Below are 57,671 nucleotides of genomic sequence, written 5' to 3'. Positions count from 1 at the left end.
ACACCGATGCTTACGACCGCAAAATCAGCACGCACAACCGTGCCCGAGTTCAAATGCACGATCAATTCGGTTCCATCGTCCTCGAACCGCACCGCTGAGTCACTCAGATGCACGTGCACGCCTTGATCAGCGAGCACCGCATGAAGCGGCTCGATCATCTCGCGATCCCATGGCGGCAGGATTTGATCGGATAACTCAATCAACGTCGTATCGACGCCACGGTGGACCATGTTTTCCACCACCTCGATCCCGATAAAACCGGCGCCCACGACAACAACCCGCTGAGCCGCGGCCTTCGCCCCGCTCTTCAACGTCACCTGAGCATGCAATCGATCGGCATCCGGCAAATCGCGCAGACTCATGATCCGGTCACCGTCGATGCCCGGAATGTTCGGTTTGAATGCTGATGCTCCCGTCGCAAAGATCAGTTTGTCATAGCTCTCCTCATAATAATCACCCGTTTTTAGATCCCGAACGGATACCGTTTTTTGGCTCCGATTGATCGCCGTCACTTCGCTCAGCGTGCGAACATCGAGACGGTAACGCTCGCGAAGTCGCTGAGCGGGCGCCACGAGAAGCTTGTCGCGAGATTCAATTTTCCCGCCGACGTAATACGGCAACCCACAATTGGCAAACGAAGGTTCGGGACCTCGTTCGAGCAAAACAATTTCCGCGTCTTCGCTCAGTCGTCTTGCCCGAGCGGCTGCCGAGGCTCCACCAGCAACGGCCCCAATGATCACAATCTTCATGGCGTATCCAAAATAAAACGGAAAGAGAGAACGGACGTTATTTCACTTGACAGGCATGAGTTTGGCAGCGATTCCAAGGCATCTTCGCGAGCATCATGCCCATGCCACACGTATCGGTCACTCCGGCAAAGACCAATCCCGCACCGATGAACGCCGACAGCCCCGCGTAGACGGGATTCACCACCATCGCCAAAACGGCACCAATTAACACGAGCGACCCGGCAACAATGCGCACTTGTCGTTCGAGCGAAACCGCCTTCTTGCCACGGATGACAGGTAGCCCGGCTCGATCCCAAGCCTCCGTGCCGCCGTCAACACTCACCACGTTATCGTATCCGGCTGCCATCAACTGCTTGCAGGCCATTTCCGATCGGCCACCACTTTTGCAGATCACATACAACGGTCGATTTTTCTGACCGTACATTTCGACAGCACGATCTGGCTCCAACGCATCCAACGGCACGTTGTGAGCGCATTCGGCGTGGACTTCACGAAACTCAGTGGGCATCCGCACGTCGATCAAGCTCACCGGTTGTTCGGCCTGCAGTCGGGCGAGTTCGTGGACAGAGATCGTTTTCATAAGCAGCCCTACTTCGTTAGGTTGGGATTTGACGAGATATAAAAAGGAACACGGTGAGCGATCCACCGTATTGTTTTGCCCGCTACCCCGAGTGATGTCGCGAGGTCCTGCGGCAGAACATTTCAGCGAGAAGATTGCGGTCGAACGGAAAAAAGTTTTGCAAGGATCGACGAACCGCTACGTCGATTCCGAGTTGATTCAGTCAGGTTGCCCTAAGATAAAAAACGCCCCTCGATACACGCCATCAGTTTTTCCAAATGAGGTTCGGCGACTTGGTAGAATACGCGGCGTCCCTCACGCTCACTGGTGAAAAAACCACACCGCTGCATCAACCGCAGGTGCTCCGAGGCGACGTTGTCCGGGACTTCGCAGTCGGCGGCCAATTCACCGACGGTATACCGACCGTGCAACAGCAACTGGACCATCCTCAACCGAACCGGGTGGGCAAGGGTTTTGAGACACTCGGCGGCGTCGCCGAGCTCCTGCACACTCCCCTTCGGCTTGGTGGCGACGATCGTTTTGGCGGTACCTTTTTTCATATTTCTGCGTGAGTCATTTCGGATCGAAGTGTTGGTCGTACGATTGATTCTCCCTGCTTGTCAATATATCGGAAGGTTACGATATGTCAATTGAGCTTTTCCTGGCGGTTTGCACATGATCCCAAGGCTCACGCTCACTGGAATTCGAAAATCGTTCGGGGCCACTCGGGCACTCGATGGGGTGGACTTGAATGTCCAGCCGGGCGAAGTGCATGCGATCATCGGCGAAAACGGGGCCGGCAAAAGCACCCTGATGCGGGTTCTCAGCGGCGCCCATCGCCCCGATGAGGGTGAAATCCGATTTGATGGAGAACTCGTCGACTTCGCCGGCCCGCGTGATTCGCAGTCGATCGGCATCGCAATGATCTACCAGGAGCTCAACCTCGCCCCAGATCTCTCGGTTTGCGAAAACATCACACTCGGCCGCGAACCACGAACGTCGGGCACGACGATCAGGCGACTCGCCCGGGGAGTCGGCTGGGTAGATCGGGCTGCCGAGCGACAATGGGCGACCGAAGCATTACAGAAACTCAACTGCGGCCATCTGTCGCTCGATCGACAAGCCGGAGAACTTTCGATCGCCGAACAACAGATGGTTGAAATCGCCCGCGCCGTCGTCACGTCGACGAACAATTCATCCAGCTCACTCAAACTGTTGATCCTCGACGAACCGACGAGCAGCCTGACTCAAGTCGACACTCAACGCCTCTTTGATGTCATCGAACGACTCGCCGCAGATGGCGTCAGCATTTTATACATCAGCCACTTCCTCGAAGAATGCGAACGCATCGCCGACCGGTTTACGGTGCTCCGCGATGGCCGCACGGTCGCGACGGGGCGGATGCCGGGCGAGCATTCCGATCAGGCAAATCTGCCGTCGGTCACCAAACACACCGACGACGAACGAACTGACGTCGACGACGCCAACGTCCAATCACCAGCCGTTGCCGATGACGATCCGCCAACCCCCATGGACCAGATTATCCGCTACATGGTCGGCCGTGACATGTCGGACCTGTATCCAAAATTCACCCACACCCGAGGCGAAGTGGCTTTGGAAGTCAAACAGGTTTGCTCAGAAGCAGGCCCACGATCGGTCAGCTTCCAATTACATCGTGGTGAAATCCTTGGCATCGCGGGCTTGATCGGTGCAGGACGCACCGAAACCCTGCGGGCGATCTTCGGCCTCGATGCCATCACCGACGGCGTGGTCTGCGTCGCAGGCAAACCGCCGGCACCTCGTCGACCGGACCTCAGCTGGGTGCGTGACTCGATGGGGTTGGTTTCAGAAGATCGCAAGAACGAAGGCTTGTTTCTCGATCGAAGTTTGACCGACAACCTCACGATCACGCGGATGGACTCCTACCGCAAAGCCGGACTGCTCGACATTGGGGCGATGTCACGATCGACACAAACCTGGATGCAGCGACTCGACGTGAAAGCCTCCTCAGCTCAACAGCCGATCGGTGAACTCTCGGGAGGCAATCAACAGAAGATCGCGTTGGCTCGCCTCCTGCACCATGATTGCGAAATCCTGCTACTCGACGAACCGACCCGCGGGATCGACATTGGCAGTAAAGGAGTGATCTATCGCCAGATCGGCGAATTGGCGGCGTCGGGGAAAGCGATCCTGCTAGTCAGCAGCTATTTACCCGAACTGTTGGGTGTTTGCGATTCCATCGGCGTCTTTTCGCGCGGCGTTCTGACGGACGTCCGCGAGACGTCCCAGTGGACCGAACACGAACTCCTTACCGCCGCCATCGGGTAGCGAACAACGCTCTCACGCCCTCAATCCGCATAGTCCGTATCAACGGAATAACTTGTGAGCGGCCGCGGTTTTCCGATAGGGGTTCTGATTCATGAGTGGACAGAAGTGCCCGTCAAACTAGCCTGCGTCTAACCCTCTAGTTTGCTCGGTCGTCGGTAGACGGTCCGACTGTCTTGTCCCCCCCAAGGAAACTCTCGTGAAGAAACTGTCTCTAACGCTCGCAGTCGCGCTGACTGCCATGGCGTACGGCCCCGTCGCCAACGCCCAGTGCTGTGGCTCGCCAGCCCCCGTGGTCGCATGTGGCGGATGCTCCGACACGCTCGCTGGCGATTCAGCCGGCCCCGCAGTGATCGCCGATGGCGGCAGCGGCCCTGCCATGACGACCCAAACGGTCATGGTCCCGACGCAAGTCACCGAAACCCAAATGGTGACCGTCACCGAAATGAAACAAGAAACTCGTCAACGGTCGTACGATGTCATCAAGTGCGTTCCACGCACCGAAACTCGTACACGCACCGTTAACAAGCAAGTTCCGCGTGAAGTTACTAAGACGGAAACCTACACCGTCATGGTCCCGACTGAGCAAACCCAAGACTACACCGTTCAAGTTCCTGTGACGACCGAAGTCGAAGAAACTTACACGGCTATGGTTCCTAAGACCGAAGTTGTTGAAGAAACCTACTCGGTTCAAGTTCCTGTCACGACTCAAGTCGAAGTTCCTTACACCGTGTGTGTCCCTTACACCGAAACGGCAACTCGCACCTACACCGTTAACGTCCCTTACACCGAAATGGTTGAAAAAAGCTACAACGTTTGCGTTCCTTACACCGAGAACGTTGAGAAAACCTACTCGGTCAAGGTTCCTTACGTCGAGCAAGTCGCTCAAACGTACACAGCTCGCGTTCCTTACACGGAAACCAGCGAAGTCAGCTACACCGTTAGCGTTCCTTACACGGAAACAATGACGGGTACCCGCACCGTTTGCCAACGCGTTCCAGTTACCAAGTACCGCACCGTCAGCAAAGACATGGGCAGCTACCAGTGCGTCACCGAAGAAGTCCCTGCTGATAGCGGCTGCGGATCGGCTTCGTGCGGAGGTTGTGGCTCGTGTTGCTGCTGCAGCTCATGCGGTTGTGGCGATGGCTGCGGCGGATGTGGCAGCTCATCGGCCACCACCGTCACTCGCAAGGTTTGGGTTCCAAACGTTGTTTGCGAACAAGTTCCTTACACGACCTACACGACTCAAAACGTTGAGCAGCCTTACACGTACAACGTGACCAAGTGCCGTAGCGAAACCCGCACACGTCCTGTTTCGGTCACGAAATACCGCTGCGAAACTCGCACTCGCATGGTCAACGTGAAACGTTGCCGCGTCGAAACGCGCACTTGCGTCGTGCCTGTGACTCGCACTCGTATGGAAACACGTACTCGCCAAGTTGCGGTACGTCGTTGCCGTCAAGAACAACGTACTCAAGAGTACCAAGTTCGTAAGACTCGCACCGAACAACGTACGCGCCTCGTTGCGAAGACCAGCTGCCAAACCGAAACTCGCGTTCGCAACAAGAACGTGACCACGATGGTTGCTGAAACTCGAACTCGTATGGTTCCTAAGACGTCGATGACGACCGAAACGCGTCAACGCACCGTCACCGTGATGGTGCCGCAAGAGAAAACTCGCGAATACACCGTCATCGAGTGCGACACCGTGAGCGAAGAAGTTCCTTACGAAGTGACCGTCATGGAACAAGTCAAAGAAACAGTGACTGAAGACTACACCGTCTGCGTTCCTGTTCAGGTTCAGAAGGAAGTTCAAGTGACCAAGACCGTCATGGTCCCACAAACGGTTGAAGTTCCTGTCTCGGGCAGTGGCTCGGGCGGATCGGCTGCTCCTGCCGGATCAGCCGGTTGCGGATGTGGTTCGGCTCCGGTCACCGGTTGCGGCTGCGGTTGCTAGTCATCCCCCACGAAGCGGTAAGCGTGTCGCTTGCCGCAACGTTTTGCAAAATAGCGTCGGCCTCTCACAAGGAGGCCGACGTTTTTTCATGCGCCGTCGTCGACATCCACTGGCACGCCCGTAAACGATTGCCAGAACAGGATGAAACTCTGGGGCCGTGAACGCACGTCCGTGCTACGTTATCCTGGCCGGATGCCACACATCATCAAAAGCGTCGATGCCTTTCTCGTAATTCTGTCCGCGGTGCTCGCTGTGGCGACCTGCGCCGCCATGTTTGCGCGGGTTCACTGGACATTCGATACTGTCGCCAACCTGCGGATCCAAGGCTTGATCACGATCGTGGTCATCCTCGTGATTTCGCTTTTGATGCAGCGTTGGTGGATTGCCGGATCCGCCGCCGGACTTCTACTCATCAATTTGGCAGGGATGAACTTGGGCACGCTCGACGACTCGGCCGAACTCGATCCCCGTGATTCGATTCGCGTCGTCACAACCAATGTCCTGACGGGCAACCGTCAGCACGACAAGATTATCAACGAGTTGCTTGCGATCAACGCGGACGTTATCGCCATTATCGAACTCTCGCCCAACCTCGCCGACCGACTCCAAAAATCCTTCGCCGAATCGCATCCGCACTACACGTTTGACGAAAGCGACACCGACAATTTTGGGATCGGAGTCTTGTCCAAACGGCCCATCCGATCCACTCAAAAGTTGCGTTGGCAGGGCACCCCCAACAGCCTCGAAGTCTTGATCGACGACTACCGGCTCATCGCGACGCATCCCATTCCGCCGCTCGGCCAAGCAAACTTCCATACCCGAAATCGGCAACTCGCCGAATTGGCGAAACACATTCGCGCGACCGCAAACGGTTCCGGCCGAACCATTCTGCTGGGCGATTTCAATCTGACACCTTGGAACGCCAATTTCACCGATTTTCAGAAATCTTCTGGGCTGAAACGAGCCGCGGCGTGTTGGGAGATCCGACCGTCCTGGTACGCTCGCCCGCTATTCCCATTCGGATTGCTGATCGATCACATTTTGATAAGCGATGACCTTGCTTGCTCGAAGTACGACATCGGGCGAGATTGCGGGTCCGATCATCGCAGTGTTGCCGTGTCGATCGGACCTAAGACGAACTAAACATTCGTGTCATCGCCGGTCTCACACACTCGCTTCAGTATCATCACTGAAATGATGGCGAACGATCGACTCGAGGGTCTCGATACCGAGCGGTTTGGATTGGTAATCGATCACGTGCGGGAACTGTTTCGCCCGCTCGGCGTCGCCTGGTCGGCTCGACGTCGAAAGCATCATGACAAGCGTTTTCGCTCTCTGGATGCTGCTGAGCTTATGGTATTCCTCAAGGAATTCGTAGCCGTCCATTCTCGGCATGTTGAGATCGAGAAAAATCACATCCACACCGTGATTTTCGTTCTGCAAATACTTCAGTGCGTCTTCGGCATATTCGAATGCGATGATCTCCTCCACCAACCCAGACTTCTTGAGAATTCGAGTGTGAATCATGTTGTCCAGGCTACTGTCATCAACCAACATCACCAGTTGAATCGGTTTTTTCATCAAGGATTTCCCAACAAACGAATCATCCTGCACGTCGCACCAAAGTGCTTCATCGAATTTCTTGCGAGTCGAAGTCTACATTAGGTACTGAAATGTGGAAGGCGGTGCCACCGAGTTCCGAATCAGCGATCCAAATACTACCTCCCAAACGATCCACAATCCTTTTGCATATCGCCAAGCCGATTCCGTTTCCATGGTAGGTTGACTCGGCATGTAAACGTTTGAACACGCCAAACACCCGTTTGCGATGCTCTGGCGCGATCCCAATCCCGTTATCGGCAACGATGTATTCCGTAGCATCGGGCCGCGCCACACCGGAGACACGAACCAGCGGTGGCTTGTCGCCTCGATATTTTAACGAGTTCCCGATCAGGTTTTGAAAGAGCTGGATCAGTTGATGCGGATCGGCATTGATATCAGGCACATCGTCGCAGTTCACCACACCGTCGCATTCGGCGATCAGTTCGGACAGATTCTCGATCGCAGAATCGATCAAGGCCTTCACGTCACAGCGAACCAAGGTTCGTTTCTCGGATTCGATTTGGGAGTAGCTCAGCAAGTCGAGAATCAAATCTCGCATGCTCAACGCACTCGATTCGATCTGGCTCATGAAAAGGATGGCGTCCTCTGAAAGCGATTCGCCTAATTCATCTTTGAGCAACTGCGACAATGAAACGATTCGCCTCAACGGCGCCTGCAGGTCGTGCGAGGCGACGTAGGCGAATTGCGCGAGCTCGTCATTACTGCGTTTCAATTCCACGTTGGCTCGCGCGATTTCCCGAAGGTGCTGCTTGCGTTCATCGAGCATCTTCATCTGCTCGGTCAGGTCGGTATTGGCACCGAGCATGCGGATCGCCTCACCATCGTCGTTGCGAAACACGACCCCCTGGCCACCGAGATAACGCACCGTCCCATCGGGATGAATCACACGAAACAAAATATCGAGCGACCGCTCACCTTGGAGAGCACGCTGGACGGCTTGATTGGACGCCTCGCGATCATCGGGATGGACGCAGTTTTGCCATGCATCGTACGCACCGCTGAAATCGTCGCGGCTGCAACCATAAAGATCGAACATGGCGTCATCCCATTCCAATTTCCCTGTGATCGGATCGAAATCCCAAATCCCGATTCGGTTGGCTTGGGTTGCCAAAGAAACGCTTTGCAAATCCTGCGTCATTTCATCAGCCATTTTCAACGCCTTACGACTGGCGCGCGAAATCGACAGGAACATCCCGATCAGCAAAGAATCGATCAGCAGACCCGCCCACAAGATGGTTTGCGGTTGAGACGACGATGCGTTTTTGCGAAATGACAGATCGGACCAAAGATCAAAAGTCCACAGTCGACCATACATGGGCACGGTCAACTCTTTCTTCAGCAACGGCTCAGGATCAAACCCCGATTGCGATTCGACGTGTTCATCGAAAAGAACGTCACCGCCATCAATGATCCGCAATCCGAGCGAACGTTTTTGCCTCTCCATCGTCCCCCGCATCAGGTTTCGCACCAAAAACGGTGCGTAGACCAACCCTTCGAACCGCGCCCGCCTCACGGTCTCGCTCGCGAGGCTCATTTCCGTCGAAAAATCGATATCGTAAAACGGGGTAAAAAACAGAAATCCTGGCGTCCGCTGGGTATCTTGAACCAAGACGATGGGACCAGTCACTTGGCTCAATCCGCTATCGCGTGCCTTCTCCGCCGCTTCACGTCGATTTGTTTCATGCGCCATGTCCAAACCGAGCGCCGCCGCGTTGGGTCGCTCTGGTACGACTTGGGTGATCGGCCACAGCATCGGCTGGTCGTGTTCGGGATAGATCCGAAAATCAGGATGGCCCAATTGCTGTTTGGCGATGAATTCGTCACGGTTTTGTCGTGGAACTGTGAGGACGACACCGAGCCCGTTGATGCCGGGGTACCTTTCTCGAATCTCAATCTGGTCGACGTAGTGCCGCCATCGATCTCGCGTAATTTCACGTTCGTCTACTTCTAAAAACGCCGACGCCGCCAACAACGCCTCTTCGTATTTCTGCATCCGCTCCGTTACGAGCCCGACGATCCGTTCCGCTTCACGGTCGAATTGAATCTGAATCTTTGATTGCAACTGCTTACGCGAATAGTCCCAGGCGAACAGCGTCAATCCAATCGACAGCACGACTGTGAGTGCATGAAACCATTGAAACGTGCCACGACGACGCAGTCGCTCGCGCACGTTCGATTGGTCGACTCGTTTGATCATATTTCGTCCAACGCTGCAAAAAAACTTCGAAAAGGCGTCCTCGTTATCCTCGATTGATAGGAATACGAAACCTCGGCCTTCGCCCAGATCGTATCACACCGCGATCCGATTGTAGGAAAACTGCTTGCAAGTGGGCATGACGGGGTTGGCAACTTTGATCGTGGGCGACACCGATTCGGGACGGAACGAATCTTTGCGGAGCGTAGCCGGGACGGCAGGGGGTTTTGGAGAACACGTTTACGAAATGCCATGGATCAGGCACCGACAACGCTCTCGTTTCCACCATCGCCGCCGCAACACCAAACTCGCGGAAGCCTTCCGAACCCGGTCATGCCCCCTTCGATCAGGGTTTCACCGTGCATTGCTCACGTACGGGCGGGGAGATCCGTTAGAGTGTGAAGATCCAACAACTTCGCACGCAGGATCTCCGTAATCATGATTTCTATGCTGATCGCGCTGACTGGTGATGAGGTGATCGTATTCGTATTCTTTTCAATCCTCGGCATTGTCATTCTCGGATTGATCGCCGGGACGTGCGCCTCTCACCTCAAAGGCTGGCTGTTTCGCAAACAAGCCCGCAGGATTCTCGGCCACCGGCTCGACGACGTGACTTTGATCCAGACCGAGATGCTGGTCATCGACCTGCCCAATTTCCATCGGGCGATGGAGCATTGGGACGAGCAACCCGATTCCCGGTTGATCCGTCGCCTCGGCATCCCAGAACGGGTGTTAGTGTTTGATGCGATCCGTGAAGGCAAAATGGCCCCTCAAGCGATCCGCTACCAAATGGTTCAAATCGCTCCGCGTAAACGCATTCGCGTCCCCATCGCCGCGATCTATTTCTTGCGATATCGCGATCAGGGATTTTTGGTCTGGAACGAACCGCGGCACCTCATGGTGGCAGGCGCCGACGAGTCGCTCACGCAAGAAGTCCTCGAACAGGTAACGCGGCTTTCGAGCCAGTACAGTTGCTATCGCGGGCAAGTGCTGAGTCTCTCAAAGGCTCAGGACTACGATTATGGCGACGTCAATCTCAGCCTCGAATTTCATGAGATCGACCGGATTAACGAAACCGACATCATCCTGCCCTCCGAAACGATGGAATTGCTGCGTCGCAGCACGGTGGATTTTTTCAACATCTCCGAACGACTTGTTGAAATGGGTCAGTCGGGGAGTCGCGGGCTGTTGCTCCACGGACCGCCTGGCACCGGCAAGACGCTCGTCTCGCGTTGGCTGATCGGACACCTTCCCGACGTGACTAAATTCTTACTGACTGGCCAACAACTCATCCACCTCGAACAGACCGTCAAGATCGCCAAGATGCTGCGTCCGTCACTGCTGATTCTTGATGACGTCGATCTAATCGCATCGCACCGCGAAACGAATCCCTACGGCAGTGTGCTGCATGAATTGATGAACCAAATGGATGGGTTGGAGAGGCAAGATCAAGTCATGTTCTTACTCACCACCAACCGCCCCGAACAAATCGAATCGGCGCTCGTCGATCGCCCGGGCCGAGTCGATCAAGCAATCGAATTCCCGCTGCCTGACGCCCATTGCCGTGAACGGTTGCTGCAACTATTCGCCGGGGACCAAACTCTCGCGCACGTCGACCTGTCTCATTGGATTCGATCTAGCAATGACACCACACCCGCATTCTTACGTGAACTCGTGCGACGAGCGAGCCAATTCGCGATCATTCGATCGGATCAATCGGGTGAGCCCTCCCATTTGACCGATCCTGATTTCCAAGCCGCCATACGCGACATGACCACTCACGGCGGTGCGTTGACCAAACGGCTGCTGGGCTTCGGAGTCGCCTAACGGCAAGTCACCTTCTGTGTGCCCGTCGATCGATGGCGTTCACTTCGCCGTCCGAACAAGCTCGAGCCGCAACGTATCGGACAGCCGCAGAGGCGTCACGGTCGGCTTTTGTTCTCCAGCGGTCAACTGCCCGACATAATCACGAACAAACGACACGAGCTCTTCCAGATCAACGATACCATTGGCCCCGTCTCCCTTTTGGTTCCCCACACCATCGGCATCTCCGTCGAGTGCGGCGAGCACCGAAAACGTGAAACAACCATGCTCTAGCGGCGCGAGCTCTTTCGCCGATTCGCGACCACTCGCCGCCGCGATCACCACCCCGCCACTTTGCAGCGGATCGCGAATGCTGCTCTTGGCATCAACCGCCGATCCACTGTGACAGGTATCAATCATATAAATCACACCTGTCCCTGATTCGCCGGCACCATCGAGCAGTGACCAGGGCAACGAACCGCGTCGCAACTCCACCGGATCGGCCGACCGACTCGTTGTGGTCACGTAGTGATATTCCCCGTCAATGGTGGTGCCGTGCCCAGAAAGATACACGATCAGAATGTGCCGCTCGCCTTTCGCACGCAACTGATCATTGAGTCGACGAATCTCGTTGGCAACAGATTCCTGCGTGATCTGGTCATCCCGCAGTTCGCGAATGTTGCCCAATTGATAACGTCCCAATCCAGCCAATTGTTTGTCACGCAGCGTTTTGACGATCGCGTCCACATCATCGATTGGGAACTCCAACCGGCCGAATCCGTTGCGATGATTTGCCAATGGGCCGCTGTAATCTTCAGAAGCCAACGAGAGCACGTGCAACCGATACGGTGTCTCCCGGTCAGTCTCCCCACGTCGGTAGGCGACGTCCGACGCGTACAAACTCGCCAACGCCCCACCTCGCTCTTTCGCAATGACTTGGATCTGGTTGAGCCGCCCCGAAACGTTCACGGTCCATGTGTACTGAAATTGGTTGTTGGGGAGTGCCTCGATTTCGGGATCCGGTAAACGCACGGCGTCAATGTTCGCTCGGACGTCATAGTTGGCTGGGTTTCCGGTCCCAAAATCGACATGTGCTGTGATGACATTGGGCTGCCCTCCCGAGAGGCCTTGGCCGATTTCAGGCGACAGGATCGTCACCTCCGGCGTGGAATCGATCACACCGGCGAGCCTTCCGGCGATCGGTGGTTCGCCAGCGACCGCGTCGGCGATGTTAACTCCTGAGATCAATTTCAAAATCGTTTCGGGTCGTTCAAACTCCTTCGCTAAGAAACCGCCCTCGACCATTCGCGGCGGACGATCGGCACCCCGAAGGATCATCCATTCAAATAATCCTCCCCCTTCGGCCGCCGACGCGTTGAAAAATCCACTCGGATGCCAGATCGCCCATTGATCGTTTTCATTTGCAAACGCGGTAAGGAACGGCTCCCAAGACGGACGGATGATGAAACGCTTCGTCTCGTTTTGCCCATTTGGCCGCGTCGAGTCGGCATAGATCAAATTCTGCCTGAGCACGGAGACTTGCCCCAGCACCCTGCGAATCTCCTCGGCCGACGCAGTCCCGGCCTGGGCATCGAGAATCGTCGCCAGATCTCGTCGGTCGTAACCTTGAATTCGTGTGATCCGATCGCCTTCGCGGAGAGAACGCGCAAACGCGATCCCTTCGGGATCTACTCGGCGAACCACCACGTTGCCGTTGATAATCTCGAAATCGCAACCCCAGAACGACGCCTGCTCAAATTCACCTGCACCTGCACCGGAGAACACTCCGCCCAAACGCCACAATTTGATCGTATTGTCTTGCGATCCGCTGAACAGAGTTCGGCCATCGGGGCTCGCAATCAACGATGTGATCGTGCCGGTATGATCGCGATACCATCGCACCATGGGAGGCGCAAAAGCATCAGAACTCGCCGGCGTGTTGCCGCTGAATCGATAAACAAAAATCCCGTTGACGTGCTCGGTGCCGATCGCGATGCCCACCGGCTCACTGCTGGCAGGTGTGAACAAGAAACAATGACTAAAATACGTGCCCTGGAACGTCGGGTTGAGATCGATCAACCATGGTTTTCCTGTCGGATCAACCAAGCGTAGCTGCGTGGTCGGCCGATTCACCCGCGTGACCTGCCACCCCTGGGACTGCGTGACCGGAAACATCCAGTCGTTGCTCGGCGGTTGGTCGCTACGAATTTCTCCCAGAGCCAAATCCAGCGACGAGAATATTGATCCTGGATCCCTGCCGAATCCGAGCAGCCTGCCATCGGGTGATAAGGCTAATTGGTTTGTGGGCTGCGTATTCGCCCGTGCAACCAGTGGCGGCTGCTCGCTCAACGGTCTGGCGAGCGGCCGATCCTGGGTGTCAGTAAGTGGAAAGACCAAAATCGAGCGAGGGTCTTCCTTCGACACCGCGAGAAATCGACCGTCGGGTGAAATTGCCAGTGCGCGCGAGTACTCAGTTGTTGACACGGTGGCCGCATCCACTCGCCGTCTTGTCGCCAGATCGAACAACTCCACAACCACGTTACCGGCGCGTCCGTCACTGAACTCGTTGCTGAGCACCGCCAATGCGTTATCACCCATCGCAATTGCGGTGACATGTGGTAGCGACGCGCGGATCACGTGACGATTGGCTGGATCGCGAACGTCGGAGAGATAAACCCTTCCCAATCCGTCAGCCGACGCCCAGAACACGTGTCGATGGTCACGTGTCAACGCAGCCACCCGGCCGTGATAGCTTTCGGTAAACGGGGCCTCGTTGCCCGTACGCAGCGATCGGCTGATCAGCCGCACTTGGCCGTCGGGATCTTGCCTTGAATACACGACGTTTTGATCGCTGGTAAAAATCGCAAGCGGTGCAAACCGTGAGGCTTGAGGGTTGGGCGGACGCAGAACCGTGACATCGAATCCCCCCTGCGGCCCGCGTTGCCAGAGAACGAGCCCGCCACGTTCATCGCGAGAAACGATCCGATTGCCATCGGGAGAGTAATCGAGCGACATCACCGCATAGAGATGGCCTTCGGTCCCGATTCGTTTCGCAGCGGCCGCCGTGGTCCGCTGCTCCGGCGACGGCAGACACCCCGCCACGAGCCCTCGGCCGAGATCGAACAGCGCGATGTCCCCGGTTTGTTGACGGGCGCCGACCCCGCCGAGAACCATTTCTCTCTGACGCGAATTCAGGGCCAAAGAATAGATGCTGCCACGATCGCCACGCGCCTGTTCCCAGTACATCGGCGAGACCTGTTTCAATTCAGGTGGCCCGCCGTCGCCGCGATTCCAACCGACTTCATAAACGTGAACGCTCTTGTCGAGACCCGCCGCATATAGTCGCTGCGAGTCGGACGAGAAACGCAATTGTCGAATCTGCCCTGCGGGGCCGCCGGTGTTGAGCACAACCCGCGGCGGGGTCGTTTGAGCTTGCGTTCGCCCCGCCTGATGGATCATCAAGCCCAACAGCGAAAACGCCATCAAAAGGTGACAGACGCACTTCGCGTGTCGGCGTCGTTTGATCTGTCGGTTCATGACTCACTCAACAGGCAGGTCGTCGGGATTGCTGTAGCGGATACTCACCGAAGAGAGCAGCGTTTCGCCGAAAAAACACCGTTGCGAACTAGCTTGGCGGGTGATATCGCGACCGATGCCGGTACGTAGTTGTCCCTTGTTCTTGGCCAACAACTCGACCGCTGGCGGTTGTTCGTTTTCCGTCCAAGCGTGAAAGAACTGCGCCGTCACGGTTCCGATGTCCGATCCCGGTGGCAATCCGAGTGATTCGTTATTGGCGGTGACCACGAATTCTTTGAGCAACGTTGGTGTGACGTACCATCCCGAAATCACCCCCACACTCTTAGCCGGAAAGAACCACGTCCCACGGCTTCGTAGGCCCTCGTCGTCGGACAGACAGAAGGAATTAATTCCATCAACCGACAACTTCACACCGACCGCGTGATCGGCATCGTTGTAGAGACGCACTCGATAAACGTCATTGGCTTGCAGCGGGGCAAATGGAAACCCGCCTGTATTCTCGATCGGCAACGGTGCGAAATCGCTGGCCCCTGCAGATTTAACGAGGATCTCGACGCGAAACTTGCTGTTCGAATCAGGAGACACCACGGTCCTATCGCCACTGCGAAATGCAAAGACAGGTTCGGTGACACTGGAGACCAACTTGTCAGTGACGTCGGCTTGTTTGCTGATCAGTTGTTTCGCGGTGTCACTCTTGCTGGCCGTGGTGCTCGATGCAGCTTGGGCGACGGCGTCTTGTTCTTTGTCCAAATCGACCGTCAGCCCGAGCAGTCGGCTGATGTCTTCGATGCTTCGCACCTCTTCGACCTTGACCTTCTCACGAAAACCCGAGATCTCTTTGCCAGATTTATCGAACAGGTTTGCTTTGATCAAAACGATCGCGGCGGAACCGGTTTGTTCAAAACTAAACGCACCGCGCACCGTCCAACTCGCTCCGAGAGGTACGACCTGAGTATCCTTCTTCGACAATTCTTCTTTGAGAGACGCACGAATGGCTCGGCCCGCCGTTGCGGCACCTGGCCCGTCAAACGTCCCCAGCATGATTTGTCGTTGCCCCTTTTCCTCAAGGTACTCCGAAATATTCTCGGCGAGGCTTACGATCGCATCATCGAGCGTAGCGGCCTGAGACGGAGTCGTGACGAGAAAACTCATGACACTCAAGACGAGCGTGCATGCGATGGCAGGTAATCGTGATCGTCGTGAGATCATCGTCAGGTTCCTTATCGTTGGCGTTGTAAGTGCGTTGGGTTGAGTGCGAATCAAGCAGTGTGCTAGTTGGAGATCGGCGTACCGATCCGCAGTGAACTGGCGGCTTCCTGGAATACCGAAGACGATGTCTCCGCGGAGTCCCAAAAAGCACGTTTGATGGTGCCGCCGTCGAGGGCCAATGGCCCCAGACCGAGTTCCACGAGGCGTCCCGAAAACACCTGATTGCGAAGCAGGTCTTTGTCTTCAAAACCGAGTTCGCAGGCGGCGGCTTCGAGATTCAAATTTTTTGCGTAGAGCTGAGTAACACGACTGATTGGTTCTTCATAATCGAGCAAGGCGTCACGTTGATTGGGTGACAGCTCTAATTCCCCAGCGACAGCACGCCACAAACGTTGCAAATAATTTTGCTTGGTTGACTCACGAGCTAGATCGAGTTCATTCTGCGGAGGAAACAATTCGTGCACTTTTCGTCGAGCCTGCGGGTTTTGCACGGCAGTTCCGTCGCGGACAAAGTCGGTAAAATCGAGCATGCCATGTTTATGGCAACTGATGCAGGAAAGTCCGTTTACGATCAGCGGGCTGCCGGAAATGTTCAGCGAATCCCAGACGATGTTCACAGGCCCTTCGTTGATCCGATTGCCTTTGCCGTCGACCAACATGTAAGCGTGCAATCCGTTGGGTAGATTGAAAATAATTTCGCCACCGGCGTGTTCAAAAGCTTCGTTGTCGAACTCGTTGTTCTCGAATTTGGGCCCCAACGGGAATCGAGCCAAATTGCCACGACCGGCGTTACGATCGAAGTCATAGCTGATCCAAAACGTCCCGTTGGTCGACGAATGGTATTCGATCAATCGGTTTTGTCCCGAAACCCCACTCTCGAACAAGCCTGCTCGGCGGGAAGTGTTCAGTCGAAAGTTTTTTTCGACATCGACACCCACTCGATCGAGCAAATCCGAAAGTTTCTCAGGGATGCCAGTCAGGATGTGATACAGAGGCGGGCGGGTCGCGTTGGCGACAAACCAATCCGCGCGGATGGAAGTGATGCCGTCAAAATTCGCTGAACCGTACAGTTCTTCAATCTTCTCATAGATCTCAAGCGCCTCGATACTCGACTGTGGCTTGAGACCAAACGGGTACCTCTCGAGCACCGCTTCCCAAGTACCAAACTCTTGCCACCCGTAGTGACGCAGATCAATGTTGTAAATCGTTTTGACATCATCAATCGGTGTCGGCGGTTTAATCGTCGCTTGATCCGACATGCTGTTGACCGCTTTGGATAACGCGGCACGATAGATCCGCAAGTCTCGCTCGGTAAACGATCGATTGTTGTGAATGTGCGTAAGCGTCAGGTAACGCTGAAATTTGCGTTCGTCTTTGCGGATGTCGAACAGGTGCCGTGCGATCTGCTTTAAGACATCGACATCGCCAATGAATTCGCGTGTCAGGTCTGTTTCCCAGGGTGCCCCGGCATCAATCCACTGACGAATCACTTGCTTGTCGCTGTCCCCGAGCGGTTTCTTCGGAGGCATGTGCTCGTCTTCGATCACGTTCCACAACAACGACGCTTCCGCATCCCCCGGTACAACATAGATATCGCGATCCCCTTCGGCGTCCGGACGCACATGCCCGACCAACGTCTCGCGATCGAGCACGTTCATCTTTTCGATCTTGTATTCCACGCCGTGGCAGCGATGGCAATTCTGACGCAGGATGTCTAACGCCGCTTTGGCGAGTTCTGCCGAATCGAGTGGCTTGGCGGCGGAATAGGACCGCTCGGCGGGAGCCGCGGATTTCTCCGCGTTCGATGACGAAGTGGCGTATTCGCTACCTTCTTGAGCCCAGCCAATAGGGGCCACCGAAGTGATCGTCAGCAGTGCGGCCCATACAGGTCGCAGTGTGCTACGGCGTAGAAGACAGCTCAATATTGGATTCATGGTCGTCGATGTTTTGACAGCAATTCACGAAAACGAGGAGTTTGCTCGCTCGACCGGGCCTACTCTCAGGATATATGGGGAACTGTCCCCTCGACCGGACAAAAAATCTCGCGGGGGGGCAAATATTCTTGAAAAGGCGTGCCTCTGGAGCAACTCACCCCCAAACAAGGGGCCTTCTAGTCTAGGTTAAATCGACCGGCCAACAAGCAATTTTCCGCAAAAGTTCAGCGTAGACGCAGCGACAATTCTACCGCCTGATTCGGCGTCAAACGCACCGAAAACCGACCGTCCCCCTCCACTTCAACCGGTTTCCCTTCACTCGTTGTCACCGACTCGATGCCACGGCGGACGCGTATATCGAGCACCTGGCGGACGGGCGAAACCAATTTCAGCTGGAGATTCGATCGCGGCAGATCCCAGTTGAGTGATTCGACCGTCGTTTGATTTCGGCAACGAACACCGCGGATTTCTCCGACCGCCAATGCCGGCGTTTCTTTTAAAGCCGGAATCAGCTCGATTACACCGTTTTGTGATTGAGTCGCAGGCTTGGAGTGGACGAGCATCTCTATCACGACGGCGGGCAAACTGTGCAGCATGTCGGCGTTGTAGATCCGCCCCGGGTTGTGATACGTGAACAGGCTCGGCGACAGGTAGCCTCGTGACAACATGAACCGCAAATTGCCTTCGACGAGATCCGCGTCCTTGAGTCGTGCCCCGATCAAGGCCATGTGGGCAAGACCGTGAGCCGAACCGTTCCCACGACCACGACGACGTGCCGCTTCGGTTGCGGCAGCGAACAACTCGGGAGTGTCATCGGGATCGATTTCGTGCCCAGGCCAAACCGGATAAAGATGCGAGACGTGACGATGGTCGTAGTTGTCTTCTAGATCGGGATGCGCCCACTCCTTCAACGCTCCATCTTCGTTGATCAAATAGTCGGGCATTTCTTCGAGCAGGCTCGTGTAGCGTTGGATTTCGTTGTCCGACAACTCGCCGATATCTTTGAATGCAATCAACTGCGTCAAAACTTCCTTGCAACACGCGATATCCATCGCCGCATTGATCGCCGCCGGCGACTTGCTGTTTCCCGGATGATTCTCCGGTGAATAGGATGGCACAAACATGCGGTCACCGATTTCGTCACGTTCTGTCAAATAGTCTTCGTAGAATAGTGCGACCTCTTTCATTAACGGCAGCAACCGTTCCTTCAAATAGACCTCGTCGCCGGTTGTTTCGTAGTGCTCGACCATCGGCAACAACATCCACTGGGCTCCCGAGAGCCAAAGATGTCCGGGAAAGGTGGGCGAGAAATGCGTATGCAGGTTGTGTCGCCCATCGGTCCGAGTGCCCGCAAGAATCCCCCGGCACCCGAACAGCTTTTTGGCGTTGGTCCGCCAATCGTCAACGACTCCCATGACCAGCCGATCGTAGCTAGCGATCGCTTCAGGAAGGGCCCCCAGATTAGCACCAGAGATTTGCAAATTGACGTTTGCATCGAGGGTGAAGTCTCCCGACCATTCCGGTCGCCAATCACCGTTCCAGACCCCCATTAAATTGGGCGGCCATTCACCGGAGGAGCAGATCAAAGTGTACCGCCCCATGTCGAACATTTTTTCGAGCAGAGCGGGCTGCATACTTTCGTTGGCAGTTTGCTTCTGAAGCTCGATGATGGCTTCGTTGCTCATTTCCTTCGATTGCGATTCCGCCAATCGGAACTCAACACGGTCGAACATTTCGCGATGAACCGCGGCGTGCCGTTCGAGCAACGCGTTGTAATCGGCATCGATCTTTGAAAGACGATGCTGCAACTGATCCATCGACTCATCGGAACCGTCATCGATCTCGACGGACTCAATGCCGATCAACAAAATCAACTCTTCGGCATCAAATTCGATGGACGTGCCGTCTGCCACACAGTTTCCATGAACAGGGACGACACGGGCGGCGACCATATAGCCTCGCGGCGATCGTTCGTATTTGCAGTGATAGGTACACCATTCGTCATCGGCCGCAATTTGAGGATCGTGATACCCACCGCCTTTTTGGTCGGTACGCTTGGACTTTGGCCGGGAGTCCTGATTCACCAAACGAATGTGCCCACTCACCCGCTCGCCATCTCCCCCGACAATTCGCATCACGATTACGCCATCGGGCCGAGATACGAATGTGTGTCGCTCGAAAAATTTGCCTGCGGATTTCCAATGAACGCCGACTTCACCCGAGCGGAAATCAACCGTGCGAATTGATGAAACGTGACCATCGACGTTTGCACTTTGGTCGATCGTTAACGCACAGGCGGGATGATACGGATCGGTCCATTGAATTCCGGGAAACCCCTTATCGAGAGCGGCTTGGTAAGAATGCGCGTACGCCTCTGCGTATTTTCCCTCTCGCATGAGACGACGCACTTCGGGAAGTGCCGACGCGATATCGGGCACGGGGCAGGGCGTGTCCAACAGAGGTTCGTAGAGCCGTTCGTGATTAAGAACGATTCGTTCATTGGCGGGATTACCGAACACCATCGCGCCAAGGGTGCCGTTGCCGGTTACGAACGCGTCTTGCCATTTCTTAGCGGGTTGCTCACTCCAACTGCCCCGCTCAGGAAGTGTGACGTCCAATCCCGCAACTTGAATGCTCTCGACCGCGGTTGTTTCCCCGGCTGAGACTCCAATGCACGCGACGATCGGCATCACGATGCTCACGAAAGAGAAACCAGGAACCAATGAACTCCATTTCAACTTTGACAACATGAACGCAAATTCCCCAGAATCTGTAGAGCAAAATGAAGTTGGTTTACTGAGTCATTTCAGCAAGTGCTTGGGCAGCAATTCGGCGGTATCGGGATCGATCAATCGGACTCAGGGGAGGCAGGTGCTGACGGCGGCGACTTTCAAACAGCAGCTCGTATAGTCCTGCGATCGAACGAGGCCGCTGCATGTCGCGAACCAATCCCGCACGGATGGACTCATCGCCCCAACGACTCGCCCCAACCCACTGCAAATCAAGTGGAGTCTGTAGAGTGAAATCAGCGTCCAGGTCGCCATACAGCAGATCACGATGAACGATCCCTTCGATGTTATCAATCCCACCAATCACGCCGAACCGATCGGGTACTACGGCGGCCTCGTCTGCGAGCACTTGCAACTCGTCCTCGTTCAATCCCGAGAGGTCTTCTTGTTCCTCGAATGCCTCAACAACTTGCGGTGGCGGATCGGTGTAAATCACCATCGGAACGTCACGGGCGACGCGGATGCGACGAACAACATCAATCAACTCAACCGCCGATGCATCCACGGGCTCGCGTTTGGTGAGTATCAATCGCAGATCCCCACCGAACGACGCGGTGACTTCGAGTTCGCGGACGGAAGTCACAAAACGCGGCTGTAATCCAGCCTGATTGAGCAGTGTCTCCAGCTCCGAGACGACCTCGGGACGATTCTCAAGCACGATCGCCGTTGCTCGATCGCCGAGAAGACTCATCTGCTCCCATCGATCTCGAACACGAGCGCTGCCGGCATAAGGATGGTTAGGACGCAGACGCGCAATCGCTGCAGCCGCTTCGTATCGCACGATCGCATTGGGATGGTCAAGGGCTTGGACAAGGGGAGAAACACGAATGCCGGTACCGAGCAACCAAGGTGCAGGCGAAACATCAGTGACCGGTTCGATCATTCGCAACCAACCCACCATGGCCGGCTCGTTTTCGGTTTCGCTTGCCAGCGTTAATGAACTTAGAACGAACTCGATTTCGGATAGGCTGGCTGAGGCCGCTAGTGCGGGTGCCAACTCATTGGCCCGAAACTGCTCGATCTGTTCCGGCGTCCCCCAATCAGGATTGGCTGCGACGTTGTAAGCCAGGATGGCTCCGAGTTGACGCGTGACACTCTCGGGGTCATCGTCGCCAACGGCGATCAACCGGGCGGCGGCGTCGGAAGCGTCTCGAAAAGTTAACGTCCAATCCGATATCCGCTGAGGCACGACGCCAGTTTGTTGGGCATTCATCACCCAGGTGGTCGTGCGACCAAAATCACGAAGGCTGCCGTTGGCGATGCGAGTCGCTTCGGCCAATTCGTCGCGAAGCTCCCTGATCACACGTTCTCGTGAAGGAACGCGATCACCAATCGCCGCGATCGCGCGTGCCGCGATACTCGCCGATCGATCCGTTTCGGCATCGGCCGCGTTTGGATTGTCGCCGCGTCGATACAACGCGGTCGCCAGATCAATCAGCAGCCTATGGTTTCCATTGAGGTTTTTGCCTGCTAATCGGACAAGGGCAGACAACGCACCAGCTCGCGACTGATCGGTGCCATACAATGCGATGCGGCGGAGGGCTGCCACACCCGATGGTTCATCGATGCGGATCATCGCCCGCAACCAGACATCCCGCTTGCCCAGATCATCGGCTGAAACAATCGACTGGACGAGAGCCGCCGTTGAGGCTTCGCCACCTTCGAACAGCGTACGAATCGCGGGCAGCGATTGGTCAGCGTTCGGCGACGTCAACGCGTCGATCGCTTTGGCGAGTCGGTCGGGCGATGTTAGACGCTGGCGGAGCAAGTCAAATAGCTCGTCCAAGGCCACGACCGCCTCGGGAGCCATCGCTGGATGGGTCACGATTCGCAGCCGTTCGGCCGCGGTAATTTGATTGGCGACAGCCTCCTTTTGCTGATCGTTGTACCGGCGTGAGGCCAGCGAACCGAGGAGTTCATTAACTCGCTCAAATTCCCCCATCCGCGTCAGCGCCGAGATTGCTTGCCCGAGGTCCGTGGGGCCACGCTGTGCCCGGAGCATCGTTTGCTCGACGGCCGGATCAGGAGGGTCAACCGTCAACTCATCGATCGTCTGCTGCAGCCCCTGGGCGGAGGCCGAAGTCGGGGCCCAAACGGGCAGGGTGAAAATCGCGAACAGGGCAATCGAGGTGAACCGGACGATGGGAGCACTCATAGCAGACGGTCATTGGGAGGAGCAATCAGAGGGCGGGCGCCAGCCGCATTCTAATCGGACGACCGCGTGCCGCGATTGCTTTTCACCCCTGATCTTGGCTAAGCAACTCGTCCACCGCCGCGAGCACCCGCTGAGCTTCGGTCTGTAGGGATTGCAACAGCGATGCGGATAAACCGGGATCCCCCAGACGCTGCTCTCGGCCGGCAGTTTCGATCGCTCCCGCGGCGGCCTGAAGATGTTTCGCACCGAGCAGACCACAGGCGCCTTTAAGCGTATGGGCGTTTCGGCGGGCCGAATTGTTGTCCCCGGACCCAAAATCAGCCTCCAATTGCTGAACCAAGGAGTGACATTCCTCGCGAAACACAGCCGCTAATCGCAACACGCCCGAAACACCACCGGGAATCCGAGAGCGGGCGGAATCGAGATCCAAGCAGCCCGCGTGCTCCTCGCTGAGAGCCAAAACGTTCGGCGTTCCCTTCGACCGAGAACGAGGAGTCGGAGCGGAGGCATCGACCGTGATTCTCGAGCTGTCATCAACGGTTTTCGAACCGCCTACCGTTTCCAAATCCCCCGCCGTAGCGCGGACGCGGCGATCCTTGCGGGGATGAATCACCGAGAGTGCTTGTTGCAGTTTGCGGCGGCGAATCGGTTTCGTGAGGTAATTATCCATCCCGGCTTCACGACACAATCTCGCATCCTCGGCCATCGCCGCAGCGGTCAGGGCGATGATCGGAATATGGCGGTCTGTCCCCATTTCATATTGACGTATCGCCAGGGTCGCCTCGAGCCCATCCATCACGGGCATGTGCATGTCCATCAACACGACATCGAAAGGTTCATTTCGCCATTTGGCAATCGTTTCCCGACCGTCGCTGGCGATGGAACACTCGTGGCCGAGCGATCGCAACAATCCGGCGATCACGTGCTGGTTCGTAACACCGTCTTCGGCAACCAAGACCCGCAATGGTTCCGACGCAACATATTCATCACCGCCCAAATCTTCTTCGAGATCATCATCATTGGGCTCCATATCGGCGACATCCGCAATCGGCAGATCCAACTCGAAATAGAACGTCGTGCCGACGCCAACCTCACTCTCCAACTGCAAAGTGCCACCCATCAATTCAACAAGCTGACGGCTGATGCTGAGCCCCAACCCTGTCCCACCGAACCGCCGAGTCATCGACGCATCGGCTTGCGTGAACGGAGCCAACACCGTCGCCTGCTGAGCCGGCGGAATTCCGATCCCGGTGTCGGTGATGCTGACGCGAAGCCTTGCTCTACCGGTTCCCTCATTGTCCGCCTCGGGTGTGCCCTCGGACGTCTCGTGAGACCGCTGAACGGAGACCGTGACGCCACCGCGATCGGTAAACTTGACCGCGTTGCCGATCAAGTTGATCAGAATTTGCCGAATCCGTCCGGGATCCCCGACGAAGTGTTGTGGCAAGTCTTCGTCATAGTCGAGTCGCAGTTGCAGGTTCTTTTTCGCAGCTTGGTAACGCAGCGTCGAAATCGCCGCCTGGATCTCATAACCGAGCGAAAAGACAACGGATTCGAGCTCGAGCTTGCGGGCTTCGATCTTGGAAAAATCGAGAATGTCGTTCAGCAGCCGCAGCAGAGATTCCGACGATCGGCGGATCGTGTCGACATACTCACCCTGAACATCGTCCAATGAGGTTTGCGCTAACAGGTCGGCCATTCCCACAAGTGCGTTCATGGGGGTGCGGATTTCATGACTCATGTTTGCTAAGAATTCGCTTTTGGCACGGTTTGCCGCGTCGGCCATCCGAACGGCTTCCTGCAGCGCCGCTTCGCTGCGTTTGAGCGCCGTGATGTCCCGCGAGATGCCGAATGTCCCGATGGGCTCGCCCGACTCATCGATGAGCGGCATTTTGGTGGTCATGCACCACGTGTCTTCTTGATCCCGCCACGTTTCTCGTTCGACTCGATCGACGAGCGGCACGCCCGTTTCGATCACGTTGAGTTCGTCTTGACGGGCCTGTTCGGCATGCTCTGGGGTAAAAATGTCGGCGTCCGTTTTGCCGATAATCTCGTCGACGTCTTGGTATCCGAATTTTTCCGCCATCGCTTGGCTGACCCGGATGAACCGACTTTGCAGATCCTTGAAATAGATGGAATCTGGAATGTTGTTGAGCAACGTATTCAGTAGCGATTGCTCGAACCGGCTGGTTTGCTCCGCCTGGACGCGGGCGGTGACGTCCCAGAACAAAACCTGAATCCCCAACAACTTCCCGTGGGCGTCATAGATGGGACTTTTGATCCGCTCGATCCAGCCGATACTGCCATCGGCGATCGTAGCCTGCTCCACCGCATGCTGCGCCTTGCCACTTTCGAGAACTTCCCGGTCATCGGCGGTGTACTGCTGTGCGATCTCTTCAGGGAACAGGTCGGCGTCGACTTTGCCCGCGACATCCTCCCAGCAAAGATGCCGCCATCGCAAATAGGCGTCATTGGCGAATACCCGGCGTCCATCACACGATTTAATCAATACGCTCAACGGCAAACTGTTCGCCAGGGCGCGGTACGTGGCCGAGGTTTGCAGCTCGCGTTCATGAGACGAAATTTGATATTCGGACATATTTCTCCACGCCGCTGGGGATCGTCGGTGCAATCGCAGACCGCCATGAGAACATGTCAGTCATCGTTGTCTAGGGTCGACAACGTTTCACCAGGGTGACCTGGTTGCCTTTCTCATTGTAGACCAATTCGTCAACGAAGCTGGCCATCAGAACCAGTCCCTGCCCGCGTGGTGCGTTTTCGTCCTCGGACATCGTTTTGGGATCCAGTTGCCCTTTTTGCGGAACGATCGACGTATCGAAACCGTTGCCCTGGTCTGCAATCACGATTCGCATCGCATCCGATGCCGCGATCGCTTGGACATGGATAGTCCGATCGCGGTAGGGAGACTGCCCCAACCGCTCCTGCATCGCGGGGCTAAACTTGCCGTCACGAGCCAACTCATGGTGACTGGGGCATTGGTCCGGCGTCAGCTCCAAATTGCCGTACAACATCGCGTTGGCCAACGCGTGTTCGACTGCCACACCGAGCCGAACCATGTCGATACTCGGCAGGAGTTCCATGCCTGAACTGACCTGCATCAGCAACCCGACCAGCGGATTGATCAGCAAAGGATCATTGGGCAGCTCGAATTCAAAAACGTTCTTCGTCAGGGTCGAGATGAGCTTGGCGTAACTCGCGTCGGTCCGAATCACGCCGAGGACGTCGATAATCGTGTTGTTGAGCAATTCGCTCATTCGATTTTTGGGGACGTAACCGGCCGCCCCAAGCTGCAAGGCTTCCGCGGCGAGTTCTTCGCTGCCGTGCCCGGTCACGAGGATGCTGGGGATATGGGAAAAATCGTCCCGCATCGTCTCCACCAGCTGGAGCCCGTTCATTTCAGGCATTTCGAGGTCCGTGACGACGATATCCATCGACTGACGACGAAGTTCATCGAGTCCCAAACGCCCATTGAGCGCATGCACCACATCATGCTCGGCCGCCTCAAGCAACATCGTGATTTGGGCGGCCTGGGTTGGACTGTCTTCTACCAGTAAGATCTTGGCCATGGTGTTCGTCCTTCGATGAGAAAAGGCAGTTTGGAACTGAGACAAGCTTTGCGAACGAACCAGGTTGGACAGCCTTCTTCGGTCCCGTTTTAGTCGGGTCGAAATCGGCCTACAACCGGTCAGACTTTCGCAATCCACCCCTTAAGGTAAGACAATATCGCATTAAACGCCTGTCGACCAGTAGACTAACTTGATCACCCCCTGCGGCATATTTCGCCGTTTTCGCCCCACCGACATTCCTGGACCATTTCCGTGACAATCTATTACGCAAACGGATCGCCAACGACTTCGCTCACCAACGATGACTTGCGGGAAGCCCTGAAAACGACGTTTGACGCGATTTCGCCGCCGAAGAAGGTGCTCCTGCTTCCCCCGGATCAAACCCGTCTGTTCAGCCGAGCTGGTGAACTCACCGTGCTCTCCCACGAATTACTGGGCGACCGAGTAACGGACATTATGCCCGCCTTAGGCACTCACTCGCCGATGACGCCGGCCCAGCTCGACCACATGTTTCCCGGTGTCCCGCACGAACTTTTCCGCCCTCACCGCTGGCGAGACGACGTCGTGCAATTGGGCGAGGTGCCCGCAGACTTTGTTTCCAACGCCACCAACGGCGTCTACACCAAGAGCTGGCCCGCCGAGGTCAACCGATTGCTGCGAGACGGCCAGCACGACCTGATCTTTTCAATCGGCCAAGTTGTGCCACACGAAGTCATTGGGATGGCCAACTACAACAAGAACGTCTTCGTCGGGACCGGCGGCGTTTCAGGGATCAACGAGAGTCATTACCTCAGCGCCATGGTCGGCATCGACCAAACACTGGGAATCGCCAACACGCCGCTGCGGCAGATTCTGAACTACGCCCAAGATCATTTCTGCCAGGACATGCCGCTGCTCTATGCCCTGACCGTGATCGAGCTGCTCAAGGACGGCACCAAGTTGACGCGTGGGCTGTACATCGGCGACGACCACGAGACGTTCTTCGCCGCCGCGGAACTGTCCCGCCAAGTCAACATCACCCACCTGCCGCGCGCCCCTAAGCACGTCGTCGCTTACCTCGACCCGAGCGAGTTCAAGAGCACGTGGCTGGGCAACAAAGCGATCTACCGAACCCGCAAAGCGATCGCGACCGGCGGACGCCTAACCGTACTCGGACCTGCGGTGGAGGAATTCGGTGAAGACAAACGGATCGATCAACTGATTCGCAAATACGGCTATCGCACCAAGAACGAAGTGATGCAGTTGGTCGAAGAGCACGAGGACCTCGCCGCCGACCCTTCTGCCGCCGCTCACCTCGTCCACGGTTCTCCCGAAAATCGCTTCGATGTTGTCTACGCCGCTGGCAAACTGACAGACGAAGAAATCCGGTCGGTTGGCTTCATCCCGGGTGATTTGAATGCTCTGCTGAAACGCTACGATATCAACACACTCCAAGACGGTTTTCATGAGGACGTCGACGGGACGGAGTTCTACTTCGTGCAAAATCCTGCACTCGGTCTGTGGGAAGCTCCCCTGGATTGAACTCGCCCCAACTGACTACTGATCCTTAATCGATTCCATGGCAAATCCCTCCCCCTCGACGCCCAACGAACCATTGAACTCGGAGACACCTTCTCAATCGCCCGCCCCCACGACGGCCCCGTCTGGATCGACGCCTCGGCACGTTGCAATCATCATGGACGGAAACGGCCGCTGGGCTCAGAGCCGTGGATTGCCGCGAATCGAAGGACACCGGCGCGGCGTCGCAACCGTTCGCCGGACGACCGAATTGGCCTCACGGCTAAAACTCGAGGCGCTCACGCTGTATTGCCTGTCGAGCGAAAACTGGAAGCGGCCGAAGACGGAACTCGATTTCCTGATGCACTTGCTGCGTCAGTATTTGATCGAGGAACGCCGCACTTTGCTCGAACAAAATTTGCGTTTGCGGTTCATCGGTCGGGTCGACCGGCTCGACGCCAAGGTTCTCCGCGAAGTCGAACGAACACAAAAACTTTGCCGCGACAACACGGGCACCGAACTGGTACTGGCCGTTGACTATGGCGGACGCGACGAACTCGCCCGAGCCGCTCGCAAATTAGCGCACGAAGCAATCGCTGGAAATTTGGATCCTGAATCAATCGATGAACAGGCCATTGCCGCCAAACTCGACACCGACGGCTTGGCCGAAGTCGACTTGATGATCCGCACCGGCGGAGACATGCGAATCAGCAATTTCCTGCTTTGGCAAATCAGCTACGCCGAACTCTGGTTCACGCAGAAATGTTGGCCAGAATTCGAGGACGAAGACTTCCACGAAGCGTTGGCGGACTTTGGGGAACGCACCCGCCGGTTTGGCGGCCTGGTATCGTCCTAACAGACACCGCGATTACCCGATCGTCCCGCTCGCCTTCTCCTCAGCGGCGCTCGGCCGGAGATAGTCCGGAACGAGATCGATTGCCGAAGTCGTTTCACCTCGACGCAGCATCTCGGCGCCGATGCGTCCGACACCGACCGCCCAAATTTCGCCGTCACCACGCCACTGCTGCGGAGCGAATGCGAGCTTCGTGCGATCAAATACCGATCGGTCGCCCATTAAAATGACATTTTTTTCTGGCGATTCCTGCGGCCTGTCGTCGCACGACTCGGCAGCATTCTCGTTGTCCTGGATCGATCGATTGAGCTCCGATTTCCATTGGTCTGCCGAAATGAGATCAATTTCCGGTGCCCCTTCGACGGAAAACCAACCGCGATAAACCTGCCCACGATAGGCCGACAATCCGACCAGCACTTGCTGGCGAACGGCGGTCGCGTGATCGGGAGCGGCCAAATCCGGACGCACCAACGCCGCGATCGCGGTCAGTGAATTCACCGCCACGACCGGGATTTGAAGCGCATAGGCCAGCGTTTTGGCGGTTGTGACGGCGATCCTCAGCCCGGTAAATGATCCAGGGCCGACCGCCACCGAGATACCCGCGAGCGCATCGAGTGCACCACCAGGTAGAAATTCTTTTGCCAAACTCGCAATCTGTGGAGCCAATCCCGCGGCCGCCCGCGCCCCCGAATCGAGTGATCGGGCAGCAATCACATCGCGACCGTTCATTAGCGCAACCGATCCCTCACGGCCAATCACCTCAATGGCGAGCGACGCGGCCGCGAACGGTCGATCCGGTGAGTCAGAGAATTCCTGCTGCATAGGTTGTTGCACAAAATTCATAAACGCTACAATCCGACGCCACCGCTTGCGATAATGTTTCGACCGGCGGCGGCCCGATGCCTACGATGGTGACGGGAGTGGTGTGTTTTTTCAGGTCCGAGTTTTACCAGGTTTTCGAGATATTTCGTGAAGCGAGCGTTGATTAGCGACATCCACGGTAACCTCGAGGCCTTGCAGGCCGTGATGGCTGATATCGATGCGATTGGCGTCGATGAGATCTATTGCCTGGGCGACATCATCGGCTATGGCCCCAATCCGTGCGAGTGCCTCGACCTTGTTATGAGGCGATGCAAACAAACGATTTTGGGAAATCACGACCAAGCCGCGTTGTTTGACCCCGACGGGTTCAACCCGATGGCCCTCCGTGCGATCTACTGGACTCGCGATCAACTCGACGCCGGCAATGGCAGCCAATCCCAAGTCAACGCACGCTGGGACTTCCTGGGCGAGCTGCCGCGATTCCTCAACGAGGAACCCTACCGGTTCGTGCACGGATCGCCACGGGATCCGACCAACGAATACGTGTTCCCTGAATACGTTTACGACACCCGCAAAATGGAAATTTTGTTCGGCAAGATTGACCAATACTGCTTCATGGGGCACACGCATTTGCCCGGTGTTTTCACCACGACCTGTGAATTCATTTCGCCTGAAGAATGCGACAACACCTATTCACTGGGCTCAGCAAAACTGCTGATCAACGTCGGAAGTGTCGGGCAACCACGGGACGAAAACAATCGCTCCTGCTACGTGATCCTCGACACCGACGCGAATACGATCACGTACCGCCGGGTTGAGTACGATATCGAGGCGACTGCAACTAAGATTTACAACGAACCCGATCTCGACAATGCGCTCGGGGATCGACTCAAACGAGGACATTGATCGGGTGACGCGTACTGCAATTTTGAGTGACATTCACGGCAATCTCTCCGCCCTGACCTCCGTCCTAGAAGACATCGACTCACAAAAAGTCGATCGCATCGTTTGCTTGGGCGACGTGGTGGGCTACGGCCCTGAACCATGCGCCTGCCTGGACAAGGTGATGGAGTTCGACTTCTGCGTGCTCGGTAACCACGACAGCAGTTCGCTGTTCGACCCCGAAGGCTTCAACGTTGCCGCCGAACAAGCGATCTTCTGGACCCGCAGTCAGCTCGAGAAAATCGGCGACGATCCCGAAGCTAGCCGCCGCAGGATCGATTACCTGTGCGAACTGCCACGCACCGTCCGCGAGAATGACTGGCTGTTCGTTCACGGATCGCCACGCGGCCCCACAAACGAATACGTCTTCCCCGAGGACACGCAGAACTCCAAGAAAATGGAGAAACTGTTTTCGCTCGTGCCACGCCTCTGCTTCCAGGGACACACTCACGTCCCCGGCGTGTTTACCGCTGACCATCGCTTCATCCGCCCCGCCGAAACCGGAACCGGATATTCGCTCGGCGACCCCAACGCAAAACTGATGATCAACGTCGGCAGCGTCGGACAACCTCGCGATGGTGACCCGCGAAGCTGCTACGTGATCGTTGAACCGGGCATACTCGAGTTCCGCCGCATCGAATACGACATCGAACGCACCGTCAAAGCGATCGAAGAAGAAAGCGATCTTGATAACTTCTTAGGCTATCGCCTCCGCGAAGGTCGCTAAACCGACGGCCTGTTTTTCGCCGCCGCGTTTCCTAGTGCTTGATCAGCATTGAAAGTGGTGGTGAGACCGGCCCGCTCGCGCCGTTCCACTAAGACTTTGAGCGGCAGGACGCGAGCCCTCTGGATCAGGCAACCCTCAAGTTCCGGTTGGACAAAGCACCAGTGCCGGCAGCACGATTGCTCCCCCACGCGGTAGCGATCCCCAAAAATCACCATCGCAATCGGCGAAGTCGTGCCGCTCCACCTCCGCCCCGTGAAGGCAGCGGAGATCCCGTACGGGTGAGGAACCTTCGGCAATGCCTGCTCTACGCGACCACTTCGAACGCGGCCTTCAAGAGATCGGCTTGCTCGAGCTTATGCGCCGCCATACTGCCGGTGCTCGGGCTCGCCGATTCCGAACGCGTGGATTTGGACAGACTGAATCGCTTAGTCAGTTCGTCGCCAAACTTGAACTTCATGTACGGCCAGGCGCCCATGTTCTCGGGTTCGTCTTGGACCCAGCGGATTTCGGTGCCGTCGGGCAAGCCTTCGAGCGACGCCATCAGCTCTTCGATCGCTAACGGATAAAGCTGCTCGACACGCATGATCGGCACGCCTTCGATTTCGCGCTGCGTGCGTTCTTGCAGCAAGTCGTAATAGATCTTGCCGGTACACAACAGCAACAGCTTCGCACTCTCCAGCGGCACTTTGCGGTCCGGCAGAATTTTGTGGAAACTGCCGTTAGCGACAATGTCGAGTGGACTGGTCACTTCCGGGTGACGCAACAGACTTTTCGGGGTCAGCACGATCAACGGCTTCCGCCATTTACGGATCACCTGCCGGCGGAGCAGGTGAAAATACTGCGACGGTGTGGTCGGCTGGCAAACTTGGATGTTGTGTTCGGCCGACATGGCGAGCCAACGCTCGATTCGCGCACTACAGTGCTCCGGACCTTGCCCCTCAAAACCGTGAGGCAGCAACATGACCAAACCAGACAAACGATCCCATTTGTCTTCGGCACTCGCGATGAACTGGTCAACGATCACCTGAGCGACGTTCCAGAAGTCACCGAACTGGGCTTCCCAGACGCACAATCCGGTCGGGCAATCGAGCGAATAGCCGTACTCAAAACCGAGTACACCGGCTTCACTCAGCGGGCTGTTGTAGAGCTCCAACCGAGCCCGGTTTTTGCTGATGTGTTCCAGTGGCGTGTACGTGCTGCCGTCGCGGGTGTCGTGCAAGACCGCATGTCGGTGACTGAACGTCCCCCGCTGGCAATCCTGGCCGGTCATCCGAATCGGGTGCCCCTGCTCGAGCAACGATGCAAACGCGGCTAGCTCTGCCGCCGCCCAATCCAAGGGGCGTTCGCCCGCCGCCATTTCGCGACGCTGGGCCATCGGCCGCTTGAGCTTTTTGTGCGCCGAGAACCCTTCGGGCAAACGTGTCAACGCGTCAAGCCAACGGCTGAGATCCTGGATGTCGACCGTCGTGTCGATCGATTCATCGGGCTCGGGGCCGCCGAAATATTCGCTCCAATTGGCCGCGAGCGTTTGCGTGTCAGGAACAAACGACTCGTTCTTACTGGCTTCGAACTCACGCTCCAGCTTTTCGGTTCGCTCCTTGCTGATCTCTTCGGCTTCGTCTTCGGTGATCTTGCCGAGCTTGAGCAATCGGTTGAGATACTGCTGTCGGACGCCGGGCCGTCGATCGATTTCGGTGTACATGCGAGGCTGGGTGAAACGCGGCTCGTCACCTTCGTTGTGCCCCCAACGCCGGTACGCGTACAGGTCAATCACCACATCACGCTGGAACTCCTTACGGAAATCCATCGCCAGCGAGACGACTTGGGCGACTGCCTCGGGGTCTTCGCCGTTGACGTGGAAAATCGGAATTTGCAGCATCTTGGCGATATCGGTCGCGTAAGTCGTGCTGCGTCCATCGCTCGGTTCGGTCGTGAACCCCACCTGATTGTTGATCACCACGTGCAACGTCCCGCCGGTTCGATAACCCGGCAACTGACTGAGGTTGAGCGTTTCTTGAACGATGCCTTCGCCGGCAAACGCCGCGTCACCGTGGACGAGAATCGTCATTACTTCTTTGCGAGCAGCATCACCCCGATTGTCCTGTTTGCAGCGACAACGCCCTTGAGCCACCGTATTGACGAACTCGAGGTGACTCGGGTTAAAGCACAACGAAATGTGCAGCGTGTCACCCGACGCCGTCCGCCAATCGCTGCTGTAGCCGAGGTGGTAACGGACGTCACCACCGCCCCGGCTGAGCTCGGGCGTGGGGTCGTCGAAGGACCAGAAGATGTTCATCGCTCGTTTTTTGAGGATGTTGGCCATCACGTTGAGGCGACCGCGGTGAGCCATGCCCATCACGACTTCCTGAACCTTGTGCTGGCCAGCCTTCTCGAGCGCCAAATCGAGGAGCGGGATGAGACTCTCGGCGCCCTCGAGCGAGAACGTTTTGGCACCGACGAATTTCCTTCGCACGAACTCTTCGAAAATACTGGCGTCGGCCAACCGGGTGTAAATCCGGCGTTGTTTTTCGTACGACAGGTCGAGGCGGTTTTCCGTCGTCTCCATTCGACGCTGCAACCAATCGCGAATATTGCGATTGTCGATGTGCATGAACTGTGCACCGATGCTACGGCAATACGTCTGCTGCAGCTTTTTCAAAATCACGTCGAGCGTGCTGCCGGTGACGTTCTCGAGAATACTGCTATCGAACGGCCGAGCCAAATCCTGGTCACTCAACCCATGGCTCTGGGGCGACAGTTCAGGGCAACCGTTTTCAAACAAACCGAGCGGATCGAGCTTGGCGACCAAGTGACCGCGGACTCGATATTCGCGGACGAGTTGGTCGATGCGATCCTGGATTCGGGCCAACCACAACGCCTGGTCGACGTGCTGATTGCCGGTCGATCCCGCCTGCACCTCACCGTTGGTTTCGGATTCATCGCCTGAACCACCCGATGGCGCCCCGGCGGACGACGACCGCGAGCTGCCTCCGATCGGACCGGCTGATCGGGTGCGAGACGTTCCCGCACCCGCAGGTACCGGTGCGTTCTGCACCTGTGCCCCCGCTCCGACTAGAAACTGCTCGAAATACTGACGCCAAGTTTCGGAAACGCTCGACGGATCACGCACATATTGCACGTACAAATCGTCGATGTAATCCAACGAATAACTATTCATGAGCGAGGGCGGCGGTTGAACCGGATGACGGCAACGCCGAGTTGGCTTCGAAGGGAGAGAGGTTTAGCTTTAAAAGGCAAGAAAACTTAGAAAGCGACTGATCATAGGACGTCAGGTGCGTTTCAGGATAGGACGCACAGCAAATCACGTTTGGCGGATGCAAAACATCCTCGGCAGCTACAAAACTGCAGCAACGAGGGGTGGACTGGGATTTTGCAGGGCTTTGGCAGAGCTTTTTTACGGCCGGGGGCTATTCACAAAGCGAATTGCGGGGATTTATTTTGTCGCAGTATCGGTGGCTGGATACTTTACGCACCGAACGCCTGAGTGGGTAGACAAGAGCGGGTGAACTTTTTCGTCTTTCTCGCTACGTTGTCGGGCCCGACTTCGTTTTCCCGTTGCTTTCAATTTCCTTCATATTTTTTCAATTCATGGCTGTTCTGATCCAACTCCGCGACGCTCACAAACGCTTCGGTGATCAAGTCCTCCTGGATGGAGCCAACGTCAGCCTAGTCGACGATGTCAAAGTCGGCTTCGTCGGACGCAACGGCGCCGGAAAGTCCACCCTTCTGCGGATCCTGCTCGGCGAAGAAGACGTTGAAAAAGGGGAAGTGATTCACCACCCGACGTTGCGAATCGGATACCTCCGCCAACACGATCCGTTCCAAGAGGGCGAATCGGCTCTCGACTTCTTGATGCGTGACAGCGGCGCGCCCGAATGGCAATGCGGCCAAGTCGCCGGCCAATTTGAGCTCAAGGGCCAATATCTCGAAGGTCCCGTCAAAGCGCTATCAGGTGGATGGCAGACACGCGTCAAATTGGCCGCACTCCTGCTGCACGATCCCAACCTGCTGATGCTCGATGAACCGACCAACTTCCTCGACCTTCGCACCCAGATCCTGCTCGAACACTTCCTCAGAGATTTCAACAAAGCCGCCCTTATTGTCAGCCACGATCGAGCCTTCCTGCGGGCCACCTGCAGCCAGACCCTCGAACTCAGCAAGGGGCAACTGACGATGTTCCCAGGCAAGATCCACGACTTCCTCGAATTCCGCGAGGAACGCCGGGAACACGACCGACGCGTCAACGCCACCGTCATCGCCAAACAAAAACAACTCAAGCAGTTCATCGAAAAGAACCGAGCCAACGCGTCCACGGCCAGCCAAGCTCGCAGCAAAGCCAAACAACTCGAAAAACTGCAAACCGTCGAACTGCAAGTCGACGAACCCACCGTCAATATCCGCGCCCCGCGCGTCCAGCCCCGCCAGGGCACCGCCGTTCGCTGCGAACAACTCGCCATCGGATACCCCGGCAACCGTGTCGCCGAAGACATCTCACTGGAGATCGAACACGGTCAGCGAGCGGCCATCGTCGGTGACAACGGCCAAGGCAAGACGACCATGCTGCGGACCCTCGTCCACTCGCTCGAACCGCTCGACGGAACAGTCAAATGGGGCCACGGAATCGAAATCGGGACTTACGCCCAACACGTCTACAGCAGCCTTGATGAACGACAAACCATCCTCGAACATCTCGAATACGCCTCCGATCCGGAAACGACCCGGCAAGACGTGCTAGCGATGGCGGGCGCTCTCCTTTTTCGAGACGAAGCCATCCAGAAGAAAATCAAAGTGCTCAGCGGTGGCGAGCGTGCCCGCGTCTGCATGGCGAGCCTGCTGCTGGGAACGGCAAACGTGCTCGTCCTCGACGAACCCGGTAACCACCTCGATGTCGAAACCGTCGAAGCCCTCGCCGAAGCCCTGCGTCTGTATAAGGGAACAGTCATCTTCACTAGTCACGACCGGCACTTCATGGCCCGCGTCGCGACCAACGTCATCGAAGTCCGCGACGGACGCGTCCGCAATTACTTCGGCAGCTACGACACCTATTGCGAAGCGGTGGAAAAAGAAGTCTCCGAGGGGGAACGCCAACGCAACGCAGCGGCCGGCAAATCGACCTCCAACAACAGCGCGTCCAAGAACGAGCAGAAACAGCAGAAAGATCAGCGCAAGACCGGCAAAGAACTCAGAAACCTCGAACGAAAGATCGCCAAACTCGACGACGAAAAACGAGAACTCAACGAGAAACTGCTCACCGAGACCGATCCCACCGATGCCGTTCGCCTCCACGATCAGATCAAAGCGATTGAAGTCGAATTGAGCGAAGCGGAAGAAAAATGGATGGAATTGAGCGATTTCTAGGCGTATTTTCGCCGACATGGCCCCGGGAAGGGCGGAAATACAGGCACCCCTCGCGGACGGGTTTCATTTTGCTGGACGCCTCTCATGTGTCGTCTAAAATGAAACAACCGAAAGGTGAACGCCGTCACAACGCAGCGATTTGCTTGACACGGTGCCTCCGCACCCACTTGAGCTTTTCTGCACACAGGCGAACACCCGTCCTAGCCGCTGCCATCGGGTGACCAGCGGCAAAAGGACGCATCCGCGTTTGGCATGGATGACGACGAGACACTTGGGCGCGGGTAGGGTTGAGAAACAACTCCGGCCTCGCTGTTTGGATGTCTTATGCAAGCCTTCACACTCTCTCGTCTCGGCGTTCCAGCGGGTATCCGAGCCTTCGCATCGATGATGGCGATTGTAGCGATCTTGCAGGCGGGCCCGGTTCATGCGTTTGACCCCAACTACGACAGCAACCGAGACAGGTCGGCGATCCGCTTTGTTTCTGAAGATCAAAGCGTGTGTATCCGCAGCGACTTCCCCGGCGGACGAGTTAACCAGTGTGTGCAAATCGGCCCCCAAGAATTCGATCTTGTAATCCGACCGGAACAAACCCCGATCAACGATAGCGCGTGGTACGCGTTCCAAGTCCGCGCGACCCGGGCGTGCGACCTCACCATTCGACTCCGCTACGACGGCGGGTCACACCGATACTCACCCTTGATCAGCCACGATGGCGAAACTTGGTTTCCCGCCGAACGGCTCATCACCGCCGTTCATCCGTTTGGAAAGCAGGCAATCCTCAAGATCCGAGCTGACACCAAACCATTGTGGGTTTCTGCCCGCCAATTGATCACTAATACCGAAGTCGATCGGTGGATCAACGAGATTGCAAAACGCGACTACGTCCAACAGGACGTGATCGGATACTCCGTCGAGAATCGCCCGATCCGCCGACTCAAGATCAGCGAATCGTCATCCGCGGCGACAATTTTCCTGATGGCCCGCCAACACCCTACCGAGATCTCCGGCATGCTCGGCTTGATGCGGTTTGTCGAAGCGATCTCGGCAAAGACCTCTCGCGCGTCACAGTTCCGCCAAGAATTCAGCACGGTGGTGATCCCGACGGCCAACCCCGACGGCGTCGCCCGTGGTCACTGGCGGTGTAACGCGGCCGGAGTCGATCTCAACCGCGACTGGAAACATTTCACACAACCGGAAACGCGGGCGCTGCGAAATGAACTGCTCAGCTATCGCTCGACGGGACGACGGTCGCTGTATCTGTTCCTTGATTTCCACTCGACCTACGAAGACGTTTTCTACACCGCCGAAGACGTGGACCAAGCCTTCCCGCAGAACTTCACCTCGTCTTGGCTCGACGCATTGCAACAAAGGTTTTCGTGGTACAACGTCAATCACGACTTAAACCACAATGCCAACCGCTGCACATCCAAAGCGTGGGTTCGCGACACCCTCGACGTCGCCGCGGTTACTTACGAATTCGGCGACGCTACCCAACCGAGACAGATCGCGGAACTTGCCCAGGGCAGCGCCGATGAAATGATGCGACTACTCGTGCAACGACGGCAATCGCATCGACAAGAGGAACAACACCTGGTCAGCGTGAAAAGCGCCCCGGCACCCTAAAGGCGTGCCTCAATCGAGCGACAGCCGGCTCGCGATGTACCGCTTGCAAATCCGGTAGTAGGTCACCATCGATTCGATATCAATCCATTCATCGATCGAATGCAAATTCCCGACGAACGGCCGCGACAAATTTACGGGAATGTTGTGCGCACGAAAAAAGCGGCCATCACTCCCGCCGGAAGCACGCACCATCGCAACCGGTTGACCGGTGACCTCTTCGGTCGCACGACGGAACAATGGATCGGGAGCTAAATGAGTCGGCTCGGCGGTCATCAGCGGTTCGACCGTACACCCTGGCCCGAGCACGTCGGTGACTTCCGCCATCATCGACGCAACATCATGCGGCGGCGGAAAACGAATATCGACGACCGCGGACGCCCTCGAGGGAATGCGGTTCACTGTCGTATTTTCAGTCTCACAGATCGTGATGCTGCACGTCGGAAACCAATGGTTGACCTGCTCTTCGATCGGCTCGGAAGGCCAATACGTGGCGAAATGGTTTCCCAATCGAGAGAGCCTTATCAACAACCGCTCGATCGCATTTTCACCGAGCCAAGGACGTGCACCGTGTCCCTCACGCCCCGTCTGCGTGATTCTCGCGTGAATCACGCCTTTCTCTTCGACGGTGATATCACACAGCGAACCGCCGTCGGGGATGATTGCCACGCCACATCGCAACCCAACGTCCTCGATCAAAAACCGCACACCGTCGGCACCGCCACGCTCTTCATCCGACGTAATCGCAAGCCCCACACTGGCGCCGGGATGACGGCGGTGCAGCGACTTCATCAACTCCACCATGATCGCGATTTGCCCCTTCATGTCCCCACTTCCGGGACCATAAATCCGCCCGTTCTCGACATGGGAATGGTAACCATCACGCTCGGAATGTTCGATCACGTCGAGATGCCCGCACAGCAGGACCTCAGGCGATTCACAATCAACCGGGCGGACGACTAAGGATTGATGTCCGTTCCGCTCATATCGATCGAGCCGCAAACCTTCGCTCGCATCGAGATGGTGGCGTAGAAACTCGAAACATCGCGTCCGTTCATCGGGACGGCTTTCCGTACTCGGGATCAAAATCATATCACGAGTCAGAGATGTTAAACGCGACTTCAGGCTTTCATGATCGTTGGTGGCTGACAAAGGTGTACCGTCGTTCGAAGAATTAAGGATGCTAACGTTGCCGGGGACAGACCGTCCCGGCTAATCGCGGTCGGCAATCCAACCGCCCGGCAAGTCCGCTTCGGCTTGACTTAGGAAGCGGTGACACTCCTGCGAATCCGCTCCGATGCAAATAAACTGTCCTTTGTGAACGAGACCATCACGACCGAAGTTAAAATTCAGAGGCAGCACACCGGCGCGACCTTTCAAATGAAACAGGTGTCCCCGTTCTTCCAATGTCCGCAACAAAACCGCAGAGGTGACCGGTTGAGCCAAACGTAGGTTCCGCAGCAACCACGCACCTGACGGACGGAAATACTTAGCCAACAAAGACGGATACGTCGCGCCGGTTACTCGCGCGTTAATCTCGCAAACGTACACATCGGGTTCGGACTTGCCTTCACGCTCAACGACCAACCAATCGATGCTAGCCGTTCCCCGGTACCCGGTCTCATGGAGCCATCGCCCGACCACCTTGGCCTGCCGAATGGTTTCATCACGCAAGTTGGGAAGACGATCAAGGTACGGAGGCGGTGACTCATTTCCTTCGTGGATATTGTGCTCACTCAGGATTTGCTCTGTCATGTCGAAGGCATAGACGTGATCTTCATCTAAAAACAATTGCGTGCTCGGGCTGAGAATATTGGTGATCCCCATCATTCCCGGTGACAACCAACCTTGTACCAAACAGGGGCCTTCGTGAAAGAAATAGGCGGGCACCGCGGGCAGCGAATCGAGAGCCCCCAGATCCGCCAATTTCATCATCCCGACACCGGACGCACCGATTTGTGATCGCACGACGGCACTGGCAAACCCTTGATCGCGCAACCGCTCGGCGCAAGCGCGAACGTCATCAGGCCCGTCGGCGAACTCCGTCGCAACCGTAGGCAAACCCTGGCTGACGAGAAACCGGTGCAACAATCCTTTGTTGTTGCCGTCTTGACTGGCGCGCGTCGAAGAAATCGTACGACACCCCAACCGACCAGCGATCTGCGGCAAGACCGCGTCAGTAACATACCCATCCGCCCACGTCTCGGTCGCGTCCACCTCGATTGACGCCAAAGGATGGTCCGCGTCCAACAAGTCGCTTAGTGGCGATTCAGGACTCTCCGCGAGCAACCGCCCCAAGCGAACGTATTCCTCATGCAACAACACGCAAATCCGCGGCAACGAAAGCCTCAAATCGTTGGACAAGTAATCACACAACGCCTGATCCGGTTGACGTTCGACGACCAACACGTTGTCGGGGCCTTCAAACAGCAAATCTAAGATCGGAATCAAACGGGCGCTATAGGAATCGAGTTCCCCGACCTCCTTGCTGAGCTCGCGCGTCTGCGCCTCGTTACCAAAAAACAGCCCCAGAAGATTCGCAAAGAAGATGGCTCGACGTGGCCACATCGGCGGCATCTGTCCGTGAGTATCTACGAAGTGCGGGCTATCGACGGGAGTCGAGGGATTCATCGTAGAACGAACCTTGCCGGGGAAACACGATCACGTTGCGGGACACTGTCAAACACGTCGATGCTACCACAATCAACGAGGTCCTGTTCGTATCCAGCGGCGACCATGTTCCGCCCACCGTCTGTCATTGCCAGACGACGGGCCAACGAATCGGAATCCACTACCTTGTCATGCGTGATGCAGTGTTGCCACGCAGCCAACGCGATCGCACCGGAATCATTGACGAGATCAATCGGCCCCTCATAGAACCGAGCCGTATCGCTGAGTTTTCGATGGCAGACCGCGATCAATGCTCCCGCCAACAAAACGTCTTCTCCCGTCACAGCGCCGTCCGTGCCGGCACAGACGATCCGCAACCGACCTGAGGTCTGGACCGGTTCGCTGCCGGCCATCTGCTCGGTCGGGCCTGCTTGCTCGGTCGCGTCAGACTGCCGGTTTGGCGCAGCACTCGATTCCGAACCGACCGACATTTCACTGATGATCGCATCGGCCACCGCGCTGAGGTTTGCGAAGCATGCCAACATCATCACGTCGCAGTCCGACGCCGCCTCAATCGCCCGCGTGCCGTTGGTCGTCGTCATCACAAGCTCACGACCACTCACTCCCGCCGGTGAATACTCACTCGGCGAGTTCCCGTAGTCGAATCCTTCGATCGGTCGACAGGCGCGTTCACCACACAACAACGGCGAGTTGTCCGGATCCGCGTTTCGTTTGATCTCCCATGCCTGCTCGATGTCCAAACAGGTCGTCACGGATCGAGCTCCCGCCGCAATCGCGGTGGTGATCACCGTCGTCGCCCGTAGTACATCGATCACAACACAGACGCGAGCCCGGGATCGCTCATGATCAGCGACCGCAGAGGGACACAACCAAGTTTCAATTTGCATCAGATCAAAAACGGTCCTGTTCGGGTTCGGCACGCACATCGACATGATCGTCATCGACGTGCACATGGATCACGCTCGGACTGCAGCACACCGGACAGTCTTCGACGTAGGTTTGATCCTGCCCACCAGCCAGGTCCACCGGAATCACGATTTCCTCGCCGCAATTGTCGCAGATGTAAGTGGCATCCTCGTCAACATGCGCGAGATTTGCGTCGTCGTCGAACGCCCCGCTCGACAAACTCGTTTCGTTTGACTCGTCATCGAAGTTGATATCGTCTTCACTCATCGTATCGGTATCCTGTTATGCGCACCGTTAGAGCCGACCGTGAATCAGCCGATCCGTTACCGTGAGTCTACCGGTTGAACATTCTCGAGGCGAGACGTTGCGGTGACGTTCGCGACGGTTAACCGCGATCGATTTCTTCCCATTTCCCGTGACGCATTCGCTGCTGAGGCAGAAATCGAGCCTTGTAGTTCAAGTGCGGGTTGCTGCTCACGTACAAACCCAAGTACGCCCAGCGACGGTTGTGCTGCGATGCCCACTGAATTTGCTTCAACACGGCCAGTGTCCCGGGGCTGTATCGTGAGGCATCGGGATCGAAATGCGTGTACACCGCGCTGATGCTGTTGTCGCCGACGTCCATGATCGACACTCCGATCAATCGATCGCCCTTGCGGATCTCCAATTCGAGTGTCGGCCAACACGAATCGGTCAAGAACGACTGATACTCGGACACGCCGATCGCGGGACTGGTACCGAGGCCCCGTTCCGCCCGATGTTTGTTGTAAAGTGCCACCCGCTGCTCATCGACGGCAGGCAATTGCCAGGTCATCGTGAGTTCATTCTCAGCCCGGCGGAGCACACGCTTAAATGAACCGCTGAGATGGAACCTGGACACTTCGATCCGAGTCGGCTCGCACGCGTGACAGGGAGCACACCGCGTGTAATACAACAGCGTGCCGCTGCGACGAAAACCTCCGTCGAGCAACATATCGACGTCCGCGCCGCTGAGCCCTCTGATCGGGTAGTGCAGAGGCATTCGCGCGACCGTTGCATCGATGTACGGGCAATCCGACAACGAATCCTGCACCTGCACCAACCGGCCGCGGACCGGCAAAGACTGCACTGGGAATCCATCGGAAGTAGACGACGACACGAAACCGAGCACCCGAGCGAGAACCGAAACACGACCAATCCGCGTCTCATTCTACCAAACTCGCAAGTCTACAAACCCACCAGCACGGTTCGTATGAGAAATCGCAGACCCCGCCGCAACGTCCAGGCTCACCGAAACCACTGAGCAAGCGCCGCGGCGTGAATCATGTCAAACGCTGAGGCGGTCGGAGACTCGTCCACGTCCGGACGTAAATACTCGGTAATCATGTAGTCCGTCCGATCCGAATCGTTTTCAATGCGATGCATCCACAACGATTTCAACGCCCCCACGCTGTCGAACATGTCCGGACGTAAGATCAACAGCGCGCTGTCGGCGACGTCCCGGTTAGCCTGCGGCAACGAAGCATTCTTGGCCACCTTTTGCCGAATCGCGTCGGTCATCGACGCCCGGGTCAACCACGTGATCGTTTCTCGCGTCGGCGCAGACGCCATCAATTCGACATCCTTGGCGTACGAAGCCGTGCGTTCAACGTCAATTCCGTAACGCACCAACGCCGAGTCATATCCGGCGAGCTGTCCGATCAGAACATCAATCCATCGCTCGATCATGCAACGCAGCCGGTTCAGGCGAACGGCATCGCTGACCGTGCACCCACGCCGATCCAAGATCGCCGCCTGCACCCGATTGCGAGCCTCCAAGTGCGAAAGGTAAATCGCCTGCGCGATGGGGGAAAACTCGTCGCGTCCCCCAGCCCGATCGCTGCCTTCGGCGATCGCGGCGACGACTCGAGTCAACAGCTCGCTGGCAAGAATCTCCTCGAGCACTCCAGTGTGGTCCTGCCACCAACAACGCATCCGGTAGTGGTTGCCGCTGTTTTTCGCACGATTGAATCGGGCGAGCGTTTGATGCCAGAGCTCCAATCGAACACGGGACGCCTTCCAATAACTGTTGATGGCTTCGGGAGGAATAGAGGAGTGCCGATACAGCAGCGCAGGCCCATGATGGGCAATCACGGCGGCAAGTTCGGCGAGTTGAACAACGTGCATAGGGAGCGTGGAGGGCACAGTGGAATCGAACGGATTGCGATGCAAACAGCGACTGCGTCTGCACCGCCCCCAATGCATCATCCCCCCGGATACGAACCCGACTGCATATGCACACCCTGTACCCACGTCCGGCAACGCCCCATCCAAACCGAAAAGAACCAACGCAAACCTATGCACAAAAAGGACTTGCAGCGATCGGCTACGGAGCCGAAGAAGATCGGACCGTGTTGCATTTTGACGACACGTGTTGCGTTTTTCAAAAATCCGAGGCGTTCTCGCGCAACAAGACGCGCCACTCGGGCACCAGTGAGTAGTCCCCCGATAACGCCTCCGTCACCGCATTCAGACACCCTTCGCCACTGGAATGATCATGCCCGACACCACTTTTCCAACCGAAGCCGCCACCACACGCAAACTGCCGCTGGTTTTGAAACTGGCGTTCACCGCCTTCATGGCCGTGCTGGTTCCGTATTACTGGATCGAATATGGGCCGACCAATTTCGTCTACTTTTGCGACATCGCGTTGTTCCTGACCCTAGCCGCCGTTTGGACCGAGAAACCGATCCTCGCGTCGATGGCCGCGGTCGGAATCACCCTCCCACAACTCCTCTGGCAAGTCGACTTTCTCGGCAACCTGATGAACTTGCCCGTGACCGGCATGACGGGCTACATGTTCAATTCAGAAATATCGATGTTCGCCCGAGGCCTCTCGTTTTTTCACTTTTGGCTGCCGATCTTGCTGATCGGTCTGGTAATGAAACTGGGCTACGACCGCCGAGCATTCTGGGCCTGGACGATCGTCGCCTGGGCCGCGATGCTGGTCAGCTACCACTTCTTGCCGGTACCAGGAGATGCACTGGAGTTCGCAAACCAGCCGCGCAACGTCAATTATGTGTACGGGATGAGCAGTGATGCTCCGCAAGGCCACATGCCTTCATGGGCGTGGCTGAGCATGATGCTGATCGGACTACCGATCGCCATCTATCTGCCGACCCATGCGACGCTGCTTCGCATCGCGTCCGGACGCAAACCCGTCGTCAAAGGCGTCTCAGAAACAGCTTGAGCCAACGCTATGCGGCGCGTTCCTTCACGTCTGGCTGATCTCGCCCCGACTCAATGGAAACGACACGCCTGTCGTCTGACTTCTCATCACTCGGCTTTTCACCTGCGGTCAACGCAATCCGCTCGCTTTCAGCGACCACCGGAGCGACCGCCGGCTCGCTTCTTCTCCGACGGCGAGGCTCGGGAGCCATTCGATCAAAGAGCGTTCCCATCAGTTTCGGGTGATAACAAACAAACGCCCACAGCAACCCGATCGCGACTCCGCCGCAAGCGTCACTTAGGAAATGGCTACCGGTGCTAAGCCGCTGCAACAGCACCCCAGCCCAAATCGTTGCAAAAAGCACGCGACCACGCGGCAACAAAATCCACAACCCGATCGTCAGCGCGGTGGCGGTGACGACATTGCCGCTGGGGAACGCACGCGAACTGGCTTCAAAGGCAGCGATCTCGCTAAGGTTCCAATCAATCGCCCACAACCATGCCGATTCGCTGCCCACGTATTCCAAATTCAAGCTGCTCGGCCGCGGCCGCAGCACGAACATTTTGGTAATCGTAGCCAGCGCACCACCTCCCAATGCGAGTGTTGCCAGACGGGGGATTTGCCAGCGAAGTCTCGGAGCGAGCAGCATGATGCTCAGCAGCACGAGGAACACTCCCGTCCCGTGCGAAAACACCAGCGATAATTCGAGCGCCGAAACCAATTCGTTGGACAGTGGTGATTTTTCAAAATACCTCGCCACACTCGTGTCGACCAACGTCAACACGGGCACCATCAACAACATGATCGCTGCCATGTAGACAAGCGTCACCGGACGATAAATCGTCGCGGCCTCGTTCGCGGTGGTCGCTGCCGCGGCCCGGTGCGATTTCGCACGTGGCGCGGACGAGTCGGTGGACGGAGGATTCAAGCGTGGACTCGCAGGAATACGGTTTTCAGGCCGGGAGGACTCGGAGGTGGGGCGATCCAAGGGAGTTTCCTTCTGATCGAGCTTTTGTGGCATTCACGACGCGATACGTCGACTCGATGGGTACCGAATTCCCCTGTCACGATGAAAGGTCAGTTGCGTCACCTCAGGCCTTGTGGCCGGGCAAACTGCCTCAATCTCAGTCCTGCCAAACGTCCCCGCACGTTGTTCCAGCCCGACGCCTGCCAATCTGGTGAAGCGGCCCCAACCCGCATCCGCGAGAATCACGCTAACTCCTTTATCAAGAAACACTTACGGCCGTAAAACAGCTCGTGGCACGCCGATTGCTCATTAGCGGCGATCAAACGATGGTCGCTGCCACAATGACCTAGATGGGTGTTCGCGCCGAAGAAACAGCCGGCGACGAAGTGCCAAATTGCAGCAATCATACCCTGATCAGGTCGATCGCCCTTCGGGTCGCTCGTTCCTTTGTAACTCACACATCTCCCCAATCTGCCCCCTTACTGAAAGGTCTCACGGATATGGCAACTGCCACGAAGAAGGCTTCGAAAATTCGTTTGCAACCCCTTGGCGAACGTATCGTCGTTCAACGTGAAGAGCGCGAAAGCACCACCGCTGGCGGAATCGTGCTGCCGGACTCCGCTCAGGAAAAGCCCGCTCGCGGCACCGTGGTTGCGATCGGCACCGGTAAACAACTCGATGACGGCACCCGTGCCCCGAGTCAATTGACCGCCGGTGACCGCGTCCTGTTCAGCAGCTATGCCGGCGAAACCGTCGAAATCGACGACGTCGAATATTTGCTCATGCGTGAAGACGATGTGCTCGCCGTCATCGGCTAGACCCACTCACGCCCCATCCTTACCAAAACCCCAACCTTTCCACACTTTTAGTTCACCATGCCTAAAATCATTGCATTCGATCAAGAAGCCCGCGAAGCGATCCGCCGCGGTGTTGGCAAACTCGCTCGTGCCGTCAAAGTCACGCTCGGCCCCAAGGGTCGTAACGTCATTCTGCAAAAGAGCTTCGGCAGCCCAACGGTCACCAAAGACGGCGTGACCGTCGCCAAGGAAATCGACCTCGAAGACCCATACGAAAACATGGGCGCTCGCATGGTCCGCGAAGTCGCTTCGAAAACCAGCGACGTTGCTGGTGACGGAACGACCACCGCAACCGTGATGGCCGAAGCGATCTTCAACGAAGGCCTCAAAGCCGTTGTCGCCGGTGTCAACCCGATCCAAATGAAGAGCGGTATCGAAACGGCAGTTGCCGACATCACCGCCCACCTTCACACGATGGCCGTCAAGGTCAAAGACAAAGAAGCGATGGCCAACGTCGCAACGATCGCCAGCAACAACGATCGCGAAATCGGTGACCTGCTCGCCGACGCGATGAGCAAAGTCGGCAAGGACGGCGTGATCACCGTCGACGAAGGCAAGAGCCTTCAAACCGAACAAGAATGGGTCGAAGGGATGCAGTTCGATCGCGGCTACCTGTCGCCTTACTTCGTCACCGACCCGACCAGCATGGAAGTCGTCCTCGAAGACGCTTACGTGCTCGTCTACGAAAAGAAGATCAGCAACATCAAAGACATGGTGCCGATGCTCGAGAAAGTCGTGCAACAAGGCAAGCCACTGCTGATCATCGCTGAAGACGTCGACGGCGAAGCACTCGCGACCCTCGTCATCAACCGCCTCCGCGGCACGTTCACCGTCGCCGCCGTGAAGGCCCCTGGCTACGGCGATCGCCGTAAAGCCATGATGGAAGACATCGCGATTCTCACCGGTGGCCATGCCATCTTCGAAGCACTCGGTGTCAAGCTCGACAGCGTCGACCTGCCACAACTCGGTCGTGCCAAGAAGGTCATCATCGACAAGGACAACACCACGATCATCGAAGGTGCCGGCAAGACCGCCGACATCCAAGCTCGGATCGCTCAAATCCGCCGCGAAATCGAGAACTGCACCAGCGATTACGACCGCGAAAAACTCGAAGAGCGTCTGGCGAAACTCGCCGGTGGTGTTGCCAAGGTGAACGTCGGTGCGGCAACCGAAAGCGAAATGAAAGAGAAGAAGGCTCGTGTCGAAGACGCACTGCACGCAACCCGCGCTGCCGTCGAAGAAGGCATCCTTCCTGGTGGTGGCGTCGCCCTGTTGCGTGCCTCGGGCAAGGTGAAACCTGCCGACACGCTGACCCACGATCAACTGATTGGTTACAACATCGTCCTGCGTTCATGCCGTGCACCGTTGCACATGATCAGCGAAAATGCTGGCCAAGACGGTGGCATCGTGTGTGAAAAAGTCCTCGCCATGAAGGGCAACGAAGGCTACAACGCCCTCACCGACGTCTACGAAGACCTCGTCAAGGCTGGCGTCATCGACCCGACCAAGGTGACCCGCACCGCACTCGGAAACGCAGCCAGCGTCGCAACCCTGTTGCTGACCAGTGACGCGTTGATCGCCGAGAAGCCAAAGCCAGCCGGTAAGGGTGGCCACGGTGGCGATCACGACATGTATTGAGCAAAACGCCACATACACCGAGCCAAAAGTTAACGGCTGAGTTTTAGCCGTGACGTTTGCTCCGCATGCTTACAATCGAAAAACCCTCTCGTCTACGCGAGAGGGTTTTTTGTTGCTTTTCGATGAACCTCGATACCGAACCACTCGTCGCAGCCCACCGGATTAACCCTTTCCAATTCACGGCTCAACGTTTTCAATAGGCGGTTGATCTCAGTGGTGACGTGTCCCCCAAAACGATCCCTACCAAGCCCAACATGAACGAACTGCCCTTATCGTCCCGCATGAACGCCGCCTGGATGCTGGCTCGACGTGAGTGGACGCGTTTTTTTCGCCAGCGGAATCGCGTCACCGCGGCAGTTCTCCAGCCGCTGCTCTTTTGGATGCTTTTTGGAACCGGCCTGAGCGGGTCGTTTGCCTCCGCCGGTGGCGAGAACTTCATGCAGTTCTTCCTGCCCGGCACCGTCGCCCTGATCGTCCTGTTCACCGCGATCTTTGCGACCATATCCGTCATCGAAGACCGGCGAGAAGGATTCATGCAGTCCGTCCTGGTGTCACCCGCCGGACGATTCCCCGTACTGCTCGGCAAAGTCCTCGGTGGCGGTGCAATCGCGTGGGTGCAGGCACTCATGTTTCTAGGCCTCGTCTACCTCGTCGGCGCGGTCACGCAATCATCGACGCTGCCGACGATCTCAGCGTCGTTCCCGATGCTGATGCTGCTACTGGCGCTGATCGCAATCGCCATGTGTGCGCTCGGGATGATCGTGGCATGGCCGATGGAGAGCACCCAAGGATTTCATGCGATCATGATGCTCGGGCTAATGCCGATGTGGTTGCTCGCAGGCACATTTTTCCCGATCCCTGCCTGGAGCCCGAGCGGTCCGGCGACGGACGGAAGCTGGGGCAGCTGGGCGTTGGCGGGTGTAATGCAAGCCAATCCACTGAGCTACTCGATGGTCGAGCTCAGGCGGTTGATTAACCCAAACCTTGATCTATCCTCAGCAGGCTTCGCACCGAGCTCGAGCCTGTGCTGGTCCGTGACCCTCGCCGCGACCGGACTGACTGTCGCACTCGCGTGGTATTTGATGCGAGGCAGTCGCCGCGCCGATACCATGGTGTAGTGAGTTGCCTTCCCACACGGGCGAACCATCCTGTGCAACCAAAACGAAAAACACAATGAAAACCGCTCTCAACGTTATCCTGATCCTGGCCGCCGGCGTCTTCGCGGGCCTCGTCATTCGCCAAATGCAATCCGCACCGGGACCTGCAACAGGCCCTGGGCCCGGCGATATCGTCTACGGAAACGAAAACGCAATCGCCGACAATGCATCGCTGAAACCCGAAGACATTGAAAACGGCACCCCGACCAAACCACCCGAAGACGAAGAATGGCTCAGCCGGTTCGAATTGATCGAACGCAGCGGTGAAAAGCTCAGCAGCGAAGACCTCAAGGGTGCCCCCTATGTCGTCAGCTTCTTCTTTTCCACCTGCCCGAGCATTTGCGTTCAACAAAACCAAAAGATTCAGGAACTCCAAGACAAGTTCAAAGACCAAGGCGTGAAGTTTGTCGCGATCTCGGTAGACCCCGAAACCGACACCCCCGAAGTCCTCCAGGAGTACTCGGCTCGCTTCGGTGCTGACAAGGACCAATGGCTGTTCTTAACCGGCGACCTGAACTACATCCGACGCATCGGTGCGGAGATCTTTCGCCAACCGGTCAGCAAACAGTTCCATACCGAACGTTTTGTACTGGTTGATCCCGACGGGAAAGTGGAAGGCTTCTACAACTGGCCCGAAAAGAAACAGTTCGCGGCACTTCAAGAACGCATTGCTGAAATGCTCGCGGGCTAACCTGCGACCAACGCAACGGCTTTCAACCCGCCGCTTTCCGATACCAAACTCCAGCCCGGATCGAAAGCACAGCCCCGTTCCGCTACGATTGGCGTTTTCTTTCCAACCCCAGCGGAAACAGCTATGTGGGACACGCTCGCCAATAACCTGCCACACCTCAACGCGGCCCTCAACATCCTCGCCACCGTGTTGCTAGCCATGGGGCTGTGGAACATTAAGAATGGGCGAGCCAAAAAGCACAAGAAACTCATGGTCAATGCGTTTCTCGTCAGCGTCGCGTTCCTGGCCTGCTACCTGTTCCACAAACTGGCGTTGTTCCAATCGACAGGCCAGTGGAATCGGCCTTTTCCAACCGATGCGCCACAGGCAGCCCGGATCACTTACTTCTCGATCCTCATCCCCCACATCCTGCTGGCGATCGCGGTTCCCGTTCTTGCGATGCGGGCAATCTACCTAGCCAAGAACGGCCGGATCGTCGCCCACAAAAAATGGGTTCGATTCGCCTTCCCGATTTGGATGTACGTTTCGGTAACAGGCGTACTCGTCTACCTAATGCTGTACCAACTCTACGCGTAGGACTCCTGGCCGCTGGCAAAGTATTGCGAAACGCCCAACAGCGCATTTTCTGGCGAGAATCCAGAAATGAGGGCGTGACTCTCGACAACTTGGTGCCATCTACTCTTGATAAAAGTCCACTCGCCTCACCCTCCGAAAAGGTGATCGCACGTGAGTCACCGGGCCATACACTGTCCCCTCTCAACGACTTCGAAGATTCGCACGCACATTTGCTTTGCGTCAGCTGGCCATTACACTGACCTGCGACTCTTCGACTTCCCTCCCCACCTCCCACCTCATGAGAACCTGCCATGCGTTGCACGCCACGCCTTCATGCTTTGCTGCCCTTGTTGATCGCCGCCCTGCTTGGGTCGACACAACTCTGCTCCACTTCCGTCGCTGAACAAACGACAACGGAACCCTCACCCTGGATCACGCTGTTTGATGGTAATTCCCCCGACGCGGCGTCACTGTCTGCGTGGCGTGAATACAACCACGATTCGGTGACCACTGGTTGGCGAGTTGCCGACGGAGCCCTCACTTGCATTTCAGCGAAAGAGCAGGGCAAAGGCGCCCGCAACGAAAATCTGATCACTCGCGAAAAATTCGCCGCCTTCGAACTCGAACTCGACTTCAAAGTCACCCCCGCGGCGAACAGCGGCGTGATGTTCCATGTTGTTGAAACCGACAAACCACCGTATTACACCGGCCCTGAGATCCAGATCCAAGATCACGTTGGCGGCCACGACGCGCAAAAAAGCGGTTGGCTCTACCAGCTCTACCCATGCGAAACCGATGCAGCCAAACCAGCCGGAGAGTGGAACCATCTTCGCGTGATCATCACTCCCGAAAAATGCCAGATCGAATTGAACGGCGTGCTCTACAGCGAGTTCGTCAAGGGCAGCGACGACTGGAACGCGCGTGTCGCAAAGAGCAAATTCGGTAAGTGGAAAGGCTTCGGCGAAGCGACCACGGGCCATATCTGCTTGCAAGACCACAACGACGAAGTCTCGTATCGCAATATCCGGGTGCGACCTCTGTAAGCCTCGCTAACATCCACATCGCTTCGATGCGAATCCCTGCGGCATTGCAGGGATTCGCATTTTTTTTGCTCAAGCGATTCTCCTACAGGCTTCCCTGACGGAACAGAACCGTCACCCCTCCAAATCGTCGATCCGCAACCCCGGTGGGCAGGGCCTGCAACAACGGCGATCGCTGCCGCGTCAGCAGGGCAACCGCTGGGGCAACGCTCCCAGATGCATCATTCGGCAGGGCCGTCAAAGCGTGAAGCTTCAACCACGCCTCCACCGCATGATCGCCTACACCGACCGGCTCCACCTCGTTGCCGATTTCATAGGGGCCACCGACCACATATCGGAAATACTCTTCCAATTTCGGATCGGTGATGATCGTGGGCTGTCCCTTTTGTTCGATCAGCCCAGCGTCCACCCAGACCACGTCACCGGGCTGCGCAACCTCTCGCACCAATGCCACCGCCGACCTCCAATCTTCGCCCCGTCGCGCGAAACGAAAATCACCGCGACCCAACTTGCGAAGCGTTCCCTGCTGGAAAATCATTACCAGCAAACAAGCAGCCGCGACAACCACAGCCAATAACGCGCCACCCCGACCACCCTCTGACTCCACACCACGCCGGCGTGAGAGGAGCCCGATCGTGATTCCAAGCGCCGCACACAACAGAGGCAGCGATGCGATCAGATAACGACGATGCCACAACGCGACTCCACCAACGGACGATAAAAGGAAACACGCGAACGTCGCACCGACCACCACCGATATAAGCACGGCAAGCGTAAGGGCTGCCGGATCGCGATTCACCGCTTCGACCGACGAATGGTTCCGAACGCATTGGATGAAGCACACAACGAGGGGCATGATCAGCAGCGACATCCACGGCCACAACGTCCAAACATCACGCCATGATTTCACCATCGCGAATGACGTCCACGCACTTCGCGATTGCCACAACGATTCGTGCTCGGTAAACCACCACACCGCCACAACCAACCAAAGCAGTCCAGCGCATCCGTGGATCAGCATCGAGGCCTTCCTTGCCGTCACATCTTCTCGCCGCATCCACCAATCACAAACAGCGAACATCAGCAATAACGGCGCAAGTACGGTGAGTGACGTGACATGCAACGCGGCGGCGAACATCACCAAACCGTGCAGCAAACCGCGACCAATCAAACTCGAACGCAAACTCCGCAGATCATTCCTGGCCCCGTGCTCGCGTACCATCACAGCGTTCTGTTCGATCATTCTCGCGATTAAGCTCAACATCGCTGTCGCCAAAAACAACACCGCCGCATAGGGACGCAGTTCGGTACCAAAGAACACCGCGTTGCTCTCAAAACACATTGCCAGACCTGCGGTCACGCCACCGATCAAGCTACCGCTCACGCGAGCGATCATCGACACCAACCACGCCGCCGAAATCGACGTGAATAAAACGCTGGTCAGTCGCAACATGGCTTCCACGCCATAAAACGACTCCATCGCCGCCGGCACGCCCCGATACCAAGCATTCAGGGCATAAAAATATCCGTTCTGTTGGTTGCCGCTCTCCGCACGCCATCCGACGTCGCTCAAATCCGCGAAAACGCACCATGCCGTATGCAGTTCGTCCACCCAAAAACTTTCACCGCAAGACGGCCATCTCAACAAAAACGCCACCACAAACACGCCCATCGCCGCCATCCGCCGATAGCGAATCGTGCGGGCAGCGTCGGTATCCATCGAGCGTTCCATATTCTGCAAAAGTGGCCTGAATGGGGCATCAGTGTTTCATCAGTAAACGCCGACGCGGTCAGAGCGGCGGGCGCGGCAGTATCTTACCAACAACTCGCTCGGTGTCTTCGCTACAACCCTCATCATCCATCATCAATTCCCCTCTTCGATTGGGGGAGGAGCGAGTTCGGTTCGCCCCGCATGACAGCGTGACCAACGCTTTCCGCAGAAACCCTGCCATCCCATTACCGCGTGCACGATCATCGGCATGCCCGCGTTTTCATGTTGGATACCGAAGTCATGACCCCGAGCCTCCCCAGCAATTTTACTTCCGCACCAACGCCCCTCTCCCCAATCGATGAGTCGTGCCCCGCGACCGTCCGGATGCTCGTTCGACCACCGGTCAAGGACAGCGACCAAGCACAGTCGACCGACGCAGCGATGCGTCAAGGCAGCGAACCCACCGGCAATCAGCCTCTCCCTCCGCAGACCGTACGCGTTTTGCACGTCGTCAATGGTGAACACTTCTCGGGTGCCGAACGCGTCCAATCGCATCTCGGTCGTTGCTTGCCAGCGGAAGGCGTGGCAGCAGATTTCGCGTGCGTCAAACCTGGACGCTTTGCAGACATGCTCGACGAACGGAGCGACCTTCCCCCAGGAGAAAAGTGGGGGCACGGATATCGCATCACCATGCGAGGCAAGTGGGATGTGTTCCAGGCCAAACGACTCGCCGAGATCGTTCAAAACGAAAACTACCAATTGTTGCATGCCCACACACCACGCACCGCCATGCTCGCGTCGGCCGCAGCAAGGTTATCCGGGGTGCCTTGGGTCTATCACGTGCACAGCCCGGCGTCGCGGGATTGCGAACGCATGATCAGCAACCGGGTCAACGCCTGGATCGAAAAACGCTCACTCGCCAATTGCGCCCACGTCGTGTGCGTTTCCAACAGCCTCCGCGAGGAACTCATCCGCACCGGACACTCGCCCGATCGCGTCACCGTGGTTCACAACGGCGTGCCCGCGATTCGACCTGATCGAACACGACATCCCATCATTGGCGGAACATGGACCATCGGCATGATCGCGTTGATGCGTAATCGCAAAGGGCTCGAAGTCGTTCTCGACGCACTCTCGCGGGTCATCCACCGCGGCCATGACGTCAAGCTCCGCTGCATCGGTCCCTTCGAGACCGACGCGTACCGCAACAAAATCGATCGACAAATCAGCGAATTGCAGCTCGGGCCCCACGTCGAATGGGTCGGTTTTACCAACAACGTCCCCCAAGAACTGTCCCGCCTCGACGCGATGGTCCTGCCGAGCCTATTTGGCGAAGGCCTCCCGATGGTGGTTCTCGAAGCAATGGCCGCCGCACTTCCGGTCATCGCGACCAGGGTGGAGGGAACCCCGGAAGCCATCCGGCATGGAATCGAAGGCCTGCTCGCCGAACCACGCGACCCCGACTCACTCGCCGACCAAATCGAAGCGTTCGTCACAGGCAAGCACGATTGGGACACGATGGCCGAAGCCGCAGCCGCCCGGCATGCCGAATTCTTCAGCGATGTCGCCATGGCCCGCGCCACCGCGGAACTCTATCGCAAATTGCTCGTCTAGCATCGCACGCGACCCCGCGTGGTAGAATCCTGCACCTATCGGTACGATTGGTCGCTATGACACTCCACGAAAATCGCACCGGCACCGCGACCACGCCAGACCAAACAAACGACCCAACCCAACCATTCCAACCCGAGGTCATCTTCCTGGGAACGGGGACGAGTGTCGGCGTCCCGTCTTTGGGATGCCACTGCGACGTCTGCACGAGCGACGATCCCCGCAACAACCGCACCCGATGTGCGATCGTCGTCCGCTTGCCCGCAGGCAATTTGTTGATCGACACACCGCCGGACCTACGGTCGCAACTACTGCGAGAAAAGATCTCACTCGTTCACGCGGTATTGTTCACCCACGAACACGTCGATCACCTCTACGGCCTGGACGACCTGCGTCTGTTTCCCTTTCAGCTCGGCCACGCCATCCCGCTGTACTGTGAACCGGACGTCGAGGATCGCATCCGCCGCGTTTACGATTACGCATTCACCAATCGCACCCAGACACACCCCGGCTCGAGGCCTCAATTGTGCTTCGAACGAATCACACATGATCCGTTCGAGGTGCTCGGCGTCGAAGCGACCCCCATTCCGATGCGTCATGGACCGCACTTTGATGTACTCGGTTTCCGGATCGGCAACTTCGCCTATTGCACCGACACGAACTACATCCCGCCTGATTCGATCGAGCGGCTACGAGGCGTTGATACATTGGTGATCGACGCCTTACGATACAAATCGCACCCGACCCATTTCAGCGTCGATGAAGCACTGGAGGTGATCCGCGAAGTGAAACCGCGATCGGCCTTCCTGACTCACATTTGCCACGATCTGGATCACGGCGTCGTCGAGCAACAACTTCCCGATGGAGTTCATCTGGCCTACGACGGTTTGCGTTTACCACTATCGCAATAAAGGCTGACGACTCGGTACCGCAGCGGATCTAAAACTGACGAGGCGACTCGTACACGCTGAACTCCGCCCACACGGGTAAGTGGTCGCTCAGTTTCAACGCTTCGGATTGATCAATCCCAAAGAAACTCTCGAGATCAAAAACACCAGACCGTCTGACGTATTCGGTGGTCACTCGCGAATCGATTAAGATGTGATCGTAAGTTTTCGTTTTGAGCGTGTTAGTAGGAACGTCACCAACAAGCGAAACGACCCCGGGAATCTGACCGAGTTCGGCGAGTTTCCCGACATCGACATTCAGATCACCGACCAAGAGAAAGTCTTCTTCGCCCGTGGTTTCATATTCAAAGTTACGCACGCTCTGGAAGACATCATCGAGTACGTTCAATTCGTTCGAGCCGTCATCCCCACGAACCAAATCGGGATCCGTGTGGACATTGATCATGGTAAATCGAAACGGTAATCGCGAATCGATCGGTGCGACACGACTCTGAAAACTAGCAACCATCGGTTCACGATGCATCCGATCGGCACGATCGTCGATCATGTAATCGGATTGCGGCACGAGATCGATACGGTCTTGGTCCCACACGAATCCGTAACATTCGGTTTGCGAAGTGCGCCCAATCGGCGGGCCATGGACGGCACGATAACGCCCACCTTGGCGTGCAATCTCTGTCAGCAGTCGGTTGATCGGAAGGTCCGGATCGCCTCGAATTTCTTGGACCGCCACGATATCAAATTGCATGAACACCGCCGCGAGTCGCTGCATCACCGCTGCGTCGCTCGATTTTTTATCACCAAAGACTTTGATGTTAAAAGTCGCCACGCGGATCGCCGTCAACGACTTCCGTCCGTTGTCCATCTGCGTCGTCGGACTCAAACCGACGGGCGAAATTTTCCGCGACGCAACACTCTCCGCTGTCGCCCGTGGTTGTGCATAACCGGTTGGCTGCAGCGGTGAGGGTGTCGACGCAACCGCGGACGTGACCGGGTCTTCGTAGACGGGAGGTTCCGTACCGCGCAGCGAATCGAGTGACGGCAGATTCACTTGCCCGGTAATCGCCGCAACGATTGCCGCGAGTACCCCGGTGATTGTCAGACCGGGTGTGAACCAGCGAAAAACCGACCACGCAGCACCATTCTTACTACGCCGTCGCGAGCTTTTCTTTCCCCAAATGATGGACCATAACCACTTAACCACGTCGGCTTCCTTGCCTCAGTCTGGTCGCTGATGCTCATCATCCGGTGATGAAGCAGTTGACGAAACCGATCGATCCATCCTGGACCTTCATCGATTTCGGCACGTTCCCCAATAAATCAGCTGACCACGCGTGACACTCGACTAGCCAATCCGGCGAACGCCTCGCAAGGTCAGTTTTGACGTGACACAACAAACAACGCCGCTGAGGTGTGTTTCACGACCGGAGACGCGGTGCTCACGTTGGCCTGGGGCGGCGACAGCGTCCCCGAGGGGTTAAGCAGGTCTGCAGGAATCATCTGGCGAAACTGCCGCGAACTGTAGGCCGGACCGAGGCTTTGCGAGTTCCG

Annotated in this window: 42 protein-coding genes (1 of these 42 running past the window's edge); 19 read left to right on the top strand and 23 right to left on the bottom strand. The window is 56.8% G+C overall.

Annotated elements, in window-relative coordinates; genetic code table 11:
- The 3 genes from NB063_RS20070 to NB063_RS20060 all read right to left on the bottom strand — a co-directional run.
- On the bottom strand, positions 1-749 hold the beginning of the coding sequence (locus tag NB063_RS20070) for an FAD-dependent oxidoreductase (RefSeq protein ID WP_250930550.1). 952 nt of this gene lie to the left of the window's left edge; 749 of the gene's 1,701 nt are visible here — the first part of the coding sequence; it begins with the start codon at positions 747-749; its stop codon lies beyond the left edge, outside the window.
- Between the two features lie 37 nt (positions 750-786).
- Complete coding sequence (locus NB063_RS20065) at positions 787-1,329, bottom strand: rhodanese-like domain-containing protein (RefSeq protein ID WP_250930549.1); 543 nt, start codon at positions 1,327-1,329, stop codon at positions 787-789.
- A gap of 212 nt (positions 1,330-1,541) precedes the next feature.
- A complete protein-coding gene (locus tag NB063_RS20060; RefSeq protein WP_250930548.1) occupies positions 1,542-1,868 on the bottom strand; it encodes an ArsR/SmtB family transcription factor in 327 nt (108 codons plus the stop codon).
- 115 nt (positions 1,869-1,983) lie between these two features.
- On the opposite strand from NB063_RS20060, the gene NB063_RS20055 reads away from it, so the two are divergent.
- The 3 genes from NB063_RS20055 (at position 1,984) to NB063_RS20045 (ending at position 6,733) form a co-directional block, all read left to right on the top strand.
- Positions 1,984-3,636 carry a sugar ABC transporter ATP-binding protein gene (locus NB063_RS20055; protein ID WP_250930547.1) on the top strand — a complete coding sequence of 551 codons (1,653 nt, stop codon included), beginning with the start codon at positions 1,984-1,986 and terminating at the stop codon, positions 3,634-3,636.
- Between the two features lie 196 nt (positions 3,637-3,832).
- Positions 3,833-5,590: a hypothetical protein gene (locus NB063_RS20050; RefSeq protein WP_250930546.1), complete on the top strand. Its 1,758-nt coding sequence runs from the start codon at positions 3,833-3,835 to the stop codon at positions 5,588-5,590.
- Positions 5,591-5,761: 171 nt separating this feature from the next.
- Positions 5,762-6,733 carry an endonuclease/exonuclease/phosphatase family protein gene (locus tag NB063_RS20045; RefSeq protein ID WP_250930545.1) on the top strand — a complete coding sequence of 324 codons (972 nt, stop codon included), beginning with the start codon at positions 5,762-5,764 and terminating at the stop codon, positions 6,731-6,733.
- A 21-nt stretch (positions 6,734-6,754) separates the two neighbouring features.
- On the opposite strand, the gene NB063_RS20040 is transcribed toward NB063_RS20045, so the two are convergent.
- Both NB063_RS20040 and NB063_RS20035 read right to left on the bottom strand, forming a co-directional pair.
- Positions 6,755-7,171, bottom strand: a complete 417-nt coding sequence (locus NB063_RS20040) for a response regulator (protein ID WP_250930544.1) — start codon at positions 7,169-7,171, stop codon at positions 6,755-6,757.
- Between the two features lie 49 nt (positions 7,172-7,220).
- Positions 7,221-9,410 carry a CHASE domain-containing protein gene (locus NB063_RS20035; protein ID WP_250930543.1) on the bottom strand — a complete coding sequence of 730 codons (2,190 nt, stop codon included), beginning with the start codon at positions 9,408-9,410 and terminating at the stop codon, positions 7,221-7,223.
- Positions 9,411-9,845: 435 nt separating this feature from the next.
- On the opposite strand from NB063_RS20035, the gene NB063_RS20030 reads away from it, so the two are divergent.
- On the top strand, positions 9,846-11,234 hold the full coding sequence (locus tag NB063_RS20030; protein WP_250930542.1) for an AAA family ATPase: 1,389 nt from the start codon (positions 9,846-9,848) through the stop codon (positions 11,232-11,234).
- Between the two features lie 39 nt (positions 11,235-11,273).
- Here the strand turns inward: NB063_RS20030 and NB063_RS20025 are convergent, their stop codons facing one another.
- The 7 genes from NB063_RS20025 to NB063_RS19995 form a co-directional block, all read right to left on the bottom strand.
- Entirely contained in the window at positions 11,274-14,747 is a 3,474-nt protein-coding gene (locus tag NB063_RS20025; RefSeq protein ID WP_250930541.1) for a caspase family protein, read from the bottom strand.
- A gap of 3 nt (positions 14,748-14,750) precedes the next feature.
- Positions 14,751-15,956 carry a hypothetical protein gene (locus NB063_RS20020; RefSeq protein WP_250930540.1) on the bottom strand — a complete coding sequence of 402 codons (1,206 nt, stop codon included), beginning with the start codon at positions 15,954-15,956 and terminating at the stop codon, positions 14,751-14,753.
- A gap of 62 nt (positions 15,957-16,018) precedes the next feature.
- Positions 16,019-17,890 carry a c-type cytochrome domain-containing protein gene (locus tag NB063_RS20015; protein ID WP_250930539.1) on the bottom strand — a complete coding sequence of 624 codons (1,872 nt, stop codon included), beginning with the start codon at positions 17,888-17,890 and terminating at the stop codon, positions 16,019-16,021.
- A 224-nt stretch (positions 17,891-18,114) separates the two neighbouring features.
- A complete protein-coding gene (locus tag NB063_RS20010) occupies positions 18,115-20,640 on the bottom strand; it encodes a glycosyl hydrolase family 95 catalytic domain-containing protein (protein WP_250930538.1) in 2,526 nt (841 codons plus the stop codon).
- Positions 20,641-20,683: 43 nt separating this feature from the next.
- Positions 20,684-22,834 (bottom strand): hypothetical protein, encoded by a 2,151-nt coding sequence (locus tag NB063_RS20005; protein ID WP_250930537.1) that lies wholly within the window; start codon positions 22,832-22,834, stop codon positions 20,684-20,686.
- A gap of 82 nt (positions 22,835-22,916) precedes the next feature.
- On the bottom strand, positions 22,917-25,433 hold the full coding sequence (locus tag NB063_RS20000) for a PAS domain-containing hybrid sensor histidine kinase/response regulator (RefSeq protein WP_250930536.1): 2,517 nt from the start codon (positions 25,431-25,433) through the stop codon (positions 22,917-22,919).
- Between the two features lie 70 nt (positions 25,434-25,503).
- Positions 25,504-26,421, bottom strand: a complete 918-nt coding sequence (locus NB063_RS19995) for an ATP-binding response regulator (RefSeq protein WP_250930535.1) — start codon at positions 26,419-26,421, stop codon at positions 25,504-25,506.
- Positions 26,422-26,673: 252 nt separating this feature from the next.
- Here NB063_RS19995 and NB063_RS19990 point away from each other — a divergent pair, with 252 nt between their 5' ends.
- Complete coding sequence (locus NB063_RS19990; RefSeq protein WP_250930534.1) at positions 26,674-27,942, top strand: lactate racemase domain-containing protein; 1,269 nt, start codon at positions 26,674-26,676, stop codon at positions 27,940-27,942.
- Between the two features lie 37 nt (positions 27,943-27,979).
- A complete protein-coding gene (gene uppS, locus NB063_RS19985) occupies positions 27,980-28,774 on the top strand; it encodes a polyprenyl diphosphate synthase (protein WP_261367481.1) in 795 nt (264 codons plus the stop codon).
- 12 nt (positions 28,775-28,786) lie between these two features.
- On the opposite strand, the gene tsaB is transcribed toward uppS, so the two are convergent.
- Positions 28,787-29,593, bottom strand: coding sequence for a tRNA (adenosine(37)-N6)-threonylcarbamoyltransferase complex dimerization subunit type 1 TsaB (gene tsaB / locus NB063_RS19980; RefSeq protein ID WP_250930533.1), 807 nt, complete (start codon positions 29,591-29,593; stop codon positions 28,787-28,789).
- 147 nt (positions 29,594-29,740) lie between these two features.
- On the opposite strand from tsaB, the gene NB063_RS19975 reads away from it, so the two are divergent.
- Together NB063_RS19975 and NB063_RS19970 are read left to right on the top strand one after the other, a co-directional pair.
- On the top strand, positions 29,741-30,499 hold the full coding sequence (locus NB063_RS19975; RefSeq protein WP_250930532.1) for a metallophosphoesterase family protein: 759 nt from the start codon (positions 29,741-29,743) through the stop codon (positions 30,497-30,499).
- Positions 30,500-30,503: 4 nt separating this feature from the next.
- Positions 30,504-31,262, top strand: a complete 759-nt coding sequence (locus NB063_RS19970; RefSeq protein WP_250930531.1) for a metallophosphoesterase family protein — start codon at positions 30,504-30,506, stop codon at positions 31,260-31,262.
- Positions 31,263-31,566: 304 nt separating this feature from the next.
- Here the strand turns inward: NB063_RS19970 and NB063_RS19965 are convergent, their stop codons facing one another.
- Positions 31,567-34,440: a 2-oxoglutarate dehydrogenase E1 component gene (locus NB063_RS19965; protein ID WP_250930530.1), complete on the bottom strand. Its 2,874-nt coding sequence runs from the start codon at positions 34,438-34,440 to the stop codon at positions 31,567-31,569.
- 431 nt (positions 34,441-34,871) lie between these two features.
- Here NB063_RS19965 and NB063_RS19960 point away from each other — a divergent pair, with 431 nt between their 5' ends.
- Both NB063_RS19960 and NB063_RS19955 read left to right on the top strand, forming a co-directional pair.
- Positions 34,872-36,641 carry an ABC-F family ATP-binding cassette domain-containing protein gene (locus tag NB063_RS19960; protein ID WP_250930529.1) on the top strand — a complete coding sequence of 590 codons (1,770 nt, stop codon included), beginning with the start codon at positions 34,872-34,874 and terminating at the stop codon, positions 36,639-36,641.
- A 324-nt stretch (positions 36,642-36,965) separates the two neighbouring features.
- Positions 36,966-38,264 carry a M14 family metallopeptidase gene (locus NB063_RS19955; RefSeq protein WP_250930528.1) on the top strand — a complete coding sequence of 433 codons (1,299 nt, stop codon included), beginning with the start codon at positions 36,966-36,968 and terminating at the stop codon, positions 38,262-38,264.
- Between the two features lie 9 nt (positions 38,265-38,273).
- Here the strand turns inward: NB063_RS19955 and NB063_RS19950 are convergent, their stop codons facing one another.
- From NB063_RS19950 to NB063_RS19925, 6 genes are all read right to left on the bottom strand, one after another.
- Positions 38,274-39,413 carry a M20 family metallopeptidase gene (locus NB063_RS19950; protein WP_250930527.1) on the bottom strand — a complete coding sequence of 380 codons (1,140 nt, stop codon included), beginning with the start codon at positions 39,411-39,413 and terminating at the stop codon, positions 38,274-38,276.
- A gap of 60 nt (positions 39,414-39,473) precedes the next feature.
- Complete coding sequence (locus NB063_RS19945) at positions 39,474-40,892, bottom strand: ATP-grasp domain-containing protein (protein ID WP_250930526.1); 1,419 nt, start codon at positions 40,890-40,892, stop codon at positions 39,474-39,476.
- Positions 40,889-41,779, bottom strand: coding sequence for a 2-phosphosulfolactate phosphatase (locus NB063_RS19940; protein ID WP_250930525.1), 891 nt, complete (start codon positions 41,777-41,779; stop codon positions 40,889-40,891). The genes NB063_RS19945 and NB063_RS19940 overlap by 4 nt, the downstream gene beginning before the upstream one ends.
- 4 nt (positions 41,780-41,783) lie before the next feature.
- Complete coding sequence (locus NB063_RS19935) at positions 41,784-42,065, bottom strand: CPXCG motif-containing cysteine-rich protein (protein ID WP_250930524.1); 282 nt, start codon at positions 42,063-42,065, stop codon at positions 41,784-41,786.
- 118 nt (positions 42,066-42,183) lie between these two features.
- Positions 42,184-42,906 (bottom strand): arginyltransferase, encoded by a 723-nt coding sequence (locus NB063_RS19930; protein WP_250930523.1) that lies wholly within the window; start codon positions 42,904-42,906, stop codon positions 42,184-42,186.
- Positions 42,907-43,064: 158 nt separating this feature from the next.
- Positions 43,065-43,943: a hypothetical protein gene (locus tag NB063_RS19925; protein WP_250930522.1), complete on the bottom strand. Its 879-nt coding sequence runs from the start codon at positions 43,941-43,943 to the stop codon at positions 43,065-43,067.
- Between the two features lie 370 nt (positions 43,944-44,313).
- Between NB063_RS19925 and NB063_RS19920 the strand changes: the two genes are divergently transcribed.
- Positions 44,314-45,006, top strand: a complete 693-nt coding sequence (locus NB063_RS19920) for a hypothetical protein (RefSeq protein ID WP_250930521.1) — start codon at positions 44,314-44,316, stop codon at positions 45,004-45,006.
- Positions 45,007-45,013: 7 nt separating this feature from the next.
- Here NB063_RS19920 and NB063_RS19915 read toward each other — a convergent pair whose 3' ends face one another.
- A complete protein-coding gene (locus NB063_RS19915) occupies positions 45,014-45,973 on the bottom strand; it encodes a phosphatase PAP2 family protein (RefSeq protein WP_250930520.1) in 960 nt (319 codons plus the stop codon).
- Between the two features lie 479 nt (positions 45,974-46,452).
- Between NB063_RS19915 and NB063_RS19910 the strand changes: the two genes are divergently transcribed.
- The 6 genes from NB063_RS19910 (at position 46,453) to NB063_RS19885 (ending at position 51,893) form a co-directional block, all read left to right on the top strand.
- On the top strand, positions 46,453-46,770 hold the full coding sequence (locus NB063_RS19910) for a co-chaperone GroES (protein ID WP_250930519.1): 318 nt from the start codon (positions 46,453-46,455) through the stop codon (positions 46,768-46,770).
- Between the two features lie 57 nt (positions 46,771-46,827).
- On the top strand, positions 46,828-48,447 hold the full coding sequence (gene groL, locus NB063_RS19905; protein WP_250930518.1) for a chaperonin GroEL: 1,620 nt from the start codon (positions 46,828-46,830) through the stop codon (positions 48,445-48,447).
- Between the two features lie 254 nt (positions 48,448-48,701).
- Positions 48,702-49,565 (top strand): ABC transporter permease, encoded by an 864-nt coding sequence (locus NB063_RS19900; protein WP_250930517.1) that lies wholly within the window; start codon positions 48,702-48,704, stop codon positions 49,563-49,565.
- A 55-nt stretch (positions 49,566-49,620) separates the two neighbouring features.
- On the top strand, positions 49,621-50,295 hold the full coding sequence (locus NB063_RS19895; RefSeq protein ID WP_250930516.1) for an SCO family protein: 675 nt from the start codon (positions 49,621-49,623) through the stop codon (positions 50,293-50,295).
- Positions 50,296-50,418: 123 nt separating this feature from the next.
- Positions 50,419-50,871, top strand: a complete 453-nt coding sequence (locus NB063_RS19890) for a DUF420 domain-containing protein (RefSeq protein ID WP_250930515.1) — start codon at positions 50,419-50,421, stop codon at positions 50,869-50,871.
- 290 nt (positions 50,872-51,161) lie between these two features.
- Positions 51,162-51,893 carry a 3-keto-disaccharide hydrolase gene (locus NB063_RS19885; RefSeq protein ID WP_250930514.1) on the top strand — a complete coding sequence of 244 codons (732 nt, stop codon included), beginning with the start codon at positions 51,162-51,164 and terminating at the stop codon, positions 51,891-51,893.
- Between the two features lie 82 nt (positions 51,894-51,975).
- Here NB063_RS19885 and NB063_RS19880 read toward each other — a convergent pair whose 3' ends face one another.
- Entirely contained in the window at positions 51,976-53,610 is a 1,635-nt protein-coding gene (locus NB063_RS19880; RefSeq protein ID WP_250930513.1) for a hypothetical protein, read from the bottom strand.
- Between the two features lie 291 nt (positions 53,611-53,901).
- Between NB063_RS19880 and NB063_RS19875 the strand changes: the two genes are divergently transcribed.
- Together NB063_RS19875 and NB063_RS19870 are read left to right on the top strand one after the other, a co-directional pair.
- On the top strand, positions 53,902-55,215 hold the full coding sequence (locus NB063_RS19875; protein ID WP_250930512.1) for a glycosyltransferase family 4 protein: 1,314 nt from the start codon (positions 53,902-53,904) through the stop codon (positions 55,213-55,215).
- A gap of 56 nt (positions 55,216-55,271) precedes the next feature.
- Positions 55,272-56,123, top strand: a complete 852-nt coding sequence (locus NB063_RS19870; protein ID WP_250930511.1) for an MBL fold metallo-hydrolase — start codon at positions 55,272-55,274, stop codon at positions 56,121-56,123.
- Between the two features lie 28 nt (positions 56,124-56,151).
- On the opposite strand, the gene NB063_RS19865 is transcribed toward NB063_RS19870, so the two are convergent.
- On the bottom strand, positions 56,152-57,324 hold the full coding sequence (locus tag NB063_RS19865) for an endonuclease/exonuclease/phosphatase family protein (protein ID WP_250930510.1): 1,173 nt from the start codon (positions 57,322-57,324) through the stop codon (positions 56,152-56,154).
- Positions 57,325-57,671: the final 347 nt, after the last annotated feature.

The organism is Aporhodopirellula aestuarii, from assembly GCF_023701485.1.
Lineage (GTDB): Bacteria > Planctomycetota > Planctomycetia > Pirellulales > Pirellulaceae > Rhodopirellula > Rhodopirellula aestuarii.
The sequence above is the reverse complement of the archived record's forward strand: the minus strand, read 5'-3'. Positions and strand labels throughout refer to the sequence as shown.

Excerpts from the sequence above, each read along its gene's own strand:
- NB063_RS20065 (WP_250930549.1), bottom strand. The coding sequence starts at position 1,329 with ATGAAAACGATCTCTGTCCACGAACTCGCCCGACTGCAGGCCGAACAA.
- NB063_RS20060 (WP_250930548.1), bottom strand. The coding sequence starts at position 1,868 with ATGAAAAAAGGTACCGCCAAAACGATCGTCGCCACCAAGCCGAAGGGG.
- NB063_RS20055 (WP_250930547.1), top strand. The coding sequence starts at position 1,984 with ATGATCCCAAGGCTCACGCTCACTGGAATTCGAAAATCGTTCGGGGCC.
- NB063_RS20040 (WP_250930544.1), bottom strand. The coding sequence starts at position 7,171 with ATGAAAAAACCGATTCAACTGGTGATGTTGGTTGATGACAGTAGCCTG.
- NB063_RS20035 (WP_250930543.1), bottom strand. The coding sequence starts at position 9,410 with ATGATCAAACGAGTCGACCAATCGAACGTGCGCGAGCGACTGCGTCGT.
- NB063_RS20030 (WP_250930542.1), top strand. The coding sequence starts at position 9,846 with ATGATTTCTATGCTGATCGCGCTGACTGGTGATGAGGTGATCGTATTC.
- NB063_RS20025 (WP_250930541.1), bottom strand. The coding sequence starts at position 14,747 with ATGAACCGACAGATCAAACGACGCCGACACGCGAAGTGCGTCTGTCAC.
- NB063_RS20020 (WP_250930540.1), bottom strand. The coding sequence starts at position 15,956 with ATGATCTCACGACGATCACGATTACCTGCCATCGCATGCACGCTCGTC.
- NB063_RS20015 (WP_250930539.1), bottom strand. The coding sequence starts at position 17,890 with ATGAATCCAATATTGAGCTGTCTTCTACGCCGTAGCACACTGCGACCT.
- NB063_RS20010 (WP_250930538.1), bottom strand. The coding sequence starts at position 20,640 with ATGTTGTCAAAGTTGAAATGGAGTTCATTGGTTCCTGGTTTCTCTTTC.
- NB063_RS20005 (WP_250930537.1), bottom strand. The coding sequence starts at position 22,834 with ATGAGTGCTCCCATCGTCCGGTTCACCTCGATTGCCCTGTTCGCGATT.
- NB063_RS20000 (WP_250930536.1), bottom strand. The coding sequence starts at position 25,433 with ATGTCCGAATATCAAATTTCGTCTCATGAACGCGAGCTGCAAACCTCG.
- NB063_RS19995 (WP_250930535.1), bottom strand. The coding sequence starts at position 26,421 with ATGGCCAAGATCTTACTGGTAGAAGACAGTCCAACCCAGGCCGCCCAA.
- uppS (WP_261367481.1), top strand. The coding sequence starts at position 27,980 with ATGGCAAATCCCTCCCCCTCGACGCCCAACGAACCATTGAACTCGGAG.
- tsaB (WP_250930533.1), bottom strand. The coding sequence starts at position 29,593 with ATGCAGCAGGAATTCTCTGACTCACCGGATCGACCGTTCGCGGCCGCG.
- NB063_RS19965 (WP_250930530.1), bottom strand. The coding sequence starts at position 34,440 with ATGAATAGTTATTCGTTGGATTACATCGACGATTTGTACGTGCAATAT.
- NB063_RS19960 (WP_250930529.1), top strand. The coding sequence starts at position 34,872 with ATGGCTGTTCTGATCCAACTCCGCGACGCTCACAAACGCTTCGGTGAT.
- NB063_RS19955 (WP_250930528.1), top strand. The coding sequence starts at position 36,966 with ATGCAAGCCTTCACACTCTCTCGTCTCGGCGTTCCAGCGGGTATCCGA.
- NB063_RS19945 (WP_250930526.1), bottom strand. The coding sequence starts at position 40,892 with ATGAATCCCTCGACTCCCGTCGATAGCCCGCACTTCGTAGATACTCAC.
- NB063_RS19940 (WP_250930525.1), bottom strand. The coding sequence starts at position 41,779 with ATGCAAATTGAAACTTGGTTGTGTCCCTCTGCGGTCGCTGATCATGAG.
- NB063_RS19935 (WP_250930524.1), bottom strand. The coding sequence starts at position 42,065 with ATGAGTGAAGACGATATCAACTTCGATGACGAGTCAAACGAAACGAGT.
- NB063_RS19925 (WP_250930522.1), bottom strand. The coding sequence starts at position 43,943 with ATGCACGTTGTTCAACTCGCCGAACTTGCCGCCGTGATTGCCCATCAT.
- NB063_RS19920 (WP_250930521.1), top strand. The coding sequence starts at position 44,314 with ATGCCCGACACCACTTTTCCAACCGAAGCCGCCACCACACGCAAACTG.
- NB063_RS19910 (WP_250930519.1), top strand. The coding sequence starts at position 46,453 with ATGGCAACTGCCACGAAGAAGGCTTCGAAAATTCGTTTGCAACCCCTT.
- groL (WP_250930518.1), top strand. The coding sequence starts at position 46,828 with ATGCCTAAAATCATTGCATTCGATCAAGAAGCCCGCGAAGCGATCCGC.
- NB063_RS19900 (WP_250930517.1), top strand. The coding sequence starts at position 48,702 with ATGAACGAACTGCCCTTATCGTCCCGCATGAACGCCGCCTGGATGCTG.
- NB063_RS19895 (WP_250930516.1), top strand. The coding sequence starts at position 49,621 with ATGAAAACCGCTCTCAACGTTATCCTGATCCTGGCCGCCGGCGTCTTC.
- NB063_RS19890 (WP_250930515.1), top strand. The coding sequence starts at position 50,419 with ATGTGGGACACGCTCGCCAATAACCTGCCACACCTCAACGCGGCCCTC.
- NB063_RS19885 (WP_250930514.1), top strand. The coding sequence starts at position 51,162 with ATGCGTTGCACGCCACGCCTTCATGCTTTGCTGCCCTTGTTGATCGCC.
- NB063_RS19880 (WP_250930513.1), bottom strand. The coding sequence starts at position 53,610 with ATGGATACCGACGCTGCCCGCACGATTCGCTATCGGCGGATGGCGGCG.
- NB063_RS19875 (WP_250930512.1), top strand. The coding sequence starts at position 53,902 with ATGACCCCGAGCCTCCCCAGCAATTTTACTTCCGCACCAACGCCCCTC.
- NB063_RS19870 (WP_250930511.1), top strand. The coding sequence starts at position 55,272 with ATGACACTCCACGAAAATCGCACCGGCACCGCGACCACGCCAGACCAA.